57 protein-coding genes and 2 tRNA genes (1 of these 59 only partly in view) are annotated in these 56,865 nt (G+C 41.4%); 26 read left to right on the plus strand and 33 right to left on the minus strand.

The genetic code is table 11. The features are described 5' to 3' along the window. The 8 genes from cyoE to ABWO12_RS02385 form a co-directional block, all read left to right on the plus strand. Positions 1–714 (plus strand): heme o synthase (gene cyoE, locus ABWO12_RS02350; protein ID WP_353086880.1); only part of this gene is annotated, 714 nt, incomplete at its 5' end. A 1-nt stretch (position 715) separates the two neighbouring features. Continuing rightward, the gene (locus ABWO12_RS02355) at positions 716–1,291 is read left to right on the plus strand and encodes a cytochrome c oxidase subunit 3 (RefSeq protein WP_353086882.1); all 576 of its coding nucleotides are present in this window, start codon (positions 716–718) and stop codon (positions 1,289–1,291) included. A gap of 43 nt (positions 1,292–1,334) precedes the next feature. Further along, the gene (locus ABWO12_RS02360; protein WP_353086884.1) at positions 1,335–2,363 is read left to right on the plus strand and encodes a cytochrome c oxidase subunit 3; all 1,029 of its coding nucleotides are present in this window, start codon (positions 1,335–1,337) and stop codon (positions 2,361–2,363) included. A gap of 17 nt (positions 2,364–2,380) precedes the next feature. Continuing rightward, the gene (locus tag ABWO12_RS02365) at positions 2,381–2,731 is read left to right on the plus strand and encodes a cytochrome C oxidase subunit IV family protein (protein ID WP_353086886.1); all 351 of its coding nucleotides are present in this window, start codon (positions 2,381–2,383) and stop codon (positions 2,729–2,731) included. A gap of 74 nt (positions 2,732–2,805) precedes the next feature. Continuing rightward, positions 2,806–3,462, plus strand: coding sequence for a hypothetical protein (locus tag ABWO12_RS02370; RefSeq protein WP_353086887.1), 657 nt, complete (start codon positions 2,806–2,808; stop codon positions 3,460–3,462). A gap of 1 nt (position 3,463) precedes the next feature. After that, the gene (locus ABWO12_RS02375; RefSeq protein WP_353086889.1) at positions 3,464–4,156 is read left to right on the plus strand and encodes an SCO family protein; all 693 of its coding nucleotides are present in this window, start codon (positions 3,464–3,466) and stop codon (positions 4,154–4,156) included. Between the two features lie 2 nt (positions 4,157–4,158). Then, positions 4,159–4,704, plus strand: coding sequence for a DUF420 domain-containing protein (locus ABWO12_RS02380; RefSeq protein WP_353086891.1), 546 nt, complete (start codon positions 4,159–4,161; stop codon positions 4,702–4,704). Next, positions 4,694–4,927: a CAMCR motif-containing small membrane protein gene (locus ABWO12_RS02385; protein ID WP_353086892.1), complete on the plus strand. Its 234-nt coding sequence runs from the start codon at positions 4,694–4,696 to the stop codon at positions 4,925–4,927. Before ABWO12_RS02380 ends, ABWO12_RS02385 begins: the two co-directional genes overlap by 11 nt. Here the strand turns inward: ABWO12_RS02385 and ABWO12_RS02390 are convergent. Next, a complete protein-coding gene (locus ABWO12_RS02390) occupies positions 4,924–6,312 on the minus strand; it encodes a DUF4403 family protein (RefSeq protein ID WP_353086894.1) in 1,389 nt (462 codons plus the stop codon). The genes ABWO12_RS02385 and ABWO12_RS02390 overlap by 4 nt on opposite strands. A 129-nt stretch (positions 6,313–6,441) precedes the next feature. Here ABWO12_RS02390 and ABWO12_RS02395 point away from each other — a divergent pair, with 129 nt between their 5' ends. From ABWO12_RS02395 to tsaB, 3 genes are read left to right on the plus strand one after another with little or no spacing between them, the layout of a single operon-like run. Further along, on the plus strand, positions 6,442–7,884 hold the full coding sequence (locus ABWO12_RS02395; protein ID WP_353086895.1) for a TolC family protein: 1,443 nt from the start codon (positions 6,442–6,444) through the stop codon (positions 7,882–7,884). A 5-nt stretch (positions 7,885–7,889) separates the two neighbouring features. Continuing rightward, positions 7,890–9,179: an efflux RND transporter periplasmic adaptor subunit gene (locus ABWO12_RS02400; protein ID WP_353086897.1), complete on the plus strand. Its 1,290-nt coding sequence runs from the start codon at positions 7,890–7,892 to the stop codon at positions 9,177–9,179. 6 nt (positions 9,180–9,185) lie between these two features. Next, on the plus strand, positions 9,186–9,845 hold the full coding sequence (tsaB, locus tag ABWO12_RS02405) for a tRNA (adenosine(37)-N6)-threonylcarbamoyltransferase complex dimerization subunit type 1 TsaB (RefSeq protein WP_353086899.1): 660 nt from the start codon (positions 9,186–9,188) through the stop codon (positions 9,843–9,845). On the opposite strand, the gene ABWO12_RS02410 is transcribed toward tsaB, so the two are convergent. From ABWO12_RS02410 to ABWO12_RS02455, 10 genes are all read right to left on the minus strand, one after another. Beyond that, entirely contained in the window at positions 9,842–10,672 is an 831-nt protein-coding gene (locus ABWO12_RS02410) for a mechanosensitive ion channel family protein (RefSeq protein WP_353086901.1), read from the minus strand. The two genes, tsaB and ABWO12_RS02410, sit on opposite strands and share 4 nt — an antisense overlap. A gap of 4 nt (positions 10,673–10,676) precedes the next feature. Next, a complete protein-coding gene (locus ABWO12_RS02415) occupies positions 10,677–11,513 on the minus strand; it encodes a pseudouridine synthase (RefSeq protein WP_353086903.1) in 837 nt (278 codons plus the stop codon). Positions 11,514–11,565: 52 nt separating this feature from the next. Continuing rightward, positions 11,566–12,345, minus strand: a complete 780-nt coding sequence (gene murI / locus ABWO12_RS02420) for a glutamate racemase (RefSeq protein ID WP_353086905.1) — start codon at positions 12,343–12,345, stop codon at positions 11,566–11,568. A gap of 60 nt (positions 12,346–12,405) precedes the next feature. Further along, on the minus strand, positions 12,406–12,903 hold the full coding sequence (locus ABWO12_RS02425) for an OmpH/Skp family outer membrane protein (protein WP_353086992.1): 498 nt from the start codon (positions 12,901–12,903) through the stop codon (positions 12,406–12,408). 34 nt (positions 12,904–12,937) lie between these two features. Next, positions 12,938–13,948, minus strand: coding sequence for an OmpH/Skp family outer membrane protein (locus ABWO12_RS02430; protein WP_353086907.1), 1,011 nt, complete (start codon positions 13,946–13,948; stop codon positions 12,938–12,940). 34 nt (positions 13,949–13,982) lie between these two features. Next, positions 13,983–16,712: an outer membrane protein assembly factor BamA gene (bamA, locus tag ABWO12_RS02435; protein ID WP_353086908.1), complete on the minus strand. Its 2,730-nt coding sequence runs from the start codon at positions 16,710–16,712 to the stop codon at positions 13,983–13,985. After that, positions 16,639–17,385 (minus strand): undecaprenyl pyrophosphate synthase, encoded by a 747-nt coding sequence (uppS, locus tag ABWO12_RS02440; RefSeq protein WP_353086910.1) that lies wholly within the window; start codon positions 17,383–17,385, stop codon positions 16,639–16,641. The genes bamA and uppS overlap by 74 nt, the downstream gene beginning before the upstream one ends. Positions 17,386–17,387: 2 nt before the next feature. Then, the gene (gene porG, locus ABWO12_RS02445; RefSeq protein WP_298203819.1) at positions 17,388–18,068 is read right to left on the minus strand and encodes a type IX secretion system protein PorG; all 681 of its coding nucleotides are present in this window, start codon (positions 18,066–18,068) and stop codon (positions 17,388–17,390) included. A gap of 161 nt (positions 18,069–18,229) precedes the next feature. Continuing rightward, entirely contained in the window at positions 18,230–19,114 is an 885-nt protein-coding gene (locus tag ABWO12_RS02450; protein WP_353086912.1) for an NAD kinase, read from the minus strand. A gap of 4 nt (positions 19,115–19,118) precedes the next feature. Continuing rightward, on the minus strand, positions 19,119–19,781 hold the full coding sequence (locus ABWO12_RS02455) for a CBS domain-containing protein (RefSeq protein ID WP_353086994.1): 663 nt from the start codon (positions 19,779–19,781) through the stop codon (positions 19,119–19,121). A gap of 92 nt (positions 19,782–19,873) precedes the next feature. Here ABWO12_RS02455 and ABWO12_RS02460 point away from each other — a divergent pair, with 92 nt between their 5' ends. Together ABWO12_RS02460 and ABWO12_RS02465 are read left to right on the plus strand one after the other, a co-directional pair. Continuing rightward, positions 19,874–20,587 (plus strand): pyridoxine 5'-phosphate synthase, encoded by a 714-nt coding sequence (locus ABWO12_RS02460; RefSeq protein ID WP_353086914.1) that lies wholly within the window; start codon positions 19,874–19,876, stop codon positions 20,585–20,587. A 64-nt stretch (positions 20,588–20,651) separates the two neighbouring features. Continuing rightward, the gene (locus ABWO12_RS02465) at positions 20,652–21,416 is read left to right on the plus strand and encodes an alpha/beta fold hydrolase (RefSeq protein ID WP_353086916.1); all 765 of its coding nucleotides are present in this window, start codon (positions 20,652–20,654) and stop codon (positions 21,414–21,416) included. Positions 21,417–21,481: 65 nt separating this feature from the next. Here the strand turns inward: ABWO12_RS02465 and ABWO12_RS02470 are convergent, their stop codons facing one another. Continuing rightward, the gene (locus ABWO12_RS02470) at positions 21,482–22,375 is read right to left on the minus strand and encodes a T9SS-dependent choice-of-anchor J family protein (RefSeq protein ID WP_353086918.1); all 894 of its coding nucleotides are present in this window, start codon (positions 22,373–22,375) and stop codon (positions 21,482–21,484) included. Between the two features lie 95 nt (positions 22,376–22,470). Between ABWO12_RS02470 and ABWO12_RS02475 the strand changes: the two genes are divergently transcribed. The 4 genes from ABWO12_RS02475 to clpX all read left to right on the plus strand — a co-directional run bounded on the left by ABWO12_RS02475 (position 22,471) and on the right by clpX (position 26,547). After that, positions 22,471–22,818, plus strand: a complete 348-nt coding sequence (locus tag ABWO12_RS02475) for a phage holin family protein (protein ID WP_073363414.1) — start codon at positions 22,471–22,473, stop codon at positions 22,816–22,818. Between the two features lie 94 nt (positions 22,819–22,912). Further along, a complete protein-coding gene (tig, locus tag ABWO12_RS02480) occupies positions 22,913–24,247 on the plus strand; it encodes a trigger factor (RefSeq protein WP_353086920.1) in 1,335 nt (444 codons plus the stop codon). A 330-nt stretch (positions 24,248–24,577) separates the two neighbouring features. Then, positions 24,578–25,234 (plus strand): ATP-dependent Clp endopeptidase proteolytic subunit ClpP, encoded by a 657-nt coding sequence (gene clpP, locus ABWO12_RS02485; protein ID WP_353086922.1) that lies wholly within the window; start codon positions 24,578–24,580, stop codon positions 25,232–25,234. A gap of 83 nt (positions 25,235–25,317) precedes the next feature. After that, positions 25,318–26,547, plus strand: a complete 1,230-nt coding sequence (clpX, locus tag ABWO12_RS02490; RefSeq protein WP_353086924.1) for an ATP-dependent Clp protease ATP-binding subunit ClpX — start codon at positions 25,318–25,320, stop codon at positions 26,545–26,547. Positions 26,548–26,599: 52 nt separating this feature from the next. Here the strand turns inward: clpX and ABWO12_RS02495 are convergent, their stop codons facing one another. The 3 genes from ABWO12_RS02495 to ABWO12_RS02505 form a co-directional block, all read right to left on the minus strand. Next, the gene (locus ABWO12_RS02495; RefSeq protein WP_353086926.1) at positions 26,600–28,813 is read right to left on the minus strand and encodes a TonB-dependent receptor domain-containing protein; all 2,214 of its coding nucleotides are present in this window, start codon (positions 28,811–28,813) and stop codon (positions 26,600–26,602) included. 77 nt (positions 28,814–28,890) lie between these two features. Next, complete coding sequence (locus ABWO12_RS02500) at positions 28,891–29,028, minus strand: hypothetical protein (protein ID WP_353086928.1); 138 nt, start codon at positions 29,026–29,028, stop codon at positions 28,891–28,893. Next, positions 29,025–30,554 (minus strand): GH3 auxin-responsive promoter family protein, encoded by a 1,530-nt coding sequence (locus ABWO12_RS02505; RefSeq protein ID WP_353086930.1) that lies wholly within the window; start codon positions 30,552–30,554, stop codon positions 29,025–29,027. Before ABWO12_RS02505 ends, ABWO12_RS02500 begins: the two co-directional genes overlap by 4 nt. A gap of 212 nt (positions 30,555–30,766) precedes the next feature. Here ABWO12_RS02505 and ABWO12_RS02510 point away from each other — a divergent pair, with 212 nt between their 5' ends. After that, complete coding sequence (locus tag ABWO12_RS02510; protein WP_353086931.1) at positions 30,767–31,561, plus strand: DUF2797 domain-containing protein; 795 nt, start codon at positions 30,767–30,769, stop codon at positions 31,559–31,561. Positions 31,562–31,633: 72 nt separating this feature from the next. Here ABWO12_RS02510 and ABWO12_RS02515 read toward each other — a convergent pair whose 3' ends face one another. Further along, the gene (locus ABWO12_RS02515; protein ID WP_353086933.1) at positions 31,634–34,207 is read right to left on the minus strand and encodes an AsmA family protein; all 2,574 of its coding nucleotides are present in this window, start codon (positions 34,205–34,207) and stop codon (positions 31,634–31,636) included. Between the two features lie 139 nt (positions 34,208–34,346). Next, complete coding sequence (gene sppA / locus ABWO12_RS02520; protein WP_353086935.1) at positions 34,347–36,104, minus strand: signal peptide peptidase SppA; 1,758 nt, start codon at positions 36,102–36,104, stop codon at positions 34,347–34,349. Positions 36,105–36,238: 134 nt separating this feature from the next. On the opposite strand from sppA, the gene folK reads away from it, so the two are divergent. Continuing rightward, positions 36,239–37,375 (plus strand): 2-amino-4-hydroxy-6-hydroxymethyldihydropteridine diphosphokinase, encoded by a 1,137-nt coding sequence (folK, locus tag ABWO12_RS02525; protein WP_353086937.1) that lies wholly within the window; start codon positions 36,239–36,241, stop codon positions 37,373–37,375. On the opposite strand, the gene ABWO12_RS02530 is transcribed toward folK, so the two are convergent. Genes ABWO12_RS02530 through ABWO12_RS02540 form a run of 3 tightly spaced genes read right to left on the minus strand, consistent with a single transcriptional unit; the run spans position 37,364 to position 40,447 of the window. Further along, positions 37,364–39,388, minus strand: a complete 2,025-nt coding sequence (locus ABWO12_RS02530; RefSeq protein ID WP_353086939.1) for an Ig-like domain-containing protein — start codon at positions 39,386–39,388, stop codon at positions 37,364–37,366. The genes folK and ABWO12_RS02530 overlap by 12 nt on opposite strands. Positions 39,389–39,392: 4 nt before the next feature. After that, entirely contained in the window at positions 39,393–39,923 is a 531-nt protein-coding gene (locus ABWO12_RS02535; protein ID WP_353086941.1) for an RNA methyltransferase, read from the minus strand. Between the two features lie 56 nt (positions 39,924–39,979). After that, positions 39,980–40,447: a DUF1573 domain-containing protein gene (locus ABWO12_RS02540; RefSeq protein WP_353086943.1), complete on the minus strand. Its 468-nt coding sequence runs from the start codon at positions 40,445–40,447 to the stop codon at positions 39,980–39,982. 146 nt (positions 40,448–40,593) lie between these two features. Here ABWO12_RS02540 and mutS point away from each other — a divergent pair, with 146 nt between their 5' ends. The 3 genes from mutS to ABWO12_RS02555 all read left to right on the plus strand — a co-directional run bounded on the left by mutS (position 40,594) and on the right by ABWO12_RS02555 (position 43,495). Further along, positions 40,594–43,194, plus strand: coding sequence for a DNA mismatch repair protein MutS (gene mutS, locus ABWO12_RS02545; RefSeq protein WP_353086945.1), 2,601 nt, complete (start codon positions 40,594–40,596; stop codon positions 43,192–43,194). Between the two features lie 130 nt (positions 43,195–43,324). After that, positions 43,325–43,397, plus strand: a tRNA-Gly gene (locus ABWO12_RS02550). Positions 43,398–43,409: 12 nt separating this feature from the next. Further along, positions 43,410–43,495 (plus strand) — tRNA-Leu (locus tag ABWO12_RS02555). Between the two features lie 123 nt (positions 43,496–43,618). Here the strand turns inward: ABWO12_RS02555 and ABWO12_RS02560 are convergent. The 3 genes from ABWO12_RS02560 to ABWO12_RS02570 all read right to left on the minus strand — a co-directional run bounded on the left by ABWO12_RS02560 (position 43,619) and on the right by ABWO12_RS02570 (position 47,398). Further along, positions 43,619–43,834 (minus strand): hypothetical protein, encoded by a 216-nt coding sequence (locus tag ABWO12_RS02560; RefSeq protein WP_297516953.1) that lies wholly within the window; start codon positions 43,832–43,834, stop codon positions 43,619–43,621. 140 nt (positions 43,835–43,974) lie between these two features. Further along, positions 43,975–46,146 (minus strand): S46 family peptidase, encoded by a 2,172-nt coding sequence (locus ABWO12_RS02565; protein WP_353086947.1) that lies wholly within the window; start codon positions 46,144–46,146, stop codon positions 43,975–43,977. Next, complete coding sequence (locus tag ABWO12_RS02570; RefSeq protein ID WP_353086949.1) at positions 46,133–47,398, minus strand: 3-deoxy-D-manno-octulosonic acid transferase; 1,266 nt, start codon at positions 47,396–47,398, stop codon at positions 46,133–46,135. Before ABWO12_RS02570 ends, ABWO12_RS02565 begins: the two co-directional genes overlap by 14 nt. A gap of 177 nt (positions 47,399–47,575) precedes the next feature. Between ABWO12_RS02570 and ABWO12_RS02575 the strand changes: the two genes are divergently transcribed. Then, entirely contained in the window at positions 47,576–48,703 is a 1,128-nt protein-coding gene (locus ABWO12_RS02575; RefSeq protein WP_353086951.1) for a DegT/DnrJ/EryC1/StrS family aminotransferase, read from the plus strand. Between the two features lie 14 nt (positions 48,704–48,717). Continuing rightward, a complete protein-coding gene (galE, locus tag ABWO12_RS02580) occupies positions 48,718–49,731 on the plus strand; it encodes a UDP-glucose 4-epimerase GalE (protein ID WP_353086952.1) in 1,014 nt (337 codons plus the stop codon). Positions 49,732–49,791: 60 nt separating this feature from the next. On the opposite strand, the gene ABWO12_RS02585 is transcribed toward galE, so the two are convergent. The 6 genes from ABWO12_RS02585 to ABWO12_RS02610 form a co-directional block, all read right to left on the minus strand. Next, positions 49,792–50,058, minus strand: a complete 267-nt coding sequence (locus ABWO12_RS02585) for a hypothetical protein (RefSeq protein ID WP_353086954.1) — start codon at positions 50,056–50,058, stop codon at positions 49,792–49,794. A 177-nt stretch (positions 50,059–50,235) separates the two neighbouring features. Then, on the minus strand, positions 50,236–50,496 hold the full coding sequence (locus tag ABWO12_RS02590) for a hypothetical protein (RefSeq protein ID WP_073365498.1): 261 nt from the start codon (positions 50,494–50,496) through the stop codon (positions 50,236–50,238). Positions 50,497–50,498: 2 nt separating this feature from the next. Then, positions 50,499–51,371, minus strand: coding sequence for an ACP S-malonyltransferase (gene fabD, locus ABWO12_RS02595; protein ID WP_353086957.1), 873 nt, complete (start codon positions 51,369–51,371; stop codon positions 50,499–50,501). Positions 51,372–51,433: 62 nt separating this feature from the next. After that, positions 51,434–51,958 carry an NADPH-dependent FMN reductase gene (locus tag ABWO12_RS02600; RefSeq protein ID WP_353086959.1) on the minus strand — a complete coding sequence of 175 codons (525 nt, stop codon included), beginning with the start codon at positions 51,956–51,958 and terminating at the stop codon, positions 51,434–51,436. 2 nt (positions 51,959–51,960) lie between these two features. After that, positions 51,961–52,173, minus strand: coding sequence for a putative antibiotic biosynthesis monooxygenase (locus tag ABWO12_RS02605; protein ID WP_353086961.1), 213 nt, complete (start codon positions 52,171–52,173; stop codon positions 51,961–51,963). Between the two features lie 167 nt (positions 52,174–52,340). Further along, positions 52,341–53,069 (minus strand): pirin family protein, encoded by a 729-nt coding sequence (locus ABWO12_RS02610; protein WP_353086963.1) that lies wholly within the window; start codon positions 53,067–53,069, stop codon positions 52,341–52,343. A 208-nt stretch (positions 53,070–53,277) separates the two neighbouring features. On the opposite strand from ABWO12_RS02610, the gene ABWO12_RS02615 reads away from it, so the two are divergent. Further along, a complete protein-coding gene (locus ABWO12_RS02615; RefSeq protein WP_353086964.1) occupies positions 53,278–53,520 on the plus strand; it encodes a type II toxin-antitoxin system ParD family antitoxin in 243 nt (80 codons plus the stop codon). After that, the gene (locus tag ABWO12_RS02620) at positions 53,520–53,813 is read left to right on the plus strand and encodes a type II toxin-antitoxin system RelE/ParE family toxin (RefSeq protein WP_353086966.1); all 294 of its coding nucleotides are present in this window, start codon (positions 53,520–53,522) and stop codon (positions 53,811–53,813) included. The genes ABWO12_RS02615 and ABWO12_RS02620 overlap by 1 nt, the downstream gene beginning before the upstream one ends. Before the next feature lie 198 nt (positions 53,814–54,011). Here the strand turns inward: ABWO12_RS02620 and ABWO12_RS02625 are convergent, their stop codons facing one another. From ABWO12_RS02625 to ABWO12_RS02640, 4 genes are all read right to left on the minus strand, one after another. Then, positions 54,012–54,587, minus strand: a complete 576-nt coding sequence (locus ABWO12_RS02625; protein ID WP_353086968.1) for a Crp/Fnr family transcriptional regulator — start codon at positions 54,585–54,587, stop codon at positions 54,012–54,014. Positions 54,588–54,589: 2 nt separating this feature from the next. Next, a complete protein-coding gene (locus ABWO12_RS02630; protein WP_353086969.1) occupies positions 54,590–54,916 on the minus strand; it encodes a DUF6370 family protein in 327 nt (108 codons plus the stop codon). A 3-nt stretch (positions 54,917–54,919) separates the two neighbouring features. Next, positions 54,920–56,086, minus strand: a complete 1,167-nt coding sequence (gene purT, locus ABWO12_RS02635; RefSeq protein ID WP_353086971.1) for a formate-dependent phosphoribosylglycinamide formyltransferase — start codon at positions 56,084–56,086, stop codon at positions 54,920–54,922. A 179-nt stretch (positions 56,087–56,265) separates the two neighbouring features. Then, on the minus strand, positions 56,266–56,865 hold the 3' portion of the coding sequence (locus tag ABWO12_RS02640) for a pyridoxal phosphate-dependent aminotransferase (protein ID WP_353086973.1). It continues 585 nt past the right edge of the window; 600 of the gene's 1,185 nt are visible here — the last part of the coding sequence; the start codon falls outside the window, past its right edge — the gene reads right to left on this strand; the stop codon is at positions 56,266–56,268.

The following is a 56,865-nucleotide window of genomic DNA, read 5'->3' on the forward strand; positions in this document are numbered from 1 at the left end:
GGTGCTTCCAATGCATTCAATAAAGTGATTGAAAAAGACTTGGATTCCTTGATGGATAGTACCACAAACCGTCCCGTCGCATCGGGTCGTATGGCGCCCAATACCGCTTTATTTGTAGCGAGTTCGCTCACCATTACGGGATTGGTTTTGTTGTATACCATTAATCCCAAATCGGCTATGTTTGGTGCCGTGTCTATCTTTTTATACACCAGCGTCTACACTCCTCTAAAGTCCGTTACTCCCTTAGCCGTATTTGTAGGGGCATTTCCAGGCGCCATTCCTTTTATGTTGGGCTGGGTTGCTGCAACCAACCACTTTGGTATTGAAGCGGGGACCTTGTTTTTAATCCAATTTTTTTGGCAATTTCCTCACTTTTGGGCTATTGGATGGTTTTTATTTGAAGATTACAAGAAAGCGGGTTTCTTTATGTTGCCTACAGGACAGCGTGATAATCGAACCGCCTTGCAAATTGTGTTGTATACGTTTTGGTTGATTGTAGCTTCGGTATTGCCGGCTTTTGGGTATACAGGACAACTTTTTATTAGTCCAATTGCCTCGGTTTTGGTGGTGTTGTTGGGGTTATGGATGTTGTTTTATACTTTTCAATTATACCGGTTACGTACCCCTAAAGCAGCTCGTGTACTCATGTTGGTGAGTGTGGCGTATATAACTTTGTTGCAAATCATTTACATTACGGATAAATTTTTACGTTAATATGACAGTACAAGAAGAACAAGCTCGCTCAGCCCGCTCCTACAAATTGTTGTTGATCTTCGGAATGATCAGTATCGTTATGCTTTTTGCCGGATTAACGAGTGCCATGGTAGTTAGTAAATCACGCCCGGATTGGTTGACGGATTATCAAATACCACAGTCGTTTACCATTAGCACCGTACTTATTTTGTTGTGTAGTGCAACCTTTCATTTGGCGCAACGCACCATCAAGCAAGACCAACGTAGTAAAACTTCGCTGTTTTTAGCCTTAACATTGGTTTTAGGACTGGGGTTTGTTTACTTCCAGTTTAAAGGGTTTGATGAGCTGTTTGCCCACCGTCTTTTTCCCACAGGAAAGTCAGGATCGGTTACAATTGCCTTCCTTTACATCTTGGTTTATGTGCACTTAGCCCATATGTTGGGTGGGATCTTATCCTTGTTGCTAATTATTTATAATCATTTTAAACAAAAGTACACTGCTGCTCAATATCTTGGAATTGAGCTGGGTGCGATATACTGGCACTTTTTGGATGCTTTGTGGCTCTATTTATTTTTGTTTTTGTATTTCTTTAAATAAGAAAAAAATGTAAATTTGGAAACTTTTTAACTATTACGTACTTATGGGATCGACAGTTACTACAAACAATGGTGTAGCTAATGTTTGGAATGGCGGAGGCGCCGAGCCGTTAGGAGCGAGTTATGGAAAGATGATGATGTGGTTTTTCATCCTTTCTGACGCATTAACTTTCTCTGGATTCGTTGCATCTTACGGTTTTTCAAGATTTAAATTTATCGAAACTTGGCCAATTGCGGACGAGGTGTTTACCCACTTTCCGTTCATGCACGGTGTATCTATGCCGATGTATTATGTGGCCTTCATGACTTTCGTACTTATTTTCTCTTCTGTGACTATGGTATTAGCAGTAGATGCTGGACACCAAATGAAGCAAGGTAAAGTTGCTATTTACATGTTTTTAACCATCATCGGAGGTTTAATCTTCGTGGGGTCTCAAGCATGGGAATGGAAAAACTTCATCAAGGGAGAGTACGGTGCTATCGAAACCAAAGGAGGTAGTATTCTACAGTTTGTTAATGCCGAAGGGAAGCAAATTAAATTAGAAGATTTTGCCGCAACCTTGCCTGAAGAGCGCGAGCAATTAACGCGTAGCCGAGCCACTTGGTTTATGTCTGAACCGACGTTGTCAACATACTCTGTTAATGAAGTAATTGAAGGTTTCAAAAAGAATCCAGACATTTTGATCCGTACGGAAGTAATTTATTCGGAGGAAACGGCTAAGCATTCACTTGGAGCTCACCCAACTTTAAATAAGATTAAGCACAAAACTATTTTGACACGTGAAGAGTCGTTAAAACGTATTAATGAGGCGAAAATAGTTATTGAAGGGGCTAATTTACACCGCAATGAATACGGAAGTAAATTGTTTGCTGATTTCTTCTTCTTTATTACTGGTTTCCACGGTTTCCACGTTTTCTCTGGGGTTATCATCAATATCATTATTTTCATCAACGTATTATTGGGTACCTACGAGCGTAGAAGAACTTATGAGATGGTTGAAAAAGTTGGTTTATACTGGCACTTTGTAGACTTAGTTTGGGTATTCGTATTTACTTTCTTCTATTTAGTATAATTAATTAAAAGCGAATCATGGCACACGAGCATACATCAAATACAAAACGCATCTGGGTTGTTTTCGGTATTCTTTCCATTATTACTATTGTCGAAGTATGGTTAGGGATTGAAAAACCAAAAGCATTATTCCATTCGAACTTTTTATCCATGAATTTATTGAATTGGATTTTCATTATCCTAACGCTTGTGAAGGCATACTATATTGTATGGGCATTCATGCACATGGAAGGTGAAACTAAAGCTTTGCGAAGAGCAGTAGTTTGGACAGGTATTTTCTTGATTCTCTATTTAACATTCATTCTCTTAACGGAAGGGTTCTATGTATTCACCGTGTTTAGAGATGCAACGATTAAATGGAATTTTTAACAGCATATTAATTACAGTTGAAGGTACGCAATAGCGTACCTTTTTTTTAATTTTGTAAGCAACTTGTTTAGCTCATGAAAAAGAATTTAGTGCTCTTCGTCCTTTTTGTTTTGCCCATCGTGGCCTACTTGTTCTTTGCCTCTGGTGTCAACAGTTTTGCGAAGTTGCCTACGATTACTCCTACTATTCCCGACCTTCAAGAATGGAAAACCTCAGACGGGAAATCAGTAACTTTAAACAATAAAATTACCATCTTAGGTTTTATCGGTTATGATGTCGAACACCATAAAGGCGGTTTTTTTAATTTGTATGAAAAAATTTATGCCCGTAACAAAGAGTTTAAGGACTTCCAAATGGTGATGGTCTTTCCAGAAGGTACCGAGGCTGAGGTGACCAAGTTGCAAACCAGTTTAAAGAAGTTAGGGCCTCAGCAAAATTGGTGGTTTGTTTTTGGCACCCCCGAATCGATAAAAAACTACTACAGCAAATTACAATTGATGGGTAGTCTCAATGAGAAATTAGGTACTGCCAACGTGTATATTGTAGATAAGAAACGCAATTTGAGAGGACGAAAAGGGAAAAATAAAAAAGGCGAGGAGGAATACCAAGAAGGCTACAATACGTTTAAAGTTTCCGACCTATACAACAACATGATAGATGATGTAAAAGTCATTCTCGCTGAATACCGTTTAGCCCTAAAAAAGAATAACAAAGCCAATCGAAAAATCTAGAATGAAGAATAAATCGTATATCGGGATATCGTTTATTGTTTTGATTTTCGGGATAATATTTATTCCCAAAATTGTTGATCGCATTCAAAAAGGAGAGACTGTACAAAACGATCGCATGAGTTTGTCCAATGAAATTAAAGATGAAGCAGCCAAAAAAACCTTGGTTGTGATGGGGCAAGTTCCCCAATTTTCACTTACCAATCAGGACAAAACCACGATTACTCAAGATACCTACAAAGGAAAAGTCTATGTCTTAGAATTCTTTTTCGCTAGCTGTCCTAGTATTTGCCCGGTCATGAACAAAAATATGTTGAAATTACAACAGCAGTTTGGTAAAAATCCCGATTTTGCTATTGCCTCAATCACCATAAATCCTGAAAAAGATACTGCAGATGTACTAAAAGAACATGCGCAATCCTTGGGGGTTACCATGGGAAATTGGCATTTTTTAACGGGAGATAAAGCAACTATTTTTGATTTGTCCAACAAAGGATTCAACATTTACGCAGGTGAATCTAAAGATAAAGTCAACGGTGGTTTTGAGCATTCAGGTTTGTTTGCTTTAATCGATAAAAAAGGAAATATACGATGCCGTCGGGATGCCCAAGGAAATCCTATTTTGTATTATGACGGTTTGGAAGCACCCGGCATTAAGGCTATTAGTGAAGATATACAACGCTTATTAAACGAATAATTATGGACGTTAAAACTACATTAGAAACAAAATTTAAAACACCGATTATAGTTGTTTCCATCCTTATCCCGATAGTCGTCGCGATATTGTTTTCTTTTAAGTTGAAGGACTTTGGAATCAATGTAGAACCGCTTTCTTTTTTACCACCCATTTATGCAGGAATCAATGCGGTTACTGCGGTATTGTTGGTGTGGGCGGTGATAGCGATAAAAAATGGAAATCGCAAAGCACACGAACGTTTGATGACTGCCGCGATTGCTTGCTCCGTCGTGTTTTTAGTGATGTATGTTGCCTACCACCTTACGTCTGAATCGACCAAGTTTGGCGGCGAAGGGGCCATTCGATATGTTTACTTCTTTATTCTGATAAGCCATATCGTATTGTCGGTAGCGATTATTCCTTTGGTCTTATTTACCTACGTTCGCGCCTTATCTCAACAGTTTGATCGCCACCGAAAATTGGCTAAAATCACTTTTCCGTTGTGGTTGTATGTAGCCGTAACAGGTGTTATTGTATACGTAATGATTGCTCCGTATTATGCGCATTAATCGTTTATTCCTCCTGCTTTTTCTGCTCCTATTGGCATCTCCTACAGCCATAGGTCAGTGTGCCATGTGCCGAGCGTCGCTAGAAAGTTCGGGCAATGTGGTCAAAGCCGAAGCGGTCAATGACGGTATCGTTTACCTTATGGTATTTCCGTATATTCTTGTGGCTGTGGTGGGCTATGTAGTGTACAGTATGTTTCGACGTAAAAAGGTCAAAACAATTTAATCCATCCCGTCAACGCGAACATTCATTTTTCCACTCCCATTGATGAAGGCGATGATAAAATCGTCGGTGAGTTCTATTTTATCAAAGTCTAACTCTATAATCGATCCATTCACAATAACGCCTTTCATGGGCGAATAGTTGTTAAGGTAAGGCAAAAGATTCTTTTTCCCCTCTTCCATGTTGGGTTGTATGGAGTAGCGGCATTGTGCCTGAATCTTCCGCAAAATGTACCCTTGCAACAACCAATTTGCTGTTTTGGTTAATATCCCTTTGGTGTTTAAAACATAATCCATGTCTTCAAAGTAAATTTCTTTGGAAACTGCATCATATTTGGGGATTCCACTCAAATAAATCGTCCCGTTGAGACTACCCGTCAGGTCCAAGGCAATAATCATGCGTCCGTCTTTGCCCCATAATTCGACATTTTGAACTGTGATGGCGCGTGTGCCCGACTTGAATTCTTGTCCTTTGAAGTTGGCAGTCATCACTTTTGAGGCATTGTCATAGGTTGTAATCGCGGCAATACTGACCACGGTTTTATCGCCCACAGTTCGCGCCGATTTAAATCCGATGCTTTCACGATCAATCCCTTTCTTCGGTTGCTGTCCCACCCAGGTCGTCATACCGCATTTTAATCCCAAGTTCATGGTAATTTTAGTTTTGTCCAAAACGGCATCGGTGACTAAAACTTCGTTGGGCTGCAATTTAAACCAAGCTTTATACGTTTCACTCGTGAGGATTGGATTGCTAAGGGTTTCCAACACATTCAGCACATAGGGTTTAAAATCACAGGATTTGGTGATGGCTTCATCGATTTTTAGCGCTATTTTTTTCTTAAACAACGATAATGCAGGACTAATCAGGTAGGTAATCGGAACTTTTTTCCCCGCCACAGTCATTGTTGGACTCCCTTGCCAAGTGATGTCCTCAATGATTGATTGGGTGGTTAGTTTCCAATTGGAAAGTTGCACTTGACTGCTCAGGGTAATAACGCCGTTTAAATCAAATTCTTTGGTGTCATTTAACCCCAAAAAATCAGTGCCATATTTGTAATTGACCCAAATCTTTAGGGGAAGCACCGATTTTATTTTCCCCTGGTTTTCTTGCAAGCGAATAGGTGCCGTTTTCCAAATCTTCATTTGAATGTTGTCGTCTTCTAAATTAGGGTCTTCATAGACCAACTCGGCAAGGGTTTTATTCAGTTGTTTTTCTATTTCTGTAAGTGTGATCTCCAGAGGCATGCTCACCATGGAACTCGTTGTTTTATGGGCAAAGTCGGGATTGTTGCTTCGAACGGGTTTTTCGGCCATAATTTTTTGAGGGCCCGAGCATGAGGCGGTGATAAGACTTAAAAAAAGCGTCAAAAAGAGGCAATGTAGTTTCATGAAAAACGAAATTAATTTGGATGTGAATGTAACAAAAAAAGCGGAATGACGTCTGATAAGCAAACAAAATTGGATAGGAATTAAAGCAGTACTTCTACTTTTGCTGTTCCAAGAAATCTACAGAGGTTTATGAATAAATGGATTTTAAATACTGGGCTTTGGGTGTTTTTGTGTTGCGCCTTTGAAGGGTGGGGTCAAACCAAAACTTGGACGCTTCGAGAGTGTGTTGATTATGCACTGAAAAATAACATCTCTATCAAACAGTCAGAACTGGATTTACAAAATGGACGTGTCGCAAAAAAAGACGCTATAGGTAATTTTTTACCTACTTTAAATGCCAGTGCCTCCCATTCGTGGAATATTGGTTTGAACCAGAACATTACAACGGGTTTGTTGGAAAATCAAACCATTCAGTTTACATCGGCTGGACTTAATTCAAGTGTGGCGATTTACAACGGATTGCAAAACATGAACCAATTGAAGCGCGCCCGATTAACAATTTTGGCCGCACAATATCAGTTGAATAAAATGCAGGACGATGTAGCATTGAACGTCGCCAATTCGTATCTGCAAATTCTTTTTAATAAAGAAAATTTAAAAGTACAACAAGAGCAATTGGCCAATGATGAAAAACAGTTGTTGCGCACGAGTGAAATGGTAAAATCAGGCATGATTCCACGCGGCGACTTGCTCGATGCAGAAGCCACGGTGGCTGCCGACCGCCAAAGGGTAATTGCAGCACAAAACACTTTGTTTTTATCCAAATTAAGTTTGGCACAATTGCTTCAATTGGACGATTTTCGCAATTTTGATATTGCAGAAGCCAACTATGAGCCGTCGTTGAGTCCTACGCTCGCAGAAAGTCCCGAAACCATTGTCAAAAAAGCTTTGGGGGAACGCGTGGAATTAAAAATTGCACGTACCAATTTAGAGGCAGCCGAGCGTGATTTGAAGATATCCAAAGGGGCCTTGCAACCCAGCGTCAACGGATTTTATAGTTTTAGTACCCGTGCCTCCAATCAACGACGTATTTCCAGTTTTATAGTCGATCCCAACAATCCTACAAATACCATCGGATTTTTACCCAGTACTGGAGAGGCGGTAGTGGCTCCCAATTTTATTCCAATTCAAGGAAATCCATTACCCTATTTTGATCAATTTAGTCAGTTTAAAGGGAATAGTCTTGGGGTTCAATTGACGATTCCTATTTTAAATGGATTTCGGTCTTCTAATGCAGTAACTAGAGCACGAATCGCATTGGAACGGGCACGAACCAATGAAAAACAAACGGCCCTCGATTTGGAGCGAACCGTTTATACAGCGATCACTGATGCTAAAGGTGCTTTACAGGCCTATGAATCGGCGCAAACGGCCCTTAATGCACGAAAATTGGCCTTCGAATATGCGAAAGAGCGCTTCAATGTTGGACTTTCTAATAGTTTTGAGTTGAGTCAAGCTCAAACCTTGTACACTAACGCGCAGTCAGATTTGGTACGCACCAAGTATGACTATATTTTTAAAGTTAAAGTTGTCGAATTTTATTTTGGAATTCCCATCGTGGAGAAATTATAATAATCATGAGTAGAAAAAAAATCTTTTTGTGGGGTGGTATTATCTTAGGAGTAATCATTGTATTAATGGTGTTGTCCTCTAAAGGTGTTTTTGGAAGCCGCGAAGAATTAAAGGAAGTGGAAGTAGCCAAAGTTGATGAAATAACAATTATCGAAACCGTCTCGGCTACTGGAAAAATACAACCTGAAATTGAAGTGAAAGTGTCTTCTCAAGTGTCAGGAGAAATTATTGCTTTACCCGTAAAAGAGGGGCAAATTGTAAAAAAAGGAGATCTATTGGTCAAAATTAACCCCGACATTTATACCTCTGGGTTAAACCGTACCGTTTCTAATTATGCAGGAACCAAAGCAGGATTGTCGCAGGCTGATGCCTCTTTCAAAGAAGCGCAAGCCAGTTATGAACGCAGCAAATCCTTGTTTGAAAAAGGAATAATTTCTCGTGCGGATTGGGATAAAGCCATTGCAGCCTTTGAAGTAGCCAAAGCCAACAAACAATCGGCGTATTATAATGTGCAGAGTGCCAATGCTTCGGTTGTGGAAGCCAAAGATAATTTGGGCCGTACCACCATCTATGCCCCAGCCGATGGAACTATTTCAGTACTCAATGTTGAGTTGGGGGAAAAGATTTTGGGAACCCAACAAATGGCAGGAACCGAGTTGCTTCGCGTGGCCAATCTAAACAATATGGAGGTTGAAGTCGATGTTAATGAAAATGACATTGTTAAAGTCAACATCGGGGATGAAACCAATATCCAAGTCGATGCGTATTTGAAAAAAGAATTCAAAGGTGTAGTGACGAGTATATCAAACTCAGCCAGCACCGGGACTACCGCCGATCAGGTGACTAATTTCAAGGTAAAGGTTCGCATCCTTAAAGAATCTTATCAAGACTTGTTAGAGGGCAAACCCGCTACGTATTCGCCTTTTCGCCCCGGAATGACAGCTACCGTTGATATCATTACCAAGCGTAAAGAAAAAATCATAGGCGTACCGATTAGTGCCGTTGTGGTAAAATCAGATACGTTGCCCAAATCTATTTTGGATGTTCCCGAAGATGATGAAGCTGCTAAAACAGAAAAGGTAAAGTCTAAGTCCGATAAAAAACTGGAATGCGTTTTCGTTAAGGTAAAAGATAAAGCGCGAATCCGAGTGGTGAAAACGGGCATACAAGACGATACCAATATCGAAATTCTTACGGGACTCAAAAAAGGCGATGAAGTGATTATCGGACCCTACAATACCGTTTCCAAGGATTTGAATTCGGGTGATAAAGTTAAACAAAAATCAAAAGTCTAATTCCTCATGGCCTTATTGTTGTGTTTGGAAACCGCTACACGAAATTGCTCGGTAGCTTTAGCGCGGGAAGGCCAAGTGATTTCTTTACGCGAAAAGGCAGAAGAAGGCTATACGCATGCTGAAAAGCTCCATGTATTTATTGAAGAAGTACTTCAGGAAGCAGGTGTTTTGGCGTCTGAATTGGATGCCGTTGCCGTGAGTAAAGGCCCTGGGTCGTATACCGGACTTCGTATCGGTGTTTCGGCAGCCAAAGGACTGTGTTACGCCTTGCAAATTCCATTGATAAGCGTTTCTACTTTACAAATTCTCGCTCATGCGACTCCCGTAAATGAAGGGTATATTATTCCTCTTATCGATGCGCGTCGAATGGAAGTATATACAGCGGTTTTTGATGCCTATGGGAAACCGTTAAGTGCTGTGGAAGCGATGATATTAAATGAAACGTCCTTTGAAGCATGGCAAGGCCCTTGTACGTTTGTTGGCGATTGTATGCCCAAAGCCAAAACCGTACTTACCCACCCGCGTTTTCAATTTTTGGAATCCGTTATATTTCCTTCTGCACAAACGATGGCCAAACTCGCTGAAACCCTTTATCAAGAAAAGCAGTTTGAAGATGTGGCGTATTTTGAACCTTTTTACCTCAAAAATTTCATGGTAAATCCTTAAGCTGGATTTTCACGAACAAAAGGCTGAATCGTAATGTTTTGCGCATCAAAAGCCGCCTTACATTGCTCTAGGATATCGGAACACACTTCCCCAAAATCATCATTAAGGGTCCAAGGACGAATTCCTAAGTGTATTGCACTATCCGATAAATCTTTAACAATCACTTCTGGCGCTGGATCTTTAAGCACTTTTGGATGGTTTTGCATGACTTGTAAAACGGTTTCTTTGGCTGCTTTGATGTTGGTTTCATACGAAAGCGAAAACACTAAGTCGGCTCTCCTTTTTCCAGCAATCGAAAAATTAGTGATAATCCCGTTGGATAAAATCCCATTGGGAATCATGATGGTTTGGTTGTTCCCCGAAATAAGTTTGGTAACAAATATTTGTATTTCGGTAACCATGCCACTCACGCCTTGCGCTTCAATCACATCGCCAACGCGAAAGGGTTTAAATAGAATAATCAAAACGCCCCCTGCTAAATTGGCCAATGACCCTTGAAGAGACATTCCAATAGCTAAGCCTGCTGCCCCTAGAATGGCAACAAATGAGGTAGTTTCAATACCTAAGCGGGAAATAAAGGTTACAAAAAGCAAAGCCCGCAGTCCCCACAGCAGGCAACTCGATAGAAACTCAGCCAAAGTGACTTCCATTTCTTTTCGGGCCATGATTTTTTTGGCCAAACGGGTTATAAAACGAATCGCATAGAGTCCTAAAACCAATACAACTAAGGACGAAACTAGGCGAGGGGCATAGTCAATCAATACGTTGTAAAATTCAATAGAGTAATCTTTTACAGATGAAACATAAAGTGCTCCCACTGTACGCATGGTATTAAATATTTTTTAGGTTGATAATCTCCTGTTCGGTAAGTGGACGGAAAAATCCACGGGGTAAGTTCTTTTTTGTCAATCCTGCAAACGAAACGCGATCAACTTTGAGTACATCGTATTTTAATGCTTCAAAAAGTGCGCGCACCACTTTAACATTGGCGGTACGGAGTTGAATGCCGATTTCAGTTTTGGGGTGGTTATCTATATAACTAATCTCATCCACGTGCACGCGGTGGCCTTCCAAGGTAATTCCTTTAGCAATTGATTCTAAATCTTCATATTTTAGGTTACGGTCCAAGCTCACTTGGTAAATTTTAGTCGCTTTGGGTTGGGGTTTAGAAAATTTTAATATAATATCACTATCATTGGTCAACAGCAATAAACCCGTCGTGTTTTTGTCCATGCGTCCCACAGGTTGTAATTTAGCGCGAGACACTCCTTTTAAAAGTTCCAAAACATTGCGTGAGTTTGCGCTTTCATCCCCTGAGGTCGTGAAGTTTTTGGGTTTATTGATAAGGTAATATTCTTTTTTTTCTGGGCTAACTTCAGTGCCATCAAAATTAACAACATCCCCTGGTTTTACTTTGTACCCCATTTCAGTAATTACTTCCCCATTCACTTTTACATTTCCAGAGCGAATGTAAATATCGGCATCTCTACGGGAGCAAATCCCAGAGTTGGCAATGTATCGGTTTAAGCGAATCTCATCGGTATTGCTTTTGGGAGCTGGTGCTGCTTTTTTGGGTGCAGCTGTTTTTCGTGGGGGTTTGGATTCCCGATTAAATTTTGAATTTGAGGTCGGTTTTTTACCAGATCGGTTGGAATTCGAACGTTGCATGCACTTACTTTTTGGCAAAGATACTTCTTTTCCCGCGTTGTAAGGGTACGGATTAAAAATCAGTAGGTATTACAGGGTATTTATGGTTCAAAATAGCCTCTAGCACTTGTGGTTGGATATTGGTAAAAAAACGCTGTGACGAAGGTTTAGAAGGATTTCTTAAGCCCACGGATTCTTCCAAAACCCGTTGCGTTTGACGCGCTACAGCCTCACCCGAATCGATAATGGTGATGTGCTGGGGTAAAATCTTTTGTATTTGTGGAATTAAATATGGGTAATGGCTGCATCCTAAAACTAAGTAGTCGATGTTGGCAGCTATCATCGGACGTAAATATTGATGTAAAAGGGCTTCCATCGCTGGACTATCGATTTGACCATTTTCAATAAGTTCTACCAAACCGTGCCCAATTTGCTCCACAAAAACCACATCTTGGTACTGTTGCATGCTTTGGTGAAATAAAGCGCTGTTTAAGGTGCCTTGTGTGGCTAGAATTCCAATTTTATGGGTTTGTGAATGCAACGCTGCAGGTTTAATGGCGGGTTCAATTCCGATAAAAGGAACGCTATAGCTCGCGCGTAATTCCTGAATCGCGTTGGTGGTCGCAGTATTGCAAGCGACGACAATGATTTTACATTGGTGGTCCAATAAAAATTCGGTGTTCTTGCGACTTAAAGCGATGATTTCAGCTTTGGATTTAATCCCGTAAGGAGCGTTTTTGCTGTCGGCGAGATATAGCGTGTCTTCGTGTGGTAAAAGCTGGTGAATGGCGTTCCAAATGGATGTTCCTCCAATTCCCGAATCAAAAAGGCCGATAGGTTGATTATTCTCCATACACAAAGGTATAAAAAAACCCGAAGGGTTATCTTCGGGTGGTAGGGTGAAGGGTTTCGATTAAAATCCTAAATCTTTTTTTACGTCAGCGGTAATGTCTGGACCGTCTGCCAAAAGTAAGCTGGATACATCCATAACATATTGGTATCCTTTTGCTTTTCCAACTTTAGAAATAGAAGCTTTAATTTTGTCCACCAATGGTTTCATTAATTCGCCTTCTTTTTTTTGTAAGTCGTTTTGAGCATTTTCTTGGAAATCGCTGATACGTTTTCCCATATCTTGCATCTCTTGTTGACGTGTTTGGTTAACCGCATCGGATACGGTAGCCACTTCCGCTTCATATTTTTTTGCTTTCGCTTGGTACTCCTCTACTAAAGTTTTGTATTCTTTACTGTAGTTTTCGCCCAATTTTTCCAATTGTTTACGTGCTTCGATCATGGCAGGCATTTTCGACGTAATATCATTGACATCCACATGAGCGGTTTTGGCCTGTGCTTGAGCAGTTTGCATTCCTAATAGAGCGACTACGGCTAAAAGGGCATTTTTGAATAGTTTCATCATTTTTTAATTTAATTTAGTGAACAATTTTATTTTAAGGTTTTGTAGTTTTAACACTATCTTTCGCTTTTTTGGCGGCTTCACGTGCTTCTAACTGTTGTTTGCGTTTTTCTTCGGCTGCTTTTTTACGCTCATCAATAATTCTTTTGCGCTCTTCTAATGATTTGTTGCGTGCTTCATCGCGTTTTTCTTTTTCAGCGGCAGCGGCTTCAGTTTTTTCTTCTTTTTTCTGAGCGGCATTCGTATCTTGAGCAGCAGTTGGTTTGGCAGTATCAGAAACTGTGCCAGTTTTTTTATTGTTTTTTTCTTCTAGTTGTTGTTTGCGTTTTTCATCCGCTTCTTTTTTGCGGGCTTCTGCGGCTGCTTTTTTGTCTTCAATCAATTTTAGACGTGCTGCTTTCCGTTCTTCCATTTGTTTCTGACGCTCCGTCATTTCAGGATTGTCGGCCATCATGTCTTCCAGTTTTTCTTTGGCTTCCTCTTCTTTGAGTTGCTTTTTGGACATTTGTTGGCGACGCTCAGCACGGGTCAAAACACTAATAACGCGGTCACTGAGGTCGTGTTTTTTGGCTGCAAAAAGCATTGTTAAGTCTGAAGATTTGTCAAATACATAATCGTATTTTCGGGCTTCCGCCAAATCCTGCACGGCATTAAAAACTTGATCTTGGATGGGTTTTACCAAGGTAGCTTTTTGAACGATTAAATCTCCGTTGGGGCCAAAACGTTTTTGTTGGTAATCGATTAACTCTTTTTCTTGAAAAGCAATTTCTTCCTCACGCTCTTCAATTAGCTCTTTGGTCAATAAAACGCGCTCTGTTTTTAAGGCTTCTTTCAGCTTTGCAATATCATTTTTTTTGGTTTCAATTTCTTGCTTCCACTTTTCTGCTTTTTGTTCTAATTGATTTTTTGCTTCCGCATAGGAAGGGACTTTGTCTAAGATATATTCCATATCAATATAGCCCACTTTGATCCCACGGGATTGTGCTGAAATGAGTTGTGTGGCGGATAAAAGCACCCAAAAAAGAAGCGAAAATTGTTTTTTCATAACCGTTTGTGTTAGCATAGCCTAAGCAAATATACTAAAATTGTTGTCCAATAATAAAATGGGTCTGCCAACCTCCTTTTTGTGTGGTTCCTGGAATAAAATCGAATCCTTGGGCAAAGTCAATTCCCAACAATCCAAAGGCAGGCATAAACACACGAATACCGAAACCGGCTGACCGTTGTATAGCAAACGGATTAAAGCTTCTAAAATTGTTGAATGAGGCTCCTCCCTCTAAAAAAGTAAGTGCATAAATGGATGCAGCGGCTTTTAAAGTGATTGGATAGCGTAATTCCAACGTGAATTTGTTGTAAATACTTCCCCCAACATTGGACGATAGTGATTGGTTGGGATACCCACGTAGTTGAATAATTTCACGACCATCCAAAGCAAAGTTGGCCAAACCGTCACCTCCAACGAAGAAACGTTCAAAAGGAACAACCCCGCGTTCTTGGTTGTAAGCCCCCAAGAAACCAAACTCGGTTAAACTGCGTAACACCAAGTTTCCTTGAAGTTTGGTATAGGCATCGGCTTTGAATTTAATCTTATAGTACTCCAGCCAGTTGAAACGCTCCTGGTCTACTTTGGCTTGATCGACATCCGCTTCTTGGAAGGTATCTACTCGCGTATATAATCCTGTATTTGGGTTTTGAGTTACAAAGTCACCTACGGCGGGTAATACATTTACATTTGGATCTGCCGTCATTGTATTGGGGTCAAATTGTTTTTTGTATTCCGCTTGATTCGGAAGTTCTCCATAATCCACTCCATTCCATAAAGAATACGGAGGTGAAAACTTAGCATTAATACTAAATTCTGCCCCACGGATTGGGTAAATTGGGTTGATCGCTTTATTGTTTCGGGTGAGACCAACACTGAAACCAAAGTTTCTAGAGGTTCCGTTTCCAAAGGTAAAAAGTCCCGTATTGTAATTATTTAAGTTATAATATTGGAAACTTAAATTACCAGAGAGAATAAAAAAATCATCGGGAATGGTAAGTCGTTTTGCCAAACCAATAGTTAACGAGGTGATATCAAAACTTCGCGAGCGGTCAATACTATTAAATGACCCCGAGAAAAGGTATTGTTTACTTTGTGAAACGGAGGCCGAGAAACTTACCGGTTTTTTTCCACCAAACCAAGGTTCAGAGAATGAAAAACTGTAGGTTCTAAAGAAGGTACTTGCTTGTAAACGTAGGGCTAATTTTTGCCCGTCACCCATGGGCAAGGGTTTGTAAGCCGACTTCTTGAAAATATTGGCAATCGAGAAGTTGTTGAATGACAGTCCTAGGGTTCCAATGAATCCACCGCCACCATAACCCCCTTGGAGTTCAATCTGACTTGATCCACGTTCGACCAAATTATATTCAATGTCGACCGTTCCTGCAGTGGGGTCAACGTTTTTGAATTTTGGGTCGATGGCTTCTGGGTCAAAGAATCCCAATTGTCCAATTTCACGAACCGTTCGAACTAAATCTTCTTTACTGTATTTTTCCCCTGGTTTCGTACGCAATTCACGGTAAATTACTTTATCATTTGTTTTGTCATTACCAACAACCGTGATTTTGTTGAAATACGCTATGGGTCCTTCGACTACGCGAATTTCAAAGTCAATGGAGTCTTTTTCCGTTTTTACCTCTACAGCATTAATGGTAGAAAAGAGGTATCCGTTGTTTTGGTATAAGTTGGTAATATCATCACCGTCAGGTTTGCTTTTATCGGAAATGCGTTTTTCCAATTGCACGCCGTTATAGGTATCGCCTTTTTTGATACCCAGCATACCTGCCAGGGCTTGGTCAGAATAGACGGAATTTCCTAAGAATTTAATATTTCCAAAATAGTATTTACGTCCTTCTTCGACTCTAATTTTTAAGGCAAGCTTTTGTTTTTTGGTATCCAACCATACGGAATCCGAAACAATGCGCGCATCACGGTATCCTTTTTCTTTGTATTTTTCTACAATAGATACCAAATCTTCATTGAATTTGCTGCGAATAAATTTAGAGGCTTTGAAAATACGGATAGGGTTTTGTTGCTTGGTGCCTTTCATGATTTTGCGCAACTTTTTGTCTGAAAACTTTTCGTTTCCTTCAAAAGTGATTCGACTAATCTTGATTTTATCTCCTTTGTCAATACCCACAATCATATTCACTTGATTGATTGTAGAATCAACGGGAGAAGTCTTCACAGACACCTTGGCGTTGAAGTATCCTTCTTTTTTATATTTGTTTTCGAGGTAGTTGCGTGTCGTTGTAATCAAGTTCTCATTGACAATTTTTCCTTTGGTCAACGCATTTTCTTTGATTAAGTCTTCGATTTTGTTTTTCTTAACGCCGTTTATTCGAACGTCATTTAGTTTCGGTAGTTCTGTAATATTCAATTCCAAATCGATCGTATCACCCCGAATTTCGCTAGCATAAAAATCGATATCACTAAAAAGACCAAGTTTCCCTAGTTTTTTAATGGCATTACTAATTTGTTCCCCGGGCACTGTAATTTCTTGTCCTTTTTCTAAACCAGCAAAGGTTACCACTGTAAGTTCGTTGTAACTAATTTTCCCGGTAACATTAACTTTTCCTAAAATGTATTTTTTTCCTTGGTCAAATGGAATTCGTTCGGTGTTCTGTGCATTAAGGGATTGAATCACTCCTAATAGTAGGATAGCGGTCCATAATAAGTAGCTATTTTTCATATTAGGAAAGGTTAATCTGTTCGCTGGTTTTTCCAAATCTGCGTTCTCTTTTTTGATAATTGATAATGGCTTCATACAAATGCTCGTCCGTGAAGTCAGGCCACATTACATCGGTAAAAAACAACTCTGCGTAAGCAATTTGCCACAACAAGAAATTACTGATTCTGTGCTCGCCGCTGGTTCTAATTAATAAGTCAACATCGGGCAAATCATGGGTGTAAAGATGTTGATTAATTATGGATTCGTCAATAGCCTCAATTGAAATTATACTATTTTTAACTTTGTCGCTGATGTTTTTAACAACTTGAATTAACTCCTCTCGAGAGCCGTAACTTAGGGCTAAAGTGAGGGTCATGTGGTGGTTGTTTTTGGTTTTATCCATCACTTCCATTAACTCACTGCGCGTCCCTTTGGGCAGTAAATCAAGGCATCCGACCGCATTGAGTCGAATATTGTTGGATTGTAAAGTTTTGAGTTCGGTTTTTAGCGATTTAACTAAAAGTTTCATTAACGTTTCAACTTCAATTTTGGGGCGGTTCCAATTTTCGGTTGAAAAAGCATACAACGTGAGGTTTTGTATCCCCAAGCGCGCACAGGTTTCAACGGTAGTCTTTACCGATTTGGTGCCGCGCTCATGGCCAAAAGTGCGCAACATACCTTGTTTTTTAGCCCATCTTCCGTTGCCGTCCATAATGATGGCAATGTGCTTGGGGAGATTATCGGTATTTACGTGTTGTAGTAAACTCATAGTTAGTCTGCACAAAAGCAGGGTTTATTTCCAAAGGTATAGGTTAGGGTTACTCCCGTAAACACATACCAATCATTACTTTCTAAATTGCCATAACGTAGGGCCGCATACCGGTTGTTTTTGGGTTGACTTCCATCGAGGTTGTCAGAAAATGTGTAACGGGCACCCACTTCAAAGCCCAAAATCCAATGGTCCGCAATATTTGTTTTTATTCCTACTACCATCGGAATGGCAAGCGTTGAACTGCTCTTGTCTGTTCTTGTTTCACGATTCACAGTATACAATTCATCATAAAAAGTATACGTTAGTCCCGTGAATACATAGGGCGTAAATTGGCGGTCCATTTCATGCAGGTCAAACTCAAAAAAATTGAATTCCATTCCTACGGCCAATTCGCGCACTGAATTTTCAAAGCGATTCCCTCTACGTTGCCGTCCTGGAACATCGGAGTCCAAATCGTTGGCGCTAATTTTTCCCCAATTGAATGCGAAGCGGTAGGAATGACGCGGACTTCTGTTCCACTTATACAAAAATCCAAAAACGGGTTCGTTAGGATTGATATAATTTGTTTTACCTACCTCTCCAATGTAATTTGCTCCCCCTGCAAACACGCCAATTTCATGAATTTGCGCTTGTAATCCAGAAAAAGTCAATACCAATAACGCGATATATATTCGTTTCATCCAATGGAAAATAGCGTGCAAATATAATAATTATCAGTAGTAGATAAACATCCCTTTTGAATAATAAAAATTATATTTTACACGGTTAAACCTACTTTTTATAATTATTAACTCTTCGAAGGGTTTAACGACAAAAAAAAGAGTGTAGTGTAATAAAGATGTTAATTTCGTTTATCTTCTCCCCAAAGGAGTTTGTTGCGTAGGGTTTTTAAAAAACTTTCCTCCTGAATTTCGACCATTTTAATGCTAAAATCATTTTTCCGTATGGTTAGCACATGTTCTTTAGTCAGTGTAATCAAACGGGAATCTAAGGATACTAAAAATTGATCTTCCCTTCCCGAAACCCGTAAGCGAATGGTGGTATGGTCAGGAATGACTAAGGGTCGTGCATTGAGGTTGTGGGGCGCAATAGGGGTAATCACCCAGCATTTGGCATCGGGCGTCAGTACGGGCCCTCCGCAACTCAACGAATATCCGGTCGTTCCCGTAGGCGTGGCCACAATGAGTCCGTCGGCCCAATAGGATGTGAGATATTCATTGTCCAAATGGGTCTCAATGGTAATCATCGAAGTCGTGTCTTTTCGGCTCACCGTCACCTCGTTCATGGCGAAATTAAGCGCGGGGAATACGCTTTCGTCTGGTGTAATTTGAAGTTCCAACAAGGTGCGTTCAGAAATGGTATAGCGCCGTTCCAATACCAATTGTAAAAAAGCGTTGATATTTTCTTTTTGAACCTTGGCCAAAAATCCCAAGCGACCCGCGTTAATACCTAAAATTGGAATGCCCAAATCACGGACAAATGTGACGGCACGCAAAATTGTTCCGTCCCCGCCGATACTTATCATTAAGTCAAAACCCGATTTTAAATCTTCATATGACGAGAACGTTTTATACGATTTTTTGAGCAATTCATGTTCGTATAAAATCTTTAGAAAATCGGCCTCAATGACCAAATCAACTTGATTTTCATTCAAAAAAAGGAAAATATCACGAATGATAGGACGGGTGTCATTTTGGTAATACTGTCCAAAGATGGCGATTCTCATAAAATTAGATGTTCAGAAAGCGATCCAAATACTCAGAGCGTTCTTTCAAATTATTTAAAAACATATCATCGTGATGTTCAGAAACAATCGTGTAGTTATAACGTCTGAACGTTTGAATAATGTCATTCATAGGGCCGATGGCAATTTTGACTGTGATTTCCACTTGATCACCAACAACATCCGAGATGAAAGCCCCCAGCATTTTCGCATTATTGCTTTCTACAATTTGAGCGATCTGACTCATCGCATAATCATTCAAGCCTTTTTGTACCACAATGATTCCCCCTTGTTCTTTTAGAAAAGGCGTTTCATGGAAAAATTTGATAATATCCTCCAATTCATAATACCCTAAATAATGGTTGTTTTCATCGTCCAATACGGGGACAATATTGGTGTGATTTTTTGCAAAAACTTCCAAAACATCCAACCACATCATGCTTTTACGGGCAAAAAATCCTTCCAAAACATAACGGTAGTCCGAGAGCGGCTTGTCCATGTCAAACGTCTCAACATCGTCGGCAGCAATACAGCCAATGTAAATCCCTTCCTGGAGCACAGGGAAATTGGAAAAAGGAACTTCCAAAAAAAAGTCTTGCGCGTCAGCAACGGTTTGTAAACTGTCTAAAGCACCTTTGTCGTTGGTTATGTAATCATTGATGGCAGTCATGCGGAAAGGATATTTCATGCAAAATAATCAATTTTTTCGTTCGGGTGTGCCGATTTTAACTTGTATTTTTGCATAATTAATCCACAATTCACATGACAAAACTAAGTGTCAATATCAATAAAATTGCTACGTTGCGAAATGCACGAGGCGGAAATGTCCCCAATGTTGTTGAAGCAGCTGTTGCCATTCAGCGTTTTGGCGCACAAGGAATAACCATTCATCCAAGACCCGATGAGCGGCATATTCGCTATCAAGATGCCCGTGATTTACGCGGTGTAGTCACTACTGAATTTAATATCGAAGGGAATCCCCAACATAATTTTATTGATTTAGTACTCGAATGTCGCCCCGAGCAAGTAACCTTAGTGCCCGATGCCATTGGTGCAATTACTTCCTCAGCCGGTTGGGATACCGTGCGCCATCAATCGTATTTACAAGAAGTGATTGCTGTTTTTAAAGCACAAGGAATTCGTACTTCAATTTTTGTAGATCCCGATGTAAAAATGATTGAAGGCGCCAAAGCCACGGGTACAGATCGGATTGAATTGTATACCGAAAATTTTGCGCACCAATACGCTTTGGGGAATAAAAATGCCATTGCTCCTTATGCAGCGGCAGCGCAACGAGCTGTAGATTTGGAATTGGGGGTGAATGCAGGACACGATTTAAGTTTGGAGAACATTCGGTTTTTTAAGCAAAATATCCCCGGACTTTTAGAGGTTTCCATTGGGCACGCATTAATATCAGAAGCCTTGTATTTTGGTCTAGATAATGTAGTGAATATGTACCTTCAAAAATTGAAGTAATACTATTTTCAGTTCATAACTCATAATTCATAACTCATAATTCATAACTCATAATTCTAAAAACATGTTGTTCTCCAGGATTGAAGGTGAAGGCAAACCCTTAATTATTATTCATGGTTTCATGGGAATGTCAGACAATTGGAAGTCGTTTGCTCCTCAATATGCATCGCTGGGGTATCAAGTCCATTTGCTCGATTTACGAAACCATGGCAAAAGTTTCCATGCTGACGCGTTCAATTATGAAGTGATGATGCAAGATGTGATAGCATACGCCAACGAACATCAATTAAAACAATTAGACATAATCGGACATTCCATGGGAGGAAAGATTGCCATGTTGTTGGCTGTTCGTCATCCAGATCGGGTGCGAAAATTAATTGTAGCCGATATCGGACCCAAATATTATCCGCCGCATCATCAAGATATTTTGGCCGGACTCAATGCTGTGGATTTTTCCCTTCAACCCGATCGAACCCAAGTAGAAGAAATGCTGTTTCCCTTTATCCCTGATTTTGGTACGCGCCAATTTTTGATGAAAAATTTATACTGGAAAACCCCTGGGCAGCTTGATTTTCGTTTCAATTTAAAAGTTTTCAATGAGAAAATTGAAGAGGTAGGTGCCGCTTTGCCCGAGCACACTGTTTTTAATAATCCAACCTTATTTTTACGAGGTGGAAATTCGCGCTACATCGTAGAATCCGATTGGGAAGGTATCCAACGTCATTTCCCGCAAGCTGTGTTAGATACGATTCCCAATGTCGGGCATTGGCTTCATGCAGAAAACCCAAAAGCCTTCTTTGAGCTTACCGCACGTTTTTTGCAAACATAGAAGGGTAATTTACTGTATAAAAAAAGGCTTCCGCAGGGAAGCCTTTTTGTTTATCATCAAAAAAATTAGTTCTTGATTAATTTTTTTACTGCTAAACCTTCAGCAGAAGAAATGTTTAAGAAATAAACACCTGCATTTAAGTCACTTACGTTGATTGAAGTAGACGATGTTGCTTCAGCGTTGAAAGATTTCACAATTCTTCCATTGATGTCAGTGATCTCAACTTTATCAATCAAAATAGCGTCATCTGAAGAGATGTTCACGATGCTGTTTGATGGATTTGGATACAAATTGAATTTGTTTGCTAAGAACTCACTGTTAGATAATGTTCCAGTAACAGTGATGTTGTCTAAGAACATTACATACTGGTCATTTCCGTCATTTTGGAAAGCAATACGGAAAGACGTTCCTGCTAAACTTGCTGGAAGAGGCACTACTCTGTAATTACCTGTATTCAACTCGTTGTTGACGTCAAGCAATAATGTAGTAAAATCAGCCACAGCACTTCCACCAGTGGGAGAAATCAAAACGCGGTAGTCTTCTAAGAAGCTAGTATTTCCCAAGCTAACCGCAGCCCAATTAAGATTTAAACCAGTGGTTCCAGCTGGTACAGTGATCAAAGGCGATACAAGCCAGTCGTTAGCAACACCAACAGGATCATACCAAGAATTACTTGCAATGATGTTGCCATTCATTCCTGTAGCGGCCGTTGGGTAACCTGCATAATCTGGATTAGCACCTTGAATATCAGCAAGTGATAATACTGTCCAAGCATCCTGAACGAGGAAAGATAGCGGTTCACCACTTGTTCCGTCAGGTCCCACGGGAGTTCTGTTGTCAAGGTTGTAAAGAGTCCAGTTGCTAATTCCAGGACCGTTACCGTCCCAATTCTCTTGGAAAATTTGTGCTGATGCCATTGAACCAGCCAACAATGTTAAAGAAAGTAATAGTTTTTTCATGTATGTAAATTTATTAATTACAAGGCAAACTTAAGTAAATTAATTATTTCCCACAATTTTTTTATCTTTAAACCCAATAATTAAGTGCTAATTTTATGAAAAAACTTCTTGTGCGTGTGTTAGTTACCGCTTTGTTAGTGATGATTATCCCTTATTTTTTGAAGGGAATTGTAGTCGATGCCTTTACGACAGCCTTAACGGTAGCACTGGTTTTAGGGGTATTGAATCTTTTTGTAAAACCCATTTTCGTGCTTTTTACCTTGCCGATAACCGTGTTTAGTTTAGGGCTATTTTTGCTCGTTATCAACGGAATGATGATTATGCTTTGCGATTATTTTGTCGACGGATTTGATGTAAAAAATATCGGTTGGGCCATGCTTTTTAGTATAGTGCTTTCACTCTCGCAGTCACTTGTTTACAGGTTGACCGAACTCAAAAAATAAGACTTTAAAAATCAATAGAATAAAACTTGGACGGGTTGCAGAAAAATTATACTTTTGCAACCCGATTTTATATACTAAAAATTAGTTCCATCTCATGAATATTACAAGAAATAATGTGGACGCTTTGAATGCAGTAGTGACTGTAGAAGTGAACAAAAGCGATTATGCAGACAAAGTACAGGAAGTGTTAACCAACTACCGCAAAAATGCAAGCATCCCCGGATTCCGCAAAGGGGCTGTGCCAATGACTTTAATTCAAAAACAATACGGAAAAGCAGTATTGTTGGACGAAGTGAATAAATTGTTGCAAGAAAGTCTAAACAATTACTTGGTTGAAGAAAAATTAGACATTCTTGGAAACCCACTACCAAAAGTTACGGAAGATTTCAATTGGGATACTGACGATTTTAAATTTGAATTCGAATTGGGTCTTGCGCCCGAATTCTCCATTGATTTAGGAGCAAAAACGAGCGTTGTAAAATACAATGTAGTAGCTGACGATACCATGCTAAACGGTCAAATCGCACGCATCCAAAAACAATACGGAAAAGTAATTGCCAAAGATAAAGTGGAAGAAGGAAACGATGTAGCGGGTATCTTCGCCAACGAAGAGCGCGGCATAAACAACCGCACAACACTCGATTTGGAAGTCCTAGCCGACAAAAAAGCAGTAAAAGCAATTTTGGGTAAAAAAGTAGGCGATGTAATAACTTTAAAAACCAAAGGCCTTTTCAACGACGATCACAAATTAATGGACGTACTCAACATCAGTCACGATGACGTACACGCTTTGGATATTGAAGTTACTTTTACCATTGATGAAGTAATCGGTTATGAGCCCGCTACCTTGGATCAAGAATTGTTTGATCGATTGTTCGAACCCAAAGCCGTGACTTCAGTAGACGAACTGAAAGCGAAAATCAAAGAAGATGCCGAGCGTCAATTCGCCCAACAAGCCGACCAAAAGTTCTTGAACGATGTGACTGAGTTCTTAGTAGAATCAATCAAATTCGATTTACCCGCTGAATTCTTGAAAAAATGGATTCAAACCACCGGTGAAAACCCAATCTCTGCCGAAGAAGCAGCCACCGAATACGAGCGCTCTGAAAAAGGATTGCGTTACCAATTGATCGAAAGTAAAATCATGAAGGACAACAACCTTCAAATTACCTTCGACGAATTGAAAGACTACACCTCTGGTTTGATCAAGCAACAAATGGCACAATTCGGCCAAATGGATCCTTCCGACGAGGATGTGCAAGGCATCGTGGCCCGCGTCATGTCCAACCAAGATGAGGTACGTCGCTTGTCTGAACAAGTGATGAACCAAAAAATGTTGGATTTGTTCAAAAACAGCGTGAAAGCCAAAACCAAAGAGGTGAACTACGAAGACTTCGTGAAAGCGATGTACGGCGAGTTGAAACACTAATTCAAATAATATTGCTATATTTGAGCGTCAAAGTCTCCTCGATTTTGACGCTTTTTTTAAAATACGTTCTTACGGTTTTTTGAGCAGCATTTCCAGCTTTTGTTTCGGTACCGTTGTGCCGCTCGGTTCTTGTTTGGCTCCTCAGGCGCTTCCTTCGGTCGCACTGCGGTTCCCACAATCACACGACCGCCACTTCCGGTGACCTCCACGGCAATCCGGGCTGCAATTCCCTAAAACCGTCACTTTGGCATTTCTATGAAAAGCGGTACAACCTTTGCACTCCTTTTCGCATCTAGTAAAAAAGAATATTAATTCATTTCATCACAACCTATGAATTTCGGAAAAGAATTTAAAAAATTTGCGACGAAAAAGCACGGGGTCAACAGCCTTTACTACGACAAAATCGTAGCTGGAATGACACCCTATATTATTGAAGAACGTCAATTAAACGTTTCGCAACTCGATGTGTTCTCTCGTTTGATGATGGACCGCATCATCTTTTTGGGCACAGGCGTTGATGATTATGTGGCCAACATTATCCAAGCGCAATTGCTCTTCTTGGAAAGCGTCGATGCTTCCAAAGACATTCAAATCTATATCAACTCGCCAGGCGGTAGCGTATATGCAGGCCTTGGAATTTACGACACCATGCAATACGTCAAACCCGATGTGGCCACCATTTGTACGGGTATGGCTGCGTCTATGGGAGCCGTATTATTGTGTGCCGGTGCCGAAGGAAAACGCTCGGCCTTACCGCATTCTCGTGTCATGATTCACCAACCTTCAGGCGGAGCGCAAGGCGTAGCCACCGATATGGAAATCAACTTGAAAGAAATGTTGAAATTAAAAGACGAATTGTACCAAATTATCGCCAATCATTCGGGACAATCGTTTGACAAAGTATACAAAGACTCCGAACGTGACTACTGGATGATTGCCGATGAGGCCAAAGAATACGGTATGATCGACGAAGTATTACGCAGATAATTTTTAACAAGCTACTCAGAAACTGAGCCACAAAGCCTCAACCGCTCACGGGTACAGTTTCTAAGCAGCTCAGCAGCTTACTTATGGCTAAAGAAGTTTTAGAATGTTCTTTTTGCGGACGTAAAAAACCCGAAACGAATTTGTTGATTGCTGGGATTAGCGCGCATATTTGCGACCGCTGTATCGAGCAAGCCCACGGTATCGTTTTGGAGGAAATTCGCACTGGAGCAAGTGCCAAATCGGCAGCCGATTTGGTGTTGAAACACCCCAAAGAAATTCGTTCCTTTTTAGATCAATATGTCATTGGTCAGGAACAAACCAAAAAAGTACTTTCCGTAGCGGTCTACAACCACTACAAACGGTTAATGCAACCCCACGCCGCCGATGAAGTGGAAATCGAAAAATCCAACATTATCATGGTCGGCCAAACGGGTACAGGGAAAACCTTAGTGGCCAAAACCATTGCCCGTATGTTGGATGTGCCTCTAGCGATTGTTGATGCTACCGTATTGACAGAAGCTGGGTACGTAGGGGAAGACGTTGAAAGTATACTCACGCGGTTGCTTCAAGCCGCCGACTACGATGTGACCAAAGCCGAGCGCGGGATTGTTTTCATTGACGAAATTGATAAAATTGCACGAAAAAGCGACAATCCTTCCATCACTCGCGACGTGTCGGGTGAAGGAGTTCAACAGGCCTTACTCAAATTATTGGAAGGTACAGTGGTCAACGTTCCCCCCAAAGGCGGACGAAAACACCCCGATCAAAAATTTGTGGAGGTCAATACCCAAAATATCTTGTTTATCGCAGGCGGTGCTTTTGACGGTATCGAACGCGTGATTTCTAAACGCTTAAATCGACAAGCCGTTGGGTACAGCAACCAAAAGAAAGAAGCGGTAGATAAAGATAATTTGTTGCAATACATTATCCCTAAAGATTTAAAAGACTTTGGTTTAATTCCCGAAATCATTGGTCGTTTACCGGTCTTAACCCACATGGATCCACTCGATAAAGCAACCTTACGGGCCATTCTTACCGAACCAAAAAATGCCTTAATCAAACAGTATGAAAAATTGTTTGCGATGGATCACGTGGCTTTAACGGTGACCCATGAAGCACTCGATTATATTGTTGAAAAAGCTTTAGAATACAAATTAGGTGCCCGAGGCCTACGCTCGCTCTGTGAAGCCATTCTCACCGACGCCATGTACGAATTGCCTGGCTCCGACGAGCGAAATCTAGAAATAGATCAAGCCTATGCCGAGCATGCTTTGAATAAAAATTTACTGAAGCGATTAGAAATTGCTTCTTAAAGCAAAAAAAACCCGATCCACCGATCGGGTTTTTTATACACTAACCTCAAATTTATTTCAGTAAGCCACCTCCAGAATTTACTTTCTCCGTTTGAATATCGGTGTTTTCTTTCTGAAGTTTTAGATTACCAAAATTATACGTCAACGAAATCCGGAATACACGCGAGTCAATCTTCTCACGGAAACGGGTGTCCAAATTTTCTCCAGCCACCAAAGCATTGATGGTATTTTGATTGAATACATCCATCGCATGGAGGCCCACTTTTAATTTTTTATTCATAAACTCCTTGTGGAAGGAAATATCAAATTGCTGAATGGGTTTGGTAATGCGGTATATTTCCCAGTTCCCATTGCCCGGTAAAATGAAATAATTCATCACATTTTTTATGCCCCAAGGCAAAATAATTTGTGCCTGTGCGCCATAATTGAATAAACCTTCTGTTCCGTAAGGCAGGGAAACTCCGCGCAACTCCGACTTGATGTAATTCACATTCACAAATATGTAATTCATTTGGTCCATGTTGTTCATGCGTTTTTGAAACTCCTCTTTTCCCTTAAAAAAGTAATCCAACGGAATGGGGAAACTCGCAAAAGCACTGAAGGTTCTAAACTCCTCAAACTGGCGGAAAGTAGCATTGCTAATGGGCGTGGTGGCATTGGGATCAGCGCTGAAAACAAACAAGTTGTTGTCTTTGCTGAGGGTATAATTGGCTCCTAATTGAACAAATTGGAAGGCCGAAAATTTCAGTTCAAAGTTGTCCAAGAACGTCGGATTCAACAATGGATTTCCTTGCGACGCATTGAACTGGTCAAAATTGGAACTGTTGTTTGGATTCAGTGAGAAATAATTCGGTTGATTGATTTTTTTTGAATACGAGGCCGAAACATTCAATTGATCCGTGAAGGCATAAAGGGCACTTACATTGGGGAAAAGATTTCGATTGGTGAACGTTACTTTCTGCGCTAAAGTGTTCGTCAAACGGTCAATATGGAAGTTTTCGTAGCGTAAACCAGCGGTCAGACTCAATTTTTTAAACTGTTGGCGCGCTTCCACATAAAAGGCCAAATTGTCTTCGCGATAGTCGAAGGTGATCACGTTGGGGGTCACGCTATTTAAAAAGTAGTTTCCATTTTGAACCACCGACAAATAATTGTATTTACCTCCCGTTGAAAGGGTCAACTTCCATTCGGGAATAGGAAAGACAAAATCGTACTTCAAATAATGATTGTTTAAATGGAAAACCGAATTACTCGAATTAGAAAATGTATTCGACGTGGCTAAATCAAAGGCCGATGCCGACGAAATTGGTTTTTGATCCAAGAAATTAGAATAGGCTGTAACATCAAACGAAGACCCAATCGTGTCTAATTTTTGTTTAAACTGCAAACTCAATTCGTGATTGTAGCTTTTTTTTTTAGACAACCCCTCGTTGCGGTAATCGATGTTGTCTCCCAACGTGCTGTTTTCGAAACGACTGCGCTCATTGGCCGCATTTACATTGTAATTGAACAATAAGTTAGAACGTTCATTAAAGCGGTAATTCGTTCCTCCGCGAAAATAGAAATTGCGGTAAATATTGACCCCAAAATTTTCCTGGTCCAAAAATTTATCGGGCGTAAAAGCAGTAAAAGTTTGGGTGATACGACGGCGATTTTCTCCTTCAATATAGTTATACCCCGTCATGGTTTGCCAACTCAATTTACCTGATTTTCCGTTCACCAGCACTTGTGGACTCGGTTTTTGGTATTTGTTGAAGTTGTAATTGATATTAAAACTCGCATTAATTCCCGCTTTGCGTTTCGCAGTGGTCACAATATTTATAATTGAACCACTCGCATTGGCATCATAAGAAGCGCCAGGATTGTATATCAATTCTACTTTTTCAATCGCATTGGCGGGCAGTGAACTCAGGTAATTTTGCAAATCGGTTCCCGCCAAAGAAGTAGGTGCTCCATCGATAAAAATACGAACGCCCCGACCGTTTAGCGAAATTTCTCCCGTTGGCGAAGTAATCACACCGGGTAATTTTTTGATGGCATCCAAACTACTGCCGCTCCTTAACATCGGGTTATCTTTGATGGAGACCGTCGTTTTATCGGATTCGACTTTAATGTACTTACGTTTTTGCGCAATAGTTACCTCGTCAAGTGTAGTTACATTGCTTTTGATCGAATCGTTGGCTTGGCTTTTTTCGGGGTTGTTTGGTTGTTGCGCAAAGGAGCTAAAGCCTACTAGTAGCAGTAGGGTGAAATAAGTTGATTTCATGATTGTGATTGATTGATTGATGATGACAACTAAGACTCTTGTGTCGTAAATTTGTTACACCGCAATCACAAAAAAAGTTATGAAGGAAGTTTTGCCTTTGAGGAGGGTGCCGATGGAACGTCAATGGTCACACAACGACGGCCATAACATTTCATCCGTTTTGGACCACAGGCCGCAAAACATACTGCCAAAACGAGTAGCATTATTTTTCTCATAAGAAATGTGGTGTTTGTTGTAATCCCAAAAGTTGCTCCAAATAATCCCGTTGGTTGGATAATCGTGGAATTTTGTTTTGTCCCCCCAATTTATTGCGTTCTTTTAGCCAATCGTAGAATAAATTCTCCCGGGCGACATTCACTTTCAACGGGTTTAAGGTCATATTGTTGTAGCGTTTGGCTTCGTAATCAGAATTTAATGATTGCAAGGTTTCGTCCAAAAGCTTAGCAAAGGCCTCAATCGACTCGGGTTTTTGGGCAAATTCGATCATCCATTCATGGGCGCCCTTTTCTTTGTCTTGCATAAAAATAGGAGCCACGGTATAATCTTTAATCTCACATTGCAACTGTTTACAGGTTTCGGCCAAAGCGCGATCGGTATTTTCCACCATCAATTCTTCGCCAAACACATTGATGAAATGTTTGGTGCGACCCGAAACGCGAATTCGATAAGGATTCAGTGACGTAAAACGTACGGTATCGCCAATCATATAGCGCCATAAGCCCGAGTTGGTAGTGATAACCACGGCATAGTTTTTATCGCGTTCTACCTCGGCCAACCGAACGACTTTTTGTTCCGAAGTGCCAAAAGTGTCCATCGGGATGAATTCATAAAAAATACCGTAGTCCAACATCAACAATAAATCACTGGAAAAATTTTGATCTTGAATGGCAAAAAAACCTTCGCTGGCATTGTAAATTTCGTAGTACTTAAATTCAGCTTTCGGTATAATTTTTTGGTATTGTTCACGATACGGTTCAAAACTAACCCCGCCGTGAAAATAAACTTCCAAATTGGGCCAAAGTTCCAATAAATTCGTTTTTCCTTCTTCGTGCAACATGCGGTTAATCAACACAAGCATCCACGAGGGAACTCCGGCGAAACTTGTGACATTTTCATTTTTGGTTTCTTGGATGATGGCTGCCAATTTGGTTTCCCATTCGCTCATCAACGAAGTTTTATTACTTGGAGTGCTACTAAATTCGGCCCAAAGCGGCATGTTTTCAATGAGAATCGCCGACAGGTCTCCAAAATACGTATTGTTGTTGGCATAGATTTGCGAACTGCCTCCAAGGCGTAAACTTTTTCCCAAAAACAACTCCGATTCGGGATTATTATGCAAGTACATGGCCAATAAATCTTTACTGCCTTTAAAATGACAATCTTCTAAGGCTTCGTTACTTACGGGGATAAATTTACTTTTGGCATTAGTCGTTCCGCTCGATTTGGCAAACCACTTAATCGGAGAATGCCAAAAAATGTTTTGATACCCTTTGCGGGTTTCTTCAATCATCGGTTCCAAATCCTCATAGCTGGATACCGGCACCCGATCAATGAAGGTTTGGTAACTTTTAACCGATGCAAAATCATATTTTTTACCAATCACCGTTTCCTCACAATTCCGGATGAGGTTCAATAACAAATCTTCTTGAACTTCATTGGGGTATTTTAAAAACAACTCAATTTGGTGAATTCGCTGTTTCAACACCCAAGAGGCGATGGAATTGATAATGGGAAATGGCATAAAAAATGGTTTTAAATCACTGTGTTTTAGCCGGAGACAAAAACGATTTCATTTTTAGGTAACCGGCACAATGAGGTGATTTGTATAGCTAGTTAAAAGTACAAAAAAATATGCTTTTGTGATCAAAGAAATGGTGAAAAAGAACAAATTTTATTCCCAAAACATTGTACTTCTTTTATCTTTACGTACAAATAATCTAAAAGCAATTCATAATGGCTTACGAAGGTGTATTAACCAAAATGCAAACCGAATTTCAAGATCCCATTCAATATTATTTGGTTTTTGAAAACAGTTTTTTACACATGAACCAACTTTTGGGCAAGCCTCTCGCAATACACCATACGGGCTACCAATGTTTGCATTGTGGGAAAGCCAAGAAAATTTTTAGACAAGGATTTTGTTACGATTGTTTTATGCAAAGTCCATCGGCAGGCGATTGGATCATGAAGCCCGAATTGAGTACAGCCCATTTGGATATTGAAGACCGGGATTTGGCGTATGAAAAACGAATCCAATTACAACCCCACATTGTTTATTTGGCCCTTTCGAGTGAGGTCAAAGTGGGTGTTACCCGCAAATCGCAAGTACCTACACGCTGGATTGATCAAGGAGCAGTTCAAGCACTTCCCATAGTAGAGGTGCCTAATCGCTATTTGGCAGGAATTACCGAAGTAGCGTTGAAACAGTATTTCGCCGATAAAACCAATTGGCAAAAGATGCTTAAAAACGAAGTACCTGCCGCCGATTTGCCCCACATGCTGACCACATTAGCCGAAAAACTCCCAGAAGAAGTGCGTCCTTATTTTGATCTAAATGCCAACAAGATATGGGAATTGCACTATCCCGTGCTACAATACCCTTCCAAAGTGGTAAGCCTTAATTTGGACAAGTCGCCTTTTTATGATGGAAAACTGGTAGGTGTTAAAGGGCAATATTTGATTTTTGAAGATCAAACGGTGTTTAATGTGCGCACCTATGAAGGCTATGCGGTAAAAATAGAAGTATAAAAAAACGACCAAGGTGATCTTGGCCGTTGTATTAAACTAATTTGTTTGTATAAAATTAAATGCGCTCTAACTCTATTTCTTTTTACCTAACAACCCTTTTAACAAATCTCCGGCCTTATTTTTTACCGCTTCTTTTGAAGAGGCTTTGGCAGTGTCCCCAGGTTTTGTATTTCGATCGATAATTCGTCCTATTTCGTTTTTCGTTTTGTCGACCAATTTATTCTTTTGTTGTTGCGCCAATCGGTTGGCGAGCGTGGTCGTGGCTGCTTTTAAATCGGTGGTTACTCTGGGGTTAGTAAAATTTCCTGCAATAGTCGCATTGATAGGAAGTGTGCCCAACGCATTGATTTCTGCTGGAGAAAGTTTTGCCAAAAGCGCATTGGCCTCGCGTCCTAAATATTTTGCAGGAACATCAAAGGTCAAACCATAGCGCATGGTTTGGTCAAAACCGTGTGAACCATTGACGCTTACTTTAATATCTTGGTAGTTGATGTCAAACGGTTTTATCGTGACGCGACCATTCTCAAAATGAAGGGCCGTTTTGAGGTTGTTTAAATTCAGTTTGTTTAAATCAATGAATTTGAGTTGCCCATCCAATGCTTGTAAGAGTTTGGAATTGCTCGAATTCACAGTAGTTGACAACAATTGCCCCATCAAATCGCCGCTGAGACTTTTCAAATCAGGCGTCATTTCGGTAGCGTTTAAGGATCCTTTCAATTGCACTGAGGAATTGAATTTTCCATTAATAACGCCTGCAATTGGAGCCACTTTTTTAAACATTTCGAGTTGGGTAAAGGTTTGTGCAATGTCTACTTGGTTTAACCCCAAGTCCATCGCAAAAGTGGGCACTTTCGTTTGCGTTGAAACATCACCATTAAAGGTAATTTGCCCTCCGAAAATGTTTGTTTTTACATTCTCCAGCGTTATTTTTTGATCTTTAATAATTAATTTTCCTGCACAGTTTTTCAACGTTAAATTATCATACAATACCGTATTGGCTTTGGCAGTGAGTGTACAATCTAAGAAGGCTGGAATTTTAAGCGGTTCTTTGTTTTTTGCAGTCTCGCTTTGGGCCGCTTTTTCGGTAGTCATAAAATCACTTACTGCAATTTGATTGGAGGTCAGGGTAAAGTTCCCTTCCAAGTTTTGGTTGCGGAAGAGGTAGCCGTAAAAATTTTCCAGTACACCACTCACGCCCAAATCACTTTTTCCTGTTTTTGCTTTAAATTCTTTCAATACAACACGACTCGGATTGAAAGCAACCAATACTTTACTGATGTCCATTGTTTTACCGCTTTCATCGGTATAGCGAAATCCAGTAAGGTCAATTTCCCCTGCGTTTTTGATACGCGCATAGTCACTTTTTTCCACGGCGGCCATGTCAAATTCAGTGCTCACATCAGCTTTGATAATACCCGACAAAGGTTTATCAACGGCAATAGGGTAGGCCTTTGAAAAATTGGCTAAGTTGACTACACCTTTTAATTGGGCATTCACTAAGGCATTTTCAGCAATGTTTTTGATGGTGGCTTTGGCATCAAATACATCTTGGTCTACCGCAAACGACAATCGATTGATGTTGACATACGTGTCGTTGACTTGCCCTGTTTCATTTATAATTTTGGTGTCTATATGAATGTTTTTAATCGCTTTGGGCAAGTTGGGATATTGAAATGAAGCATTGTTTGAGACGATGGCGACCGAAAATCGGGGAATCGATATGTCCGTTAATTGTCCTTTGGCAAATCCTTTGATACTACACTGCCCCACTGTTTTTACATTATCTATGTTACTTCGGTAAGCGGCAGGAATCAACCCGAGGAAATTTTTAAAGTCGGAAGTGGGCGTTTCAAACGTCAGGTCATATACTTGGGCTTTTTCCAAAAGCTGTATAAATCCATTGAATTTTAGGGGTAAATCGTTGATTTTGGCTTCGTTCTTTTTAAAGCTGTATTTGCTTTGTTTCAAATCCAAACCCAAAATGGCATCCAAGCTCACGGGAATGTCGCGCATATAATTGGCTTTGTCCATCGTAAACGAAACTTTGGTGGATGTGTGGGTATCTAAATCCAAGACGTCATTGCTAAAATCGCCTACACCAGTATGTTGGATGCTGTCGAGGACCACCTTCATGTTTGAGGCTTGATCGGTAAAACGAAAGCGGTAATTTTCAATTTCATAGGATTTAATTTTAAAAGACAGCGGTTTGTTTTCTTCGGCAGCTCCTTTTTCATCTGGTTTTTTTAACGCAATATCATAGTTGCCAATACCTTCTTTGTTGAGAATAACATTGATGAGTCCATTTTTTGTCGCAATGGCATCGACTTGCATGGGTTCGGTTTCATCATTGAACAATTCCATGACCGACAATTTCAATGCTAAGGATTCAAAAGCTACCAAGGTATCGCCCTCGAAAGGCGCTTTATTGATGATCGCCATTTTCTCGATACTTACCGTTGCTTTTGGGAAATTTCGAAAAAGACTTACTTCGGCATCGGCAAAAGAGACCTTAGCATTGACACTTTCGTTGAGTGCTTTTTCAATACGGGCTTTAATTTGATCTTTGAAAAAATACGGAATTGCAAAAGCCGCTATAAGGAGTACTCCCAACGTGATTCCGGTAATTTTGGCGATTTTCTTCAACATAATAAGTGGTTTTAAAGGGATTGGCAAAAATCTTGCCTAAAACGAGATAAAACAAAAATAATCTTTTCTAACGGAGTCTATCGTAAGGGAAATGCTAAAAAAAATAAAAAAAACCGCCTGAAGTTAGGCGGTTTATAGATTATTGAATTTCGAGTTCGTAGGGAACGCGTGCCATGACGCCTCGTTGACGAGCCAGCACTTGAATGCGTTGGAATACGGCATAATTTTCAGCCCCCATGGTTTCTTTTAACAACGATTCCCGACTTTGAATGAGTCCCATTTCTTCAAAAAAGGCAAAGACTTCGCGTTCGTATTCTGGAAATTCTTGGGTGCGGTATTTTTTAATTTTAGCCAATTTGGCGGCTTCTGCAAGGGCTTCTTCCATCCCGCCAATAGCATCGACCAAACCAATTTTAATCGCATCTGCTCCGCTCCATACGCGTCCTTGGCCAATAGCGTCTACTTGTGCAGGGGTTAATTTTCGTCCGTCGGCAACTCGTTTGACAAAGGTAGCATATACGCGTTCTACCCCTTCCTGGGTCACGGCTCGGAAACTTTCATCCATAGGGCGAAACGGACTATACCCGTGGGCTTGTGCGTTGGTTTGTACCTGGTCAACCGTAAGACCGATGCGTTGGCTTAATTCGGCAAAATTGGGAATCACCCCAAAAACGCCAATCGATCCTGTAATGGTCGTTTCTTCGGCAAAGATTTTATTCGCATTACAAGCAATGTAATACCCTCCTGAAGCAGCATAATTCCCCATCGAAACGACAACGGGTTTTATCTTTTTAGTAAGTTCAATTTCACGCCAAATCAAGTCCGAAGTCAAAGCATTCCCCCCGGGACTGTCTACGCGTAACACGATCGCTTTTACATCTTCATCGCGACGAGCGGCGCGAATAGCTCTGCGCATGGCACCATCACCAATGATATTGACGTCGCCTTCCCCTTCTGCAATTTCTCCTTGCGCATAAATCACAGCAATTTTATCGGAACTTTCCAAATCCATCGCCGCTGTTGCATTGGCTTCAGCATAATCAACAATCGAAACCGTATTGTATCCCGTATCTTTTTCAACATCCAGCGCTTTACGAATGACATCATGGTAATGGTCTTCGTAAGTAATGCCATCAATTAATCGGCTGGCTTTGGCCATTTCTGGAGTTCGGGCACCTAAATTATTTGCGATAGCATTCAATTGTTCAACCGAGAGTTTACGACTGGCACTAATGTCTTTCAGCATAGATGACCAAAGCGATTGAATCAATTGATTGGTTTGTTCACGGTTGGCCTCACTCATTTTTTCCTCCAAAAAGGGTTCCACAGCACTTTTGTATTTCCCATGGCGAATTACTTCCATCTTTACACCCGATTTTTCTTGCATGTTTTTAAAGAACATCACTTCAGCTGAAAGTCCTTTAAAATCCAATTCTCCCACCGGATTGATATATACTTTATCGGCAACAGAAGCCAAGTAATAGTCTTTTTGCGAATATACGTCGGCATAGGCGTATACGAATTTCCCTGATTTTTTAAAATCGGTAAGGGCATCCCGCAGTGCTTTGGTTTGTGCCATGCCCAGGGCTGAATTGGAATTAATAATCGAAATTCCTTTGATATCCGCATCGCCTTTTGCATACGATAACGCATGGATAATATCCATCAACCCATCATGGTTTTCGGTATATTGTCCGATATCGGTGAAGTTGATTTTCCCGGCATAATCGAGAGAAACTTTGGATAAATCCAGTTCGATGACTGAATTTGATTCCACCGCTACGGTTTCTTCATCCCCCCCAAACAGGGCTGCAATAATGATGAGACCGAAAAACGAAATCATAAAAAACAGAAACAGTCCCACTAAGGTGGCCAACACATTACTTAAAAATCGCATAACTTTTTTTTCTAATTAGTTGTCAAAGTATTGAAAATGTTACGTTTTGTTTTCTTTAATTTTTAAAGAAATAGTTATCAACACAGACGGCAAAAATAAGGTAAACTGACTAACTTTTACTTATTTTGCGCTCCATGAATGCTCAACACACCCTTGTCATCGCTTTAGGAACCAATATGGGGAACAAACCCGAAAATTTGGTGCAATGTGTGGCGCAAATCCATCAGGAGATTGCCACGGTTGTCGCTATTTCCTCTATGTATGAAAGTGATTCTTGGGGATTTGAAAGCGCCTCTTTTTTCAATTGTGTGCTTGTGGCGCATTCGTATAAATCGCCTCAAAAATTATTGAAAGCATTTCAACGGTTGGAGCAAACGATGGGACGAAAGGCAAAATCAACCTCGGGGTATCAAGACCGCATCATCGATATTGATATAATCAGTTACGATGAGGAGTGTTTCACTTCGGAAACCTTGACCTTGCCCCATCCGCATTTGACGGATCGTTTGTTTGTATTGCGCCCTTTGCAGGAAGTGCTCCCGTATTGGAAAGACCCACGCACGGGAATCTCGGTAACGGCTTTACTTAATGCATGCAAAGACAAAGGAGGATGCGAGCGGGTGGGTTCGATGCCTCAACCCCTAGCAAAAATTACCTTAGACAAGTTTAACTACATTGCCATCGAAGGGAATATCGGTGCTGGGAAAACCACGTTGGCTTCCAAAATTGCAGAGGATTTTAATGGGAAAACGGTCTATGAACGCTTTGCCGATAACCCGTTTTTACCTAAATTTTACAAAGACCAAAGTCGGTATGCTTTTCCGTTAGAAATGTCGTTTTTGGCCGATCGCTATCAACAAATTTCCGACGACCTTTCGCAATTTGATTTGTTCAAAGATTTTATCGTAGCCGATTACCACATTTTCAAGTCGCTTATTTTTGCCAAGGTAACTCTAGCCGATGACGAATATCGATTGTACAAAACCCTTTTTGACATCATTTACAAGGAAATGCCCAAGCCCGACTTGTACATTTATTTGTATCAAAATACGGCCCGTTTGTTGGCGAATATCCGTAAACGTGGGCGCAGTTATGAGCAAGAAATTCCCGCCGATTATTTGGAACGAATCAATGGTGGGTACTTGGATTTTATCAAAACACAACAAGGCCTTAATGTATTGGTCATCGATGTTTCTGAGCTGGATTTTGTAAAACATCAATCGGACTATGTTTTTATTCTCGATAAAATTCAAGAAAGTTTATCGCTTTAAACTAAAATGACCCAAATGAGGCGCAGCGGATTCATCAGCTTGAAAGCGAAACCAATAATCATCCGCAGGGGCCAGCTGCCCATTGAAAAGACCATCCCAAGTGGGCGTGTTGGCGTTTAAGACTTTTAATATTCTTCCAAAACGATCAAAAATAACAATAGAAGTTTGGGCATTCCATACAATGCCTTTCGGAGTCCACTGATCGTTGATACCATCACCATTAGGGGTGAAAAAGGAGCTAAAAAAAGTGGCATTAAAAGGATAGACTACCAATCCACAGCCGTGAATTTCACGAACCGTTGCTACATAATTTCCTCCGGTAGGTAACGTAAAAAATGGAGTCTCTTGAAAATTCAAACCGTCAATGCTGTATTCATAATCGCCGGGATTGACCGTGAATACGCTAACTTCTAGGCCATTAACCAAAACCGAAGCAATTTGAGGAACAAAGTAGGTGTTGACGGTAAAGGTTTTGCTGTCCGTGCACCCTTCAGGAGTCGTTACCGTAACCGTGTAGGTTCCTGCTTGTGAAACGGTAATCGCATTGGAAGTACTTCCATTAGACCACACATACGCTCCATTGGGAAATGACACACTAAGGGTACCTGTTTGATTTTCACACCATTCTAAGATTTCGTCATTCCCCAAGTCGGGACTCGGAAACAAGGGTATGGAAATAGGGATTCGTCCAGAGCGACAGCCGTTGTTGTCGGCCTCTACATAATATATGATTGCATTAGTTAGTGGTGGCGTTGAAAATGTTGCACCCGTAGCCAAAGCAATTGTCGTGGTAGGGTCGTCATACCAGCGAAGAATCCCAGCCGTAGTGGTGGCGCTCAAAAGTTGCGAATTTCCAGCACAGGCCGTAGTTGTGGGTCCAACCGTGACAATGGGAACATCTCGTATCAAAGCAATCAAAGGCGTTCGGGGGGTGTTGGGACAATCAACCAAAGCAGCAAAATACAACGTTGTTGACGCTAAAACTGGGGTGGTAAATGACGGTCCTGAAGCAATAGGTGTTCCCCCAACCGCACTCGTATACCAGGCAATCGGATTTCCAGAAGCATTGACCGAAAGGGTTACACTTCCTGAGCCACAAGATTCTCCTTCGGTGATACTAATGATTTGTACCATATATACCGAGGTGCTCGTTGATAATTGCAGTATTGGATCATTGGGCATCCCACCAAACTCAACAATATACCCTTGCGGTTTATAGGGTCCGCTCGCTTCTCCAGTATTGGATAAATCATTCCAAGAGCCCGGAATTCCAACCCCTGGTGCAGTGATGTGTGCATAATCCTCGTTTCCCATATTGTTGGGTTCCCCTGAATTCCAAAACGCATACGAGAGTAAAGTGCCCATTTCAGGTCCCGACATCCAGCGCCATTGTCCCTCGATTTGTTGGTCGCTTGCGCCAATCCAGCCTGTGCCTGAAGCTTGATTCCCTGCAAATGTTGCCTCGTCGGCTGAGGTGAGCGTAGCCAAATACCCTTGTAACCCAAAATAATTACTGGCCGCAGTCAACGCTAGTGCATCGCTCCATGTAATCCCCACATTGGGTACAAAAAGGTAATAATGCCCCGTAGCGGGTAGATAATTCGCATCGCCCACTGCAATGGCGAAGGTTCGTGTTCCTGTGGGCTCAGGGTGGTTACTTTGATACACAACCCCTAAAATGGCGGCTTGTAATTCGGCGTATGTAGGTTGACTCGTAATTCCGGTAAGGGTTAGTTTTCCCGCAGCAGCATCCCATGAGCTACTGATGTTCGGGTGAACTCCCGTGAGCATTAAAATATCTTGCCCTACAATATAACCTCCCGAAATTTGCACCGTCACTTGTTGGGTTCCCGTATCATCCGGGTCGATAAATGACATGGAGGTAGCAATAGGAAGGGCTGTACCGGGGCAATAGGCTTGATTACCTGTGGCTTGTAATATCGGAGCAACATTGGATGTTTGCGCCCCAAGGGTACAACTTAAAAACAAAAAAAGTACGAGTAGGCGACTCATACGATTATTGTTTCATTTTTTGAAAAATATCCCAAACCACGATCCCAGTACTTACGGCAATATTGAGTGAATGTTTGGTGCCCAATTGGGGAATTTCAATACAACCCTCGCATTGTTCAATGGCTTTTTGTGATACACCGTAAACTTCGTTTCCAAAGATTAACGCATAACGTTCGTTGGGTTGTGGATGAAAGGAATTTAGGAATGTAGCCCCTTCGACTTGCTCGATGGCATAAACTTTCCAGCCTTCGTGTTGGAGTTTTTCAATCGCGGTTCCCACTTCTTTTTGGTATTCCCACGCTACCGTTTCGGTGGCGCCCAAAGCTGTTTTTTGAATTTCTTTATGGGGTGGGGTAGCGGTAATACCACAGAGGTAAATTTTTTCAATCAAAAAAGCATCAGCGGTTCGAAAAACAGATCCAATATTATGAAGACTCCGTATGTCGTCAAGGATGAGAATTACGGGTGTTTTTGCTGCCGATTTAAAGTCGGCTACCGTTTTTCGCTCTAGTTCGTTATTGGCTAATTTTCGCATAGTACAAAAATAAAAAAAGCCCCAGAAAGGAGCTTTTGTCGTTTCATAAAGTATTATTAACTTTTTACAGGTGCCGTTCCTTCGGGTTGTGGGGCTTGAAGTACATTTCCTTTAATGGTTAGTACTTTAATTTCATTGCCCACCGCATTGGAGCGCACGGTAACATTTTTGGTAAATTGACCTACGCGGTCAGTGGCATAACGAACCCCAATTACGCCGCGTTGTCCGGGTTGAATCGGATCTTTGGGCGTTGTAGGCACTGTACAACCGCAAGAGCCCTGTGCACTTTCAATAATTAAAGGCTTGTTGCCCGTGTTGACAAAAACAAATTCACGATTACCATCGGCATTGTGAGGAATTGTTCCGTAATCAATCGTTTCATTTTCGAAGGTGATTTGCGGACCATCCACTTTTTGAGCAGGTTGTGCAGGTTGAGGTGTTGCTGGTTTTGTATTCGCGTTTGGCGTTTGGGCATGGGTCACTCCCATAATTGACAATACAGCTACTAAAAGTATTTTTTTCATCGTACAATGAATTTAAATTAGACTAACAAAGCTAACAAAATTTCGTTAACCTCCTGTTTTTTATTCAAATTGTTCGGCGATTCATGCGAACGATTTCTGAAGAAAATAGCTATTTTCGTAGTTCCTAATTTTTAAATGAAAACGAAGTGGCTACAAAAGAGAAAAGTTTAAAAGAAACCCCTTTGATGAAACAATACAACGAAATTAAGTTCAAGTATCCGGACGCCTGTTTGTTGTTTCGTGTAGGTGATTTTTATGAAACTTTTGGGGAGGATGCCATCCGTGCTTCCAAAATATTAGGCATTATTCTAACCAAGCGAGGCAATGGTTCGGCTTCCGAAACGGCGTTGGCAGGATTTCCACATCATTCGCTTAATACCTATTTGCCCAAGTTGGTTAAGGCCGGACTTCGGGTGGCGATTTGCGACCAATTGGAAGATCCGAAAATGACCAAAACCATCGTAAAGCGTGGGGTCACAGAGTTGGTTACGCCTGGAGTCGCTTTAAATGATGAAGTGTTGCAAGCGAAATCCAATAACTTTCTTGCAGCCATTCATTTTGGAAAAAAAATACACGGGATTGCTTTTTTGGATGTGTCTACCGGGGAGTTTCTCACCGCCCAAGGTAACGAAGAATATTTAGATAAACTGTTGCAAAACTTTGCTCCTGCCGAGATTTTAGTACCCAAATACCAGAAAAAACAATTTTCAGAAACCTTTGGAGAACACTACACCACTTTTTTTCTAGAGGATTGGATTTACAAAGCCGATTATGCGTTTGAAAAATTAACCACCCATTTTCAAACCAATTCTTTAAAAGGCTTTGGAATAGAAGATGTGTCGGAAGGAATTGTAGCTTCGGGGGCCATACTGTATTATTTATCAGAAACGCAACACCATAAATTACAACACATTACGCAAATCCAGCGCATAGCCGAGAGCTCCCATGTGTGGATGGATCGTTTTACCATTCGAAATTTAGAATTATACCACAGTTACAATCCCAATGCGGTCACCCTTTTGGACGTTATTGACAAAACGATTTCGCCTATGGGTTCGCGTTTGTTGAAACGTTGGTTGGCTTTACCACTCAAAGAAATCGCTAAAATTAGAGAACGACACCAAGTGGTCGCCTATTTACAAAGTCATCCCGAAGTGTTGCAACAAATGCAACGACAAATTCGCTTGATTTCCGATTTGGAGCGGTTAATTTCCAAAGTGGCGACGGGGCGAATCGGGCCAAAGGAGTTGGTAGCCTTGAAAGAATCGTTAGATGCGATACTTCCCATTAAAGATTGGGCACTCGCAAGTTCACAAGAAGCCGTTCGTGTTTTGGGCGATAGTCTGCAGGCTTGTGATGTGTTGCGCGATAAAATTGCCACCACCTTACAATCCGAACCTCCCGTTTCTATCGCCAAGGGGAATGCTATTCGCACAGGGGTTCATGAGGAGTTGGATGCCTTACGGAAGATCGCTTATTCGGGGAAGGAGTATTTGGAGGGTATTGAAAAACGCGAATCAGAACGAACCGGGATTAGCTCTTTAAAAATTGCTTTCAACAACGTTTTTGGCTATTACATTGAAGTTCGAAATACCCACAAAGATAAAGTTCCCCAAGATTGGATTCGCAAACAAACCTTGGTTAATGCCGAGCGGTATATTACGGAGGAGTTGAAAGAATACGAGACAAAGATATTGGGGGCCGAGGAGAAAATCCAACATATTGAATCCCGCTTGTTTGAGGAGTTAGTGAGTTGGGTGGGGAGTTATATCAAGCCCGTGCAGACCAATGCGCAATTGATTGCCCAATTGGACTGTTTGTTGTCGTTTGCGCAAATGGCCGTGGAGCATCATTATGTTTGTCCCGAATTGGACGAATCCTTTGAGTTGGAAATTGTCAACGGGCGTCATCCTGTCATTGAAAAGCAATTGCCAGCGGGGGTGCCTTATGTGGCCAATGATGTGTATCTCGATCGAACCCATCAACAATTAATGATGATTACGGGGCCCAATATGTCGGGAAAATCGGCCATACTGCGGCAAACAGCACTTTTAGTATTGTTGGCTCAAATGGGAAGTTTTGTTCCCGCGGAACGATTGCGCATGGGGGTTGTCGACAAGATTTTTACCCGTGTGGGCGCTAGTGACAACATCTCGATGGGCGAATCTACCTTTATGGTTGAGATGAATGAAACGGCTTCTATTTTGAATAATATTTCGGAGCAGAGTTTGGTTCTTTTGGATGAAATTGGTCGCGGGACAAGTACTTACGATGGGATTTCGATTGCTTGGGCGATTGCCGAGTATTTACATGAACATCCTTCACGTCCCAAGACTTTATTTGCAACGCATTATCATGAATTGAATGAAATGGGCGAATCTTTTGCACGGATCAAGAATTACAATGTTTCGGTAAAAGAGCTCAAAGATACTGTTTTGTTCATGCGTAAGTTGGTAGAAGGTGGGAGCGCCCATAGTTTTGGAATCCATGTGGCAAAAATGGCGGGAATGCCGCAAACAGTGGTGCAAAAAGCCCAAAAGATGTTGAAAAAATTAGAAAAGAATCATTCGTCAGAAGTGTTGTTGGATAAAAACCCGGATACCGATTTACAGCTCAGTTTTTTCAATTTGGATGATCCCTTATTGGAAGAGATACGCGAGGAAATTCAGCAGTTGGATATAAATACCTTGACACCCGTGGAGGCGTTAATGAAGCTCAACGAAATTAAACGAATGCTAGGACAGTAAGGATAGTTTGGTTATCAAGGGTTTACTGAAGGAGTCTAATTTTTTTCAATTTTTCCCTTGCAAAATACATTTAATGTGTTACATTTGCATCCGCAATCGCAATTAAAGCGGTTGGTTCTAAAGTTTACTTGCGAAAATAGCTCAGTTGGTAGAGCGCAACCTTGCCAAGGTTGAGGTCGCGGGTTCGAACCCCGTTTTTCGCTCAAAATACCAAGGCTCGAGTGGTGGAATTGGTAGACACGCTGGACTTAAAATCCAGTGGGCAGTAATGTCCGTGCGGGTTCAAGTCCCGCCTTGAGTACAAAAGCTCCTTACAATTGTAAGGAGCTTTTTTTTGTATATACGACAGGTTTATTTTAAAAACTATAGAAAACAAAAAAGTCCCGAACTCGGGACTTTTTTCTTAACTAGAACGTGGTTCTAATTATTTTTTCTCAGCTGGAGCAGCTGTTTCAGCTTTAGCAGTTGTGTCAGCAGCAGTTGTGTCAGCAGCAGTTGTATCAGCAGCAGCAGTTGTGTCAGCAGCAGTTGTGTCAACAGCAGTTGTGTCAGCAGCAGCAGCGTCAGCGTTTTCTGATTGTTTACAAGATACTACAGTCAAAGCAGCAATTACAGCTAAGCTTAAAAATACTTTTTTCATCTTACTTAATTATAAAAGGTTAATTATTAATTCGGAGCAAAGATATAAATTTTTTTAATCAGAAAAACAATTGTCTCCTTTTTTTTAAAAAATTCGCACTTTGGATTCCGCCATTTATTTATCAAACATCGTGCCAAAGTCTATTTTTTAGACTTTTTATTTTTTGTTTGCGGAGTGATGATTTTCAGCTCTTTAATGATGTTTTGAGCGTTTGCAAATTTATCAATCACAAATAAGATGTACCGTGCGTCCACCATAATGTTGCGACAAATCTCGGGGGAATAGTAAATATCACTCATCGTACCTTCCCAAACGCGATCAAAATTACAACCGATTAAATTCCCCTCAGCATCGAGCGCTGGACTCCCCGAATTTCCCCCTGTGGTATGATTGGTTGCAATGAAAGCCACAGGCATTTTCCCTTGTTTATTGGCATACGGTCCAAAATCCTTAGCATTGTATAATTGTATCAATTTCTCGGGAACGTCAAATTCGTAATCCCCAGGAATGTATTTTTCCATAACGCCATCCAATGTTGTAAACGGTTCGTAATAAACCCCATCACTAGGTTTGTAGCCTTTAACCTTTCCAAAGGTAACGCGTAAGGTGCTATTGGCATCAGGGAATATGCGCGCTGATTTCGGACTCAATTCGACAATAGCTTTCATGTATTTACGTTGTGTTGCGGCAATTTTTGCATTCCATTCTTCCCATTTGGGTGCCACTAATTTCAAATACGTTTCCGTAATCGATTTGACCAATTGGTAGCCCTTATCTTGACGCATATTGGCTAAAATGGTAGCTGTGTCGCCCTCCAATAATTTTCGAAATCCTTCAAGATTCGTTAGCGCTGAACTGGAATATATTTCATTGGTTAAGCTTGCTGCATCGACATTTTCCAACACACTAGGGAGAAAAGCCTTTGGTAAACGTTGGGCATACAACGCGATTAATTGTTCGAAAACAGCTTTATCCAGCGGGGCATGATAATCTTTGTAAAAGGCATCAATTCCTTTATACAATACATTTTTACGTTCGGTAAACGCTTGCTCTCCTTTGTTTTGATACAATTGCTCCAGTTGTACTAGTTTGTAGCCTGTCTGCAGCAATTCGGTATTGCGTAACACCACTTCGGTAAATAAGTCGCGTGCCAATGCATAATCGCGAATTTCAGTGTAGTAGGTTTTAAAATCACCTAATAAATTTCCATATTCTCCCTGTTTTTCAGCTTTGATGATTTTTTCAGTCAATTCTTTTTCAAACGCTTCTTTGGCGGCAAGGGCATTCGATTTTTTTAAGCCTTTCGTCTCTCCAATCCATTTTTTCCAGTAGTTGGCAATACTCGAATTCTTGGAGGCATATTGAATCTTAATCGCTTGATCTTTGCGCATGAAGCTGTTCTGAATTTTCAAAGCAGCGTCTCGCACATCGATTTTGGCCGGATTTAAGGTATTCATAATTTGTTCAACGGCATACGAAGGTAAGTATTCTTGCGTACGTCCGGGGTAGCCCATCACCATGGTAAAATCATTTTCACGAATCCCTTTTATGGAGATAGGGAAAAAATGTTTTGGGGTGTAGGGAATGTTCTCTGCGGCATAAGCAGCTGGACGATTGTTTTTGTCGGCATAAATTCGGAACAAAGAGAAATCCCCCGTATGCCGTGGCCAAACCCAGTTGTCGGTGTCCGAACCAAATTTCCCAATAGCGCTAGGCGGGGCTCCAACCAGACGAATATCTTTAAACGTTTCGGTTACAAAACGAATGTACTGATTGCCATCATAGAAGGGTTTAATCAAGTTTTCTTGCCAACTCTCTTTGGGTAAGTTTTTGGTTAATTCGGAAAGATTTTGTTGAATTTTTTTCTGTTTTTCCTTTTCATTGGTAATGTTTTCCGTACCCGCGAGTACATTCGAAGTCACATCCTCTATACGCACTACAAACGTAACGACCATGTCGGGGTTGGGTAATTCCTCCTTTAAGCTGTAGGCCCAAAATCCATCGCGTAGGTAATCGTGTGCTACCGAGGAGTGATTTTGAATTGCATCAAAACCACAGTGATGGTTGGTTAAAATGAGTCCTTGATTGGAAATTACTTCAGCCGTACAGCCGCCGTCAAATTGCGGAACGGCATCTTTTAGACTCGATTGGTTGAGGGAGTAAATTTGTTCAGCGGTCAATTTGAGCCCCAAATTTTTCATTTCCGTTTCCCGGTCGCCTTTGAGTAGATACGGCAACCACATTCCGCCTTGCTGGGCAAGGACTTGAAAACTTAAAAAAAGTACAAAAAATAGAAATTTACATTTTTTCATGCGTCAACGTAGGTTTGTAATTAGTAGTAATGTAGGAAACAATATGTTCGGTTGCTCCTGTATTTTTTTGGATAAAGGTAGCGCAAAGCTTGCCTTTTTCTTCGCGTTCTATGGTATTTGCAACCCAAGTATCGAGTATCGTTTTTAATTCCGATTCATTCGAAATACTTACGCAACCCCCCAAATGAACCAGTGCAGTGGCTTCCGCAAAATGATCGTAATGCGGTCCTACCACAATCGGAATACCAAATGTTGCAGGTTCCAAAACATTATGAACGCCCGGATAACCAAATCCTCCGCCCACATAGGCGATATCGGCATAGGCGTAAATTTTTGTAAGGAGTCCCACCGTATCCACAATCAAAATGGAATAATCCTGCAGGGATACTGTATCTCGTTGTGAATACCGAACCGAAGGACGCTTCAATTGTGTTTCAAAAGCATTCAGTTGCTCAATTTTAATATTGTGCGGAGCGAGGACAAACTTGAGGTTCTCAGGTGCTTCATTCATATAGTGCGCCAACAGTTCTTCATCTTTAGGCCATGAACTCCCAATAACAATAACAGTGGCGTCATGAGTAAATTCTTCCATAAAATCAAGCGCATTGTCGCGTTGTAAAACGGTATTCACGCGATCAAAACGCGTATCGCCTGAAACCGAAACCGCCTTTATTCCAATGGATTGTAGCAGGGTTTTGGAAACGTCATTTTGAACAAAAAAATGACTAAACGTTCGCAAAGCCTTGCGGTAAAATCCGCCATACACTTTGAAGAACACTTGATTGGGTCTAAACACGCCTGAGATTAAATAGGTGGGAACGGCTTGTTGTCGCAATTGGTTCAAGTAATTGGGCCAAAATTCATATTTGATAAAAAAGGCCATTTCAGGTTGAACCGTTTGTAAAAAACGACGGGCATTTTCGGGAGTGTCCAAAGGGAGGTATACCGTGATGTCAGCGATACTATTGTTTTTCCGTACTTCATATCCTGAAGGCGAAAAAAAGGTAAGCACAAACGTATACTCAGGGTATTTCGCTTTCAACACTTCCATCACAGGAAGTCCTTGCTCATATTCCCCCAAAGACGCTGCATGAAACCAAAGAGTTTTTTGGCGGCCTTGTAATCCTTTTTCCAAAGTTTGCCACACCGATTTTCTACCCTCAACAAAGCGTTGTAATTTGGCATTAAAACGGGCCAAAAACGGCAGAATTAAAGCCGCGAAGCGAATGAGTAAGGAGTAAGCAAACCGCATTATTGAAATTTTCTGGGCTAAAATACAAATAAAATGCTGAAGATAGGTAGCGTTTTTCACGCCTTAAACGATGCGAAAAGTAGTCGGATTTTTACGAAAATTTAAAACGAAAAAGAAAAGGGTGGTCGTATAGGGCAAGGAGATTTTATGTACTTTTGTTTCGTTTTTAGACCACCTATGAAAAAATTACAAATGGTTGACTTAAAAAGTCAATACGATAAAATAAAGGAGGAAGTTAATGCTTCCATCCAAGAGGTTTTAGATACCACTACCTATATCAACGGTCCCCTAGTACATCAATTTCAATCCAATTTGGAGGCCTATTTGGGGGTAAAGCACGTAATTCCTTGTGCCAATGGAACCGATGCATTGCAAATTGCGATGATGGGATTGGGTTTGCAGCCTGGCGATGAGGTTATAACGGCCGATTTCACCTTTGCAGCCACCGTTGAAGTAATTGCGTTGCTGCAATTGACACCGATTTTAGTCGATGTGGATCTCAACAACATGAATATTTCTTTGGAAGGAATTCGTAAAGCGATAACACCCAAAACCAAAGCGATAGTTCCGGTACACTTGTTTGGTCGTGCGGCCAATATGGATGCGATTATGGCTCTTGCGAAAGAGTTTAATTTGTATGTCATTGAAGATAACGCCCAAGCTATTGGTGCCGATTACACGTCTGCGGAGGGTATCAAACGAAAAGTTGGAACCATCGGACATGTAGGGGCTACCTCATTTTTCCCCTCCAAAAATTTAGGATGTTACGGCGATGGTGGGGCGATTTTTACCAACGATGATGCCTTGGCGCATACCCTAAGAGGTATCGTCAATCACGGAATGTACGTACGGTATCATCACGATGTGGTCGGTGTCAACTCGCGACTGGATAGTATTCAAGCGGCCGTATTGAAAGCAAAGCTACCCCATTTGGATACCTACAATAAAGCCCGTCAAGCTGCCGCAAGAAAATACAGTGAGGCGCTAGTTACAAATCCGAATATTTGGGTTCCAACGATTTGTGACCACTGTGATTGTCATGTGTTTCATCAATATGTAATTCGCATTTTAAATGGGAAACGCGATGCCTTACTTGCGCATTTGCAAGAAAAAGGAATTCCCTGTGCGATTTACTATCCGATTCCTTTGCACCGGCAAAAGGCGTATTTGGATGCGCGTTACCACGAGGAAGATTTTCCGGTAACCAATCAGTTGGTGGATGAAGTTATTGCGCTGCCAATGCATACCGAACTCGATGACGAACAGATTCGTTTTATTACCGAAACGATATTGGAATTTATTTAAATCATAGAAAGTACATGAAAATTGTTGTCACTGGTGGCTTAGGATTTATTGGGTCACACACCGTTGTAGAATTGCAAAATCAAGGGTTTGAAGTTATTGCCTTGGATAATTTATCCAATTCTTCGGTTGAGGTTTTGGAGGGAATTGAACGAATTACAGGGAAAAAACCCGTATTCGAACAGATTGATTTGCGCGAGAAAGCAGCGGTGCAAGATTTTTTCCAACGGCATAAGGATGTGTTGGGAGTGATTCATTTTGCGGCCAGTAAAGCGGTGGGCGAAAGTGTAGAAAATCCGTTGTTGTATTATGAAAATAACATTAATGCTTTGGTTTATGTGTTGCAATCGTTAGCAGCGCTTCCCCAAGCCAATTTTATTTTCAGTTCATCATGTACTGTCTATGGTCAGGCCAAACAAATGCCAATAACGGAGGATGCTTCTGTGCAACCCGCCATTTCTCCCTATGGCAATACCAAGCAAATCGGAGAGGAAATTATCACCGATACAGCAAAAGTTACCGGGATCAATGCTATTTTGTTGCGCTATTTTAACCCCATCGGATCGCATCCCACGGCTGAGATTGGAGAATTACCCTTGGGGGTTCCTCAAAATCTTGTGCCTTTTATTACGCAAACGGCTATAGGACTTCGCGAAAAACTTTCGGTCTTTGGCGATGATTATCCTACTCCCGACGGAACTGCCATTCGGGATTATATCCATGTAGTCGATTTGGCGAAAGCCCATGTGGTTGCGTTACAACGGTTACTTCACCAAAAAAATGTCGAAAAAGTGGAAACCTTTAATTTGGGAACGGGTACCGGAAGCTCGGTTTTGGAGGTGATTAAAACCTTTGAAAAAGTCAGCGGAAAACCCTTAAACTATCAAATTGTAGGGCGCAGAGAAGGCGATATTACGGAAGCGTATGCCAATACCGACAAAGCCAATACGGTATTAGGATGGAAAGCACAATCTACATTGGAAGAGGCATTAGCTAGCGCTTGGAAGTGGGAGCAGAAAATTAGATCATAAACTGTATACAATCAAAAAGGGCCTAAGCCCTCTTTTTTTCACAACTAATTAGCCTGTAAATTATTTTTTTACAGCTTCTTTCGCGGCAGTGGTTGCTTTATCAGCCCCCTCTTTCACAGTTTCTTTGGCTTCTTCACCAGCAGCTTTCAAGGCATCACCGGTTTCTTCAATCGTAGCATCGATTTTTGTAGTTGCCGTATCGGCCTCTTTTTCCAAAGTATCTGCAATCTTTTCAGTTTCAGACACTACTTTTTCATCGGCTTTTTTCTCGCAAGAAACCACCATCAATGCTCCGATTACAGCGAAGCTCAGCATTACTTTTTTCATTTTTTTAAGGGATTAAGAATTAATAAATAAAAAGAACTAATTCCCCATATTACAAATCGAATGCCAAAAAAATACGATGCCTCGCTAGAATCGAAAAAAAATTAATTTTTAACACTTCAGACCATAAAAAAACCCCTGTATAGGGGGTTTAAAAAGAGTTTAATGTGTTTAAAAAATTTACTTTTTGGCACCTTCTTTAATCGCTTTGGCTTTTTCTTCTACTTTCGTAGCGCCTTTTACCAGTAGGGTGTCGACTTTAGATTTGATTTTCTTTGTAGTCGAGTCCAACGCTTTTTCTGTTTTGGTGGTGACCGAATCCACTTTTTCTTTTACTTCTTGCGATACGGCTTCCTTGGCGGCATCCAATTTCTCTTGTGTCGTTTCTTTACACCCCACCAATAGTAGTAGCGTGGCAACACTGAATACAATCTTTTTCATTATTATGCTGAAATTGTGGTTACTTCTTTATTGATTTTATTGATCAAACCTACCAATACTTTTCCAGGGCCTACTTCTGTAAACGAAGTGGCGCCGTCGGCAATCATTTGTTGCACCGATTGCGTCCATTTTACAGGGGCGGTCAATTGGGTAATTAAATTTTGTTTGATGGTAGCTGGATCGCTCACCGCACTCGCCGGTACATTTTGATACACCGGACAGATGGGGTCATTAAAATGCGTAGCTTCAATCGCGGCAGCCAATTCTTCGCGAGCAGGCTCCATCATAGGGGAGTGAAAGGCACCACCTACAGGCAATAATAAGGCGCGTTTTGCCCCGGCTTCTTTCATTTTTTCACAGGCTTCTTCCACCGCTTTAAATTCGCCCGAAATCACCAATTGCCCAGGACAGTTGTAATTCGCAGCAACCACAACCCCCTCAATAGAGGCACAAATGTCTTCGACCACTTTATCGTCCAAGTTCAATACGGCCGCCATTGTAGAAGGGGTAATTTCACAAGCTTTTTGCATGGCAAGGGCACGTTGTGAAACCAATTTTAACCCGTCTTCAAACGACAAAGCGCCGCTAGCCACTAAGGCTGAAAATTCCCCTAAGGAATGACCGGCTACCATCTCGGGTTGGAAATCCGCCAAGGTTTTGGCCAAAATCACCGAATGCAAAAATACTGCGGGCTGGGTTACTTTGGTTTCTTTCAATTGTTCTGAGGTTCCTTCAAACATGATGTCGGTTATACGGAAACCCAAAATTTCATTGGCTTTTTCAAACAACTCCCGCGCTACGGCAGAATGTTCATATAAGTCTTTACCCATTCCGGTAAATTGAGCCCCTTGGCCAGGGAAAACGTATGCTTTCATAGTATGTATCGGGTATTAATTAATGTCTTGGCAACAAAAATACAAAAAAATACGGGCCCTGATTAGAATTCGATGCCGCGAACAATCGCCTCCAATTGGGCTTTGTATTCGGGTTGGATGATTCCGTTGTTTACATCAAAATTTTCATAAAAACTGGGTAAGGAAAAAGTGCCTTTTACCTGTGCGCCTTGAAAAGGGAAACGGTTTTTTGCAATTTCCAACACACTGGCACCGCCCCGCGCTCCAGGAGAGGTGGCCATGAGTAGCATTGGTTTGTTTTGGAAATTTTTACTTTGAATGCGGGAAGTCCAATCCAAAAGGTTTTTAAATGCCGCCGAATACGCCCCGTTGTGTTCGGCTAACGAAACGACAAGCACGTCGGCGGAGCCAATTTTTGCATAAAAATCATGCGCCGCCTGAGAGATTCCCTCTTTTTCCAAATCGACCGAAAATAGCGGAAGTGGGTAATCGTTTAAGTCCAATACTTCGACTTCGGCATTGGAAAATAAATGGGCAGCATAGGTCGCCAATTGTTTGTTGATCGAAGATTGGCTGGTTGAACCGCCAAAAGCAATAATTTTTTTCATGGTTAGGTGTGGAGCCAAGCTCCAAAAAGTTTTCGTAAAATAGGCAAAAGAACATAGACCATGAGCGGCACCAAAATAGCTGTCATAATCAAAGTGCGAATCGGCGAGGCCAAGTCCTTGATGGAGTCACCCAACAGATAGGAAGCCAACGTAATCGCAGGATAGATGGCAATCCAAACCATGAGTGCAAATTTCCATTTTTTGGGTGGTTTCATTTGTTGTAATAATAGGTGAGTGCCCCAGAAGGACATTTTTCGGCAATGCGCAACAAGCGTTTTTGAATGGCTTCGTCAATTACTTCGGAGAAGATCAGGCTTCGTGAAACGAACGTGACTCATTCCGGATTTTGTTTGAGATGTACAATCGGTTCCATACCACTTATTTATTGAAACATGGGAACTTCCATTAATAACAATTCAGTGTCTTCTGTCATTTGAAAATCAACCGTAGCCAAGCTGTTGTCATCTGTCCAAATGCCCATACCGTCGCGAAGTTCGAGCGCTTGACCATCCACGGTTAATGCTCCTTTAATCACAAAAACATACAACCCGTTGCCTTCTTTTTTTAAGGTGTATTGGGCTGTTTCACCCGCTTTGAAATTCCCCATGTGGAACCAAACATCTTGGTGAATCCAAACGCCTTCATCGTCGGCATTGGGGGATAAAATTTGTTGGAACTTCCCTTCGCGATCGGACACATTTAAAGTAATTTGTTGGTAACGGGGTTCGACATTACGGTATTTTGGGAAGACCCAAATTTGCAACAAATTCGTGCGACGGTCATGATTGGGGTTGAACTCACTATGCTGAATTCCGGTTCCTGCACTCATCACCTGTACATCGCCAAACTTGATGGTTTCGGCATTGTTCATGCTGTCTTTGTGGGCCAAATCGCCTTCCAGCGGAATCGTAATGATTTCCATATTGTCGTGCGGATGCGTTCCAAAGCCCATACCACCGGCTACAATATCATCGTTTAACACACGCAATACGCCAAACTGAACGCGATTGGGATCGTAATAGCCCGCAAAGCTAAAAGTATGACGAGCTTCTAACCAACCGTGATTCGCATAACCACGGGTGTTTGATGTATGGATAACTGTATTTTTCATATTGTTTAAATTTAATGATTCTTACGATACAAAGGTAGGTTGAGTCCAAGATTGGATTACTTAATCTAGGTTAAGAAAAGTTTTTGGGGTTTTATTTGAGTAACGATTTCTAGTAAATTCTATTAAAATAAGTGTGTTTTCTAAGAATTTCTTGGTACACGTTGTTTAATTACCAAAAATTGGTAACTTTACAAGAAAAGAAGGAATTATGGGAAGAAACACATCCATATCTTTAGGTGAACATTTTGAAAGTTTCATCGAATCAACGGTTTCCAAAGGTCGTTTCAGTAACGCAAGTGAAGTAGTTCGTGCTGGTCTTCGACTATTAGAAGAAGAAGAAAACCGCATAGCCCTTTTACGTAATGCAATTCATGAAGGAATGGAAAGCGGAAGAGCCGTTGACTTTGATCCCAAAAAACATCTTGAAAATTTAAAATCAAGCAAAAAGTAGTGGCCACGTTTTATTTGACCCATAAAGCCGTTGAAGATTTAGGTGATATTTGGAACTATACCGTTGAATCGTGGTCTGAAAAACAAGCAGAAATTTATTACACTTTACTTATGGATTCGTGCCAAGAATTAGCCAATCAACCGAGCTTAGGAAAATCGTATGCTATAGTTGAAAAAAATATACTTGGATACAAATCAGGACAACATCTTATTTTTTACAGTATCGTGTCAAAACATGAAATTGAAGTAGTTAGAATTTTACATGGGATGATGGATTTAAAAAACCACCTGTAATACGCATTACTCTTTGTTAACTGTCTACGGAATTCGGTACACTGTAAACTGCCCGCTAGCGCGGATTTACAAACCGTGCCATTACATTAGAATTGGCTTTTACATTACTCTTCAAAAATAGGTAAAACCGCATCTATTTAAATGTAGTTTTTGCTTTCTACTGGGTGGGCACGGATTGAAAATCCGCGCCATCAGGGTTTATTTTCGAACCATCTTTCCCTTCATCTTACTAAAAAACTCGGGGGTAACCCCAATGTACGAAGCAATCTGCTTTTGGGGAACACGCTGAATCAAGGAAGGGTAGCGTTTGCAAAATTTTTCAAAACGCTCTTCGGCACTGCGGCTCATGTTGTCTCGTAAACGCTCTTGATGGGCGACCAACGAATTTTCAGCCAATATGCGAAAATACCGTTCCAATTGGGGCAGTTTTTGATAAAGGAGTTCTTGCTGCGTTTTGGGCAATACAATGACCTCGGTGTCTTCCAGCGTTTCGATAAACAAATCGCCTGGCTTGCCCGAGAACAAACTGTACATGTCGCTAATCCACCAACCCTCGCAAGCAAAATGGAGAATGTGCTCCACAATATTGTCGTTGATGTAAAAACTCCGCACCAAACCCGACGTGATGAAATAGGTTTCTGTACACACCGTCCCCGCATGCTGCAGCACTGATTTGGCTTTGTACCGTCGGGTTTCGGTATGGGCCAAAAACAATGCCGCCTCTTCGGGAGAGAGGCGAACATGTTTTTGGATATGTTCGGTAAGTAAGTACACCTTTATTTTTTCAACGGAAGTAATTTAAAATAGGTCACCACAAACCTGTTGCCTTTGATTTCACCAATGACTTCCGCTTGACGGATGGCCGAACAGAATCCGTCCTCCGCATGGGCATCACCATGATCGTCTAGTTTGGTTCCCTCTACAAAATAGGATTTGCCATCAATGCGCACCGCCAAATCACAGCCTTTTTTGTCTTTCATTCCAAATTGGCATTGCCCACAGGAGACTTCAACCCACTGTGTTTTGGGTTGGTCTTTGGGTTCTTGCGCTTGTGCAGTGAAGGATACAACAAACAAGCAAAAAGTAAATAGGATAGTTTTCATAGCTTACGGATTTACAGTAATTTTTTGCGCCGTTTCTTGCGCGCGTTCAACAAGTTGCTCAATCGGTGTTGCTAAAACATCGTGGGTCAACACTACGCCCATTCTGCGGTAGGGTCGCGAAGTGGGTTTTCCAAAAATACGAAAATCAGTTTTAGGCAAACCCGCCACGGTTGCAATACCAGAGTAGGTAGGGTTTTCAGAGTTGGCTGTCGCTAAAACTACCGCACTTGCTCCTGCTTTTTCTTGGGTGATTTCAAAAATAGGCAAACCCAACACCGCCCGTAAATGTAATTCAAATTCGTTGAAATTTTGTGTGCCCGCCAACGTCACCATACCCGTATCATGCGGGCGTGGGGAGAGTTCAGAGAAATAGACACCTTCGTCGGTCAAGAAGAATTCGACGCCAAACAATCCTGCCCCACCCAAGGCTTCGGTAACTTTACGCGCCATATCTTGGGCTTCGGCCAAGTCGCGGTCGGAAACGCGGGCAGGTTGCCAACTCTCTTGATAGTCGCCGCGTTCTTGACGGTGACCAATAGGCGCACAGAATAATGTGGGATTGTTATGTTGTGTAACGGTGAGTAAAGTAATCTCCGAATGGAAGTTCACAAAGGCTTCCACAATCACTTCGACCACATCGCCACGCGATCCTTCTACGGCGTAGGCCCAGGCTTTGGCAATATCCTCGGAAGATTTTATGGTAGATTGGCCTTTGCCCGACGAACTCATTAAAGGCTTCACCACACACGGAATACCTACTTCGGCAACGACTTGTTCCAATTCGGCAGCGGAGGTCGCATAGCGGTAGTGGGCCGTGCGTAGTCCTAGGTCTTTAGCCGCCAAGTCGCGAATGGCTTTGCGGTTCATGGTAAAGTTGGCCGCTTTGGCAGAAGGAACTACCGTTATGCCTTGCGCTTCATAGTCGTAAAACCGCTCGGTGCGAATGGCTTCGATTTCGGGAACGATTAAATCAGGCTGGTGTTTGGCAACGATTGCGTCAAGGGCGGCACCGTCGAGCATGTTGATGACTTCAAAACCGTGGGCGACTTGCATCGCGGGTGCATTTTCGTAGCTATCGACCGCTATCACGGTTTGTCCGATACGTTGGGCGGCGATGACAAATTCTTTTCCGAGTTCACCGGAACCTAAAAGTAAAATCTTTTTTTTCATGCAGTATATTTTGTTACGGTAGGCGAAACATTCATTTCAAGTTGCGTTAGGGGGTGCACTGGAAAGCCCGGATGCTGGAGTTTACGGAGGCAACGGACTTGCAAGGGAACACCCGACCTGAAAGGGGACGCCCAAAAAATAAAATAAAAAAAGCCCCAAGTTTCCTTGAGGCTATGGGTTTATGCTAGGGCTTCTTTGATGCGGCGTAAGGCTTCGGTAAGGACCTCTTCGCTGGTGGCGTAGGAGAAACGGATGCAGTTGGGGTTTCCGAAAGCGTCGCCGGTTACTGTGGCTACATTGGCTTCGGAAAGCAAATACATCGAGAAATCATCGGCGTTTTGAATCAATTTTCCGCGCAAGGTTTTTCCAAAAAAGGACGACACATCGGGGAAAACATAAAAGGCGCCTTCGGGAATGTTGATTTTCATTCCGGGAATATCTTGGATCAAGCCGACCACTAAGTCGCGACGGCGTTGGAAAGCGGCCACCATGTCGTTTAACACACTCGGATCGGCCTCGACGGCGGTAATTGTAGCGCGTTGGGCTATCGAGTTGGCACCACTGGTTACTTGCCCTTGCATTTTGGTACAGGCTTTGGCAATGATTTCGGGGGCACCGATATAGCCAATACGCCAGCCGGTCATGGCAAAAGCTTTGGCCACACCATTGACGGTTATCGTGCGGTCAAACATCCCCGGAATCGAAGCAATGCTGCAGAAGGTTCCCGAGAAGTTGATATGTTCGTAGATTTCGTCCGAAACGACGTAAAGATTGTCGTG

The organism is Flavobacterium sp. (genome assembly GCF_040379285.1).
Taxonomy (GTDB): domain Bacteria; phylum Bacteroidota; class Bacteroidia; order Flavobacteriales; family Flavobacteriaceae; genus Flavobacterium.

What these genes read in the sequence shown, in the direction of transcription:
- ABWO12_RS02355 (WP_353086882.1), top strand. Translation starts at nt 716, where the DNA reads ATGACAGTACAAGAAGAACAAGCTCGCTCAGCCCGCTCCTACAAATTG.
- ABWO12_RS02360 (WP_353086884.1), top strand. Translation starts at nt 1,335, where the DNA reads ATGGGATCGACAGTTACTACAAACAATGGTGTAGCTAATGTTTGGAAT.
- ABWO12_RS02365 (WP_353086886.1), top strand. Translation starts at nt 2,381, where the DNA reads ATGGCACACGAGCATACATCAAATACAAAACGCATCTGGGTTGTTTTC.
- ABWO12_RS02370 (WP_353086887.1), top strand. Translation starts at nt 2,806, where the DNA reads ATGAAAAAGAATTTAGTGCTCTTCGTCCTTTTTGTTTTGCCCATCGTG.
- ABWO12_RS02375 (WP_353086889.1), top strand. Translation starts at nt 3,464, where the DNA reads ATGAAGAATAAATCGTATATCGGGATATCGTTTATTGTTTTGATTTTC.
- ABWO12_RS02380 (WP_353086891.1), top strand. Translation starts at nt 4,159, where the DNA reads ATGGACGTTAAAACTACATTAGAAACAAAATTTAAAACACCGATTATA.
- ABWO12_RS02385 (WP_353086892.1), top strand. Translation starts at nt 4,694, where the DNA reads ATGCGCATTAATCGTTTATTCCTCCTGCTTTTTCTGCTCCTATTGGCA.
- ABWO12_RS02390 (WP_353086894.1), bottom strand. Translation starts at nt 6,312, where the DNA reads ATGAAACTACATTGCCTCTTTTTGACGCTTTTTTTAAGTCTTATCACC.
- ABWO12_RS02395 (WP_353086895.1), top strand. Translation starts at nt 6,442, where the DNA reads ATGAATAAATGGATTTTAAATACTGGGCTTTGGGTGTTTTTGTGTTGC.
- ABWO12_RS02400 (WP_353086897.1), top strand. Translation starts at nt 7,890, where the DNA reads ATGAGTAGAAAAAAAATCTTTTTGTGGGGTGGTATTATCTTAGGAGTA.
- tsaB (WP_353086899.1), top strand. Translation starts at nt 9,186, where the DNA reads ATGGCCTTATTGTTGTGTTTGGAAACCGCTACACGAAATTGCTCGGTA.
- ABWO12_RS02410 (WP_353086901.1), bottom strand. Translation starts at nt 10,672, where the DNA reads ATGCGTACAGTGGGAGCACTTTATGTTTCATCTGTAAAAGATTACTCT.
- ABWO12_RS02415 (WP_353086903.1), bottom strand. Translation starts at nt 11,513, where the DNA reads ATGCAACGTTCGAATTCCAACCGATCTGGTAAAAAACCGACCTCAAAT.
- murI (WP_353086905.1), bottom strand. Translation starts at nt 12,345, where the DNA reads ATGGAGAATAATCAACCTATCGGCCTTTTTGATTCGGGAATTGGAGGA.
- ABWO12_RS02425 (WP_353086992.1), bottom strand. Translation starts at nt 12,903, where the DNA reads ATGAAACTATTCAAAAATGCCCTTTTAGCCGTAGTCGCTCTATTAGGA.
- ABWO12_RS02430 (WP_353086907.1), bottom strand. Translation starts at nt 13,948, where the DNA reads ATGAAAAAACAATTTTCGCTTCTTTTTTGGGTGCTTTTATCCGCCACA.
- bamA (WP_353086908.1), bottom strand. Translation starts at nt 16,712, where the DNA reads ATGAAGCCATTATCAATTATCAAAAAAGAGAACGCAGATTTGGAAAAA.
- uppS (WP_353086910.1), bottom strand. Translation starts at nt 17,385, where the DNA reads ATGAGTTTACTACAACACGTAAATACCGATAATCTCCCCAAGCACATT.
- porG (WP_298203819.1), bottom strand. Translation starts at nt 18,068, where the DNA reads ATGAAACGAATATATATCGCGTTATTGGTATTGACTTTTTCTGGATTA.
- ABWO12_RS02450 (WP_353086912.1), bottom strand. Translation starts at nt 19,114, where the DNA reads ATGAGAATCGCCATCTTTGGACAGTATTACCAAAATGACACCCGTCCT.
- ABWO12_RS02455 (WP_353086994.1), bottom strand. Translation starts at nt 19,781, where the DNA reads ATGACTGCCATCAATGATTACATAACCAACGACAAAGGTGCTTTAGAC.
- ABWO12_RS02460 (WP_353086914.1), top strand. Translation starts at nt 19,874, where the DNA reads ATGACAAAACTAAGTGTCAATATCAATAAAATTGCTACGTTGCGAAAT.
- ABWO12_RS02465 (WP_353086916.1), top strand. Translation starts at nt 20,652, where the DNA reads ATGTTGTTCTCCAGGATTGAAGGTGAAGGCAAACCCTTAATTATTATT.
- ABWO12_RS02470 (WP_353086918.1), bottom strand. Translation starts at nt 22,375, where the DNA reads ATGAAAAAACTATTACTTTCTTTAACATTGTTGGCTGGTTCAATGGCA.
- ABWO12_RS02475 (WP_073363414.1), top strand. Translation starts at nt 22,471, where the DNA reads ATGAAAAAACTTCTTGTGCGTGTGTTAGTTACCGCTTTGTTAGTGATG.
- tig (WP_353086920.1), top strand. Translation starts at nt 22,913, where the DNA reads ATGAATATTACAAGAAATAATGTGGACGCTTTGAATGCAGTAGTGACT.
- clpP (WP_353086922.1), top strand. Translation starts at nt 24,578, where the DNA reads ATGAATTTCGGAAAAGAATTTAAAAAATTTGCGACGAAAAAGCACGGG.
- clpX (WP_353086924.1), top strand. Translation starts at nt 25,318, where the DNA reads ATGGCTAAAGAAGTTTTAGAATGTTCTTTTTGCGGACGTAAAAAACCC.
- ABWO12_RS02495 (WP_353086926.1), bottom strand. Translation starts at nt 28,813, where the DNA reads ATGAAATCAACTTATTTCACCCTACTGCTACTAGTAGGCTTTAGCTCC.
- ABWO12_RS02500 (WP_353086928.1), bottom strand. Translation starts at nt 29,028, where the DNA reads ATGAGAAAAATAATGCTACTCGTTTTGGCAGTATGTTTTGCGGCCTGT.
- ABWO12_RS02505 (WP_353086930.1), bottom strand. Translation starts at nt 30,554, where the DNA reads ATGCCATTTCCCATTATCAATTCCATCGCCTCTTGGGTGTTGAAACAG.
- ABWO12_RS02510 (WP_353086931.1), top strand. Translation starts at nt 30,767, where the DNA reads ATGGCTTACGAAGGTGTATTAACCAAAATGCAAACCGAATTTCAAGAT.
- ABWO12_RS02515 (WP_353086933.1), bottom strand. Translation starts at nt 34,207, where the DNA reads ATGTTGAAGAAAATCGCCAAAATTACCGGAATCACGTTGGGAGTACTC.
- sppA (WP_353086935.1), bottom strand. Translation starts at nt 36,104, where the DNA reads ATGCGATTTTTAAGTAATGTGTTGGCCACCTTAGTGGGACTGTTTCTG.
- folK (WP_353086937.1), top strand. Translation starts at nt 36,239, where the DNA reads ATGAATGCTCAACACACCCTTGTCATCGCTTTAGGAACCAATATGGGG.
- ABWO12_RS02530 (WP_353086939.1), bottom strand. Translation starts at nt 39,388, where the DNA reads ATGAGTCGCCTACTCGTACTTTTTTTGTTTTTAAGTTGTACCCTTGGG.
- ABWO12_RS02535 (WP_353086941.1), bottom strand. Translation starts at nt 39,923, where the DNA reads ATGCGAAAATTAGCCAATAACGAACTAGAGCGAAAAACGGTAGCCGAC.
- ABWO12_RS02540 (WP_353086943.1), bottom strand. Translation starts at nt 40,447, where the DNA reads ATGAAAAAAATACTTTTAGTAGCTGTATTGTCAATTATGGGAGTGACC.
- ABWO12_RS02560 (WP_297516953.1), bottom strand. Translation starts at nt 43,834, where the DNA reads ATGAAAAAAGTATTTTTAAGCTTAGCTGTAATTGCTGCTTTGACTGTA.
- ABWO12_RS02565 (WP_353086947.1), bottom strand. Translation starts at nt 46,146, where the DNA reads ATGAAAAAATGTAAATTTCTATTTTTTGTACTTTTTTTAAGTTTTCAA.
- ABWO12_RS02570 (WP_353086949.1), bottom strand. Translation starts at nt 47,398, where the DNA reads ATGCGGTTTGCTTACTCCTTACTCATTCGCTTCGCGGCTTTAATTCTG.
- ABWO12_RS02575 (WP_353086951.1), top strand. Translation starts at nt 47,576, where the DNA reads ATGAAAAAATTACAAATGGTTGACTTAAAAAGTCAATACGATAAAATA.
- galE (WP_353086952.1), top strand. Translation starts at nt 48,718, where the DNA reads ATGAAAATTGTTGTCACTGGTGGCTTAGGATTTATTGGGTCACACACC.
- ABWO12_RS02585 (WP_353086954.1), bottom strand. Translation starts at nt 50,058, where the DNA reads ATGAAAAAAGTAATGCTGAGCTTCGCTGTAATCGGAGCATTGATGGTG.
- ABWO12_RS02590 (WP_073365498.1), bottom strand. Translation starts at nt 50,496, where the DNA reads ATGAAAAAGATTGTATTCAGTGTTGCCACGCTACTACTATTGGTGGGG.
- fabD (WP_353086957.1), bottom strand. Translation starts at nt 51,371, where the DNA reads ATGAAAGCATACGTTTTCCCTGGCCAAGGGGCTCAATTTACCGGAATG.
- ABWO12_RS02600 (WP_353086959.1), bottom strand. Translation starts at nt 51,958, where the DNA reads ATGAAAAAAATTATTGCTTTTGGCGGTTCAACCAGCCAATCTTCGATC.
- ABWO12_RS02605 (WP_353086961.1), bottom strand. Translation starts at nt 52,173, where the DNA reads ATGAAACCACCCAAAAAATGGAAATTTGCACTCATGGTTTGGATTGCC.
- ABWO12_RS02610 (WP_353086963.1), bottom strand. Translation starts at nt 53,069, where the DNA reads ATGAAAAATACAGTTATCCATACATCAAACACCCGTGGTTATGCGAAT.
- ABWO12_RS02615 (WP_353086964.1), top strand. Translation starts at nt 53,278, where the DNA reads ATGGGAAGAAACACATCCATATCTTTAGGTGAACATTTTGAAAGTTTC.
- ABWO12_RS02630 (WP_353086969.1), bottom strand. Translation starts at nt 54,916, where the DNA reads ATGAAAACTATCCTATTTACTTTTTGCTTGTTTGTTGTATCCTTCACT.
- purT (WP_353086971.1), bottom strand. Translation starts at nt 56,086, where the DNA reads ATGAAAAAAAAGATTTTACTTTTAGGTTCCGGTGAACTCGGAAAAGAA.